Annotated in this window: 34 protein-coding genes and 2 pseudogenes; 20 read left to right on the forward strand and 16 right to left on the reverse strand. The window is 45.4% G+C overall.

The annotated features are described in order from the left end of the window. Nucleotides 1–148: pseudogene (locus QUB44_RS22610) on the forward strand (IS630-like element ISAcma34 family transposase); the annotation flags it as partial. Between the two features lie 5 nt (nucleotides 149–153). On the opposite strand, the pseudogene QUB44_RS22615 reads toward QUB44_RS22610, so the two are convergent. Together QUB44_RS22615 and QUB44_RS22620 are read right to left on the reverse strand one after the other, a co-directional pair. Beyond that, nucleotides 154–411: pseudogene (locus QUB44_RS22615) on the reverse strand (spermidine/putrescine ABC transporter permease PotC); the annotation flags it as partial. Nucleotides 412–525: 114 nt separating this feature from the next. Continuing rightward, nucleotides 526–1,374, reverse strand: coding sequence for an ABC transporter permease (locus QUB44_RS22620; protein ID WP_333162206.1), 849 nt, complete (start codon nucleotides 1,372–1,374; stop codon nucleotides 526–528). Between the two features lie 101 nt (nucleotides 1,375–1,475). Here QUB44_RS22620 and QUB44_RS22625 point away from each other — a divergent pair, with 101 nt between their 5' ends. Further along, nucleotides 1,476–2,987, forward strand: coding sequence for an FAD-dependent oxidoreductase (locus QUB44_RS22625; protein ID WP_333370946.1), 1,512 nt, complete (start codon nucleotides 1,476–1,478; stop codon nucleotides 2,985–2,987). Between the two features lie 174 nt (nucleotides 2,988–3,161). Here the strand turns inward: QUB44_RS22625 and QUB44_RS22630 are convergent, their stop codons facing one another. Further along, nucleotides 3,162–3,575, reverse strand: a complete 414-nt coding sequence (locus tag QUB44_RS22630) for a peptide chain release factor 1 (RefSeq protein ID WP_333370948.1) — start codon at nucleotides 3,573–3,575, stop codon at nucleotides 3,162–3,164. Nucleotides 3,576–3,740: 165 nt separating this feature from the next. Here QUB44_RS22630 and QUB44_RS22635 point away from each other — a divergent pair, with 165 nt between their 5' ends. After that, nucleotides 3,741–3,947 (forward strand): hypothetical protein, encoded by a 207-nt coding sequence (locus QUB44_RS22635; protein WP_190734170.1) that lies wholly within the window; start codon nucleotides 3,741–3,743, stop codon nucleotides 3,945–3,947. 238 nt (nucleotides 3,948–4,185) lie between these two features. Next, complete coding sequence (locus QUB44_RS22640) at nucleotides 4,186–4,608, forward strand: DUF6335 family protein (RefSeq protein WP_333370950.1); 423 nt, start codon at nucleotides 4,186–4,188, stop codon at nucleotides 4,606–4,608. Nucleotides 4,609–4,701: 93 nt separating this feature from the next. Here QUB44_RS22640 and QUB44_RS22645 read toward each other — a convergent pair whose 3' ends face one another. The 3 genes from QUB44_RS22645 to QUB44_RS22655 all read right to left on the reverse strand — a co-directional run bounded on the left by QUB44_RS22645 (nucleotide 4,702) and on the right by QUB44_RS22655 (nucleotide 7,602). Beyond that, nucleotides 4,702–5,382: a response regulator transcription factor gene (locus QUB44_RS22645; RefSeq protein WP_333370952.1), complete on the reverse strand. Its 681-nt coding sequence runs from the start codon at nucleotides 5,380–5,382 to the stop codon at nucleotides 4,702–4,704. After that, nucleotides 5,379–6,833 carry a HAMP domain-containing sensor histidine kinase gene (locus QUB44_RS22650; RefSeq protein WP_333370954.1) on the reverse strand — a complete coding sequence of 485 codons (1,455 nt, stop codon included), beginning with the start codon at nucleotides 6,831–6,833 and terminating at the stop codon, nucleotides 5,379–5,381. The genes QUB44_RS22645 and QUB44_RS22650 overlap by 4 nt, the downstream gene beginning before the upstream one ends. Before the next feature lie 157 nt (nucleotides 6,834–6,990). Beyond that, on the reverse strand, nucleotides 6,991–7,602 hold the full coding sequence (locus QUB44_RS22655; protein WP_333370956.1) for a cupin: 612 nt from the start codon (nucleotides 7,600–7,602) through the stop codon (nucleotides 6,991–6,993). Nucleotides 7,603–7,972: 370 nt separating this feature from the next. Between QUB44_RS22655 and QUB44_RS22660 the strand changes: the two genes are divergently transcribed. The 3 genes from QUB44_RS22660 (at nucleotide 7,973) to QUB44_RS22670 (ending at nucleotide 12,042) form a co-directional block, all read left to right on the forward strand. Next, on the forward strand, nucleotides 7,973–8,761 hold the full coding sequence (locus QUB44_RS22660) for a YHS domain-containing (seleno)protein (RefSeq protein WP_333370958.1): 789 nt from the start codon (nucleotides 7,973–7,975) through the stop codon (nucleotides 8,759–8,761). Nucleotides 8,762–9,034: 273 nt separating this feature from the next. Next, the gene (locus QUB44_RS22665; protein ID WP_333370960.1) at nucleotides 9,035–11,308 is read left to right on the forward strand and encodes a glycosyltransferase; all 2,274 of its coding nucleotides are present in this window, start codon (nucleotides 9,035–9,037) and stop codon (nucleotides 11,306–11,308) included. 32 nt (nucleotides 11,309–11,340) lie between these two features. Further along, entirely contained in the window at nucleotides 11,341–12,042 is a 702-nt protein-coding gene (locus tag QUB44_RS22670) for a DUF4079 domain-containing protein (RefSeq protein WP_333370962.1), read from the forward strand. Nucleotides 12,043–12,350: 308 nt separating this feature from the next. Here QUB44_RS22670 and QUB44_RS22675 read toward each other — a convergent pair whose 3' ends face one another. From QUB44_RS22675 to QUB44_RS22690, 4 genes are all read right to left on the reverse strand, one after another. Beyond that, nucleotides 12,351–13,229 (reverse strand): sugar ABC transporter permease, encoded by an 879-nt coding sequence (locus QUB44_RS22675; protein ID WP_333370965.1) that lies wholly within the window; start codon nucleotides 13,227–13,229, stop codon nucleotides 12,351–12,353. Between the two features lie 194 nt (nucleotides 13,230–13,423). After that, entirely contained in the window at nucleotides 13,424–14,887 is a 1,464-nt protein-coding gene (locus QUB44_RS22680) for a CIA30 family protein (protein WP_333370967.1), read from the reverse strand. An 87-nt stretch (nucleotides 14,888–14,974) separates the two neighbouring features. Beyond that, entirely contained in the window at nucleotides 14,975–16,261 is a 1,287-nt protein-coding gene (iscB, locus tag QUB44_RS22685; protein WP_333370969.1) for an RNA-guided endonuclease IscB, read from the reverse strand. 362 nt (nucleotides 16,262–16,623) lie between these two features. Further along, nucleotides 16,624–19,146 (reverse strand): ATP-binding protein, encoded by a 2,523-nt coding sequence (locus QUB44_RS22690; protein WP_333370971.1) that lies wholly within the window; start codon nucleotides 19,144–19,146, stop codon nucleotides 16,624–16,626. A 490-nt stretch (nucleotides 19,147–19,636) separates the two neighbouring features. Here QUB44_RS22690 and QUB44_RS22695 point away from each other — a divergent pair, with 490 nt between their 5' ends. Continuing rightward, nucleotides 19,637–20,011: a hypothetical protein gene (locus QUB44_RS22695; protein WP_333370973.1), complete on the forward strand. Its 375-nt coding sequence runs from the start codon at nucleotides 19,637–19,639 to the stop codon at nucleotides 20,009–20,011. A 136-nt stretch (nucleotides 20,012–20,147) separates the two neighbouring features. Here QUB44_RS22695 and QUB44_RS22700 read toward each other — a convergent pair whose 3' ends face one another. Both QUB44_RS22700 and QUB44_RS22705 read right to left on the reverse strand, forming a co-directional pair. Further along, complete coding sequence (locus tag QUB44_RS22700; RefSeq protein ID WP_333370975.1) at nucleotides 20,148–21,005, reverse strand: Hpt domain-containing protein; 858 nt, start codon at nucleotides 21,003–21,005, stop codon at nucleotides 20,148–20,150. A gap of 163 nt (nucleotides 21,006–21,168) precedes the next feature. Beyond that, on the reverse strand, nucleotides 21,169–22,095 hold the full coding sequence (locus tag QUB44_RS22705) for a DMT family transporter (RefSeq protein ID WP_333370977.1): 927 nt from the start codon (nucleotides 22,093–22,095) through the stop codon (nucleotides 21,169–21,171). 503 nt (nucleotides 22,096–22,598) lie between these two features. Between QUB44_RS22705 and QUB44_RS22710 the strand changes: the two genes are divergently transcribed. Beyond that, nucleotides 22,599–23,402, forward strand: a complete 804-nt coding sequence (locus tag QUB44_RS22710) for an SDR family oxidoreductase (protein ID WP_333370980.1) — start codon at nucleotides 22,599–22,601, stop codon at nucleotides 23,400–23,402. Between the two features lie 174 nt (nucleotides 23,403–23,576). Then, a complete protein-coding gene (locus QUB44_RS22715; RefSeq protein WP_333370982.1) occupies nucleotides 23,577–24,584 on the forward strand; it encodes an NAD(P)-dependent alcohol dehydrogenase in 1,008 nt (335 codons plus the stop codon). 60 nt (nucleotides 24,585–24,644) lie between these two features. Here QUB44_RS22715 and QUB44_RS22720 read toward each other — a convergent pair whose 3' ends face one another. Then, on the reverse strand, nucleotides 24,645–25,454 hold the full coding sequence (locus tag QUB44_RS22720; RefSeq protein WP_333370984.1) for a calcium-binding protein: 810 nt from the start codon (nucleotides 25,452–25,454) through the stop codon (nucleotides 24,645–24,647). A gap of 198 nt (nucleotides 25,455–25,652) precedes the next feature. On the opposite strand from QUB44_RS22720, the gene QUB44_RS22725 reads away from it, so the two are divergent. The 7 genes from QUB44_RS22725 to QUB44_RS22755 all read left to right on the forward strand — a co-directional run bounded on the left by QUB44_RS22725 (nucleotide 25,653) and on the right by QUB44_RS22755 (nucleotide 35,506). Continuing rightward, nucleotides 25,653–26,633 (forward strand): ATP-binding cassette domain-containing protein, encoded by a 981-nt coding sequence (locus QUB44_RS22725; RefSeq protein WP_333370986.1) that lies wholly within the window; start codon nucleotides 25,653–25,655, stop codon nucleotides 26,631–26,633. Nucleotides 26,634–26,753: 120 nt separating this feature from the next. Further along, nucleotides 26,754–27,542, forward strand: a complete 789-nt coding sequence (locus QUB44_RS22730; protein ID WP_333370988.1) for an ABC-2 family transporter protein — start codon at nucleotides 26,754–26,756, stop codon at nucleotides 27,540–27,542. Nucleotides 27,543–27,879: 337 nt separating this feature from the next. Continuing rightward, on the forward strand, nucleotides 27,880–30,444 hold the full coding sequence (gene nirB, locus QUB44_RS22735; protein ID WP_333370990.1) for a nitrite reductase large subunit NirB: 2,565 nt from the start codon (nucleotides 27,880–27,882) through the stop codon (nucleotides 30,442–30,444). A 256-nt stretch (nucleotides 30,445–30,700) separates the two neighbouring features. Then, nucleotides 30,701–31,060: a nitrite reductase small subunit NirD gene (gene nirD, locus QUB44_RS22740; RefSeq protein WP_333057424.1), complete on the forward strand. Its 360-nt coding sequence runs from the start codon at nucleotides 30,701–30,703 to the stop codon at nucleotides 31,058–31,060. 216 nt (nucleotides 31,061–31,276) lie between these two features. Beyond that, nucleotides 31,277–33,370, forward strand: a complete 2,094-nt coding sequence (locus tag QUB44_RS22745) for a HEAT repeat domain-containing protein (protein ID WP_333370992.1) — start codon at nucleotides 31,277–31,279, stop codon at nucleotides 33,368–33,370. A gap of 300 nt (nucleotides 33,371–33,670) precedes the next feature. Next, on the forward strand, nucleotides 33,671–34,201 hold the full coding sequence (locus QUB44_RS22750) for a peptidoglycan-binding protein (protein ID WP_333370994.1): 531 nt from the start codon (nucleotides 33,671–33,673) through the stop codon (nucleotides 34,199–34,201). Nucleotides 34,202–34,435: 234 nt separating this feature from the next. Then, on the forward strand, nucleotides 34,436–35,506 hold the full coding sequence (locus QUB44_RS22755) for a patatin-like phospholipase family protein (RefSeq protein ID WP_333370996.1): 1,071 nt from the start codon (nucleotides 34,436–34,438) through the stop codon (nucleotides 35,504–35,506). A gap of 432 nt (nucleotides 35,507–35,938) precedes the next feature. Here the strand turns inward: QUB44_RS22755 and QUB44_RS22760 are convergent, their stop codons facing one another. The 3 genes from QUB44_RS22760 to QUB44_RS22770 all read right to left on the reverse strand — a co-directional run bounded on the left by QUB44_RS22760 (nucleotide 35,939) and on the right by QUB44_RS22770 (nucleotide 41,345). After that, on the reverse strand, nucleotides 35,939–38,314 hold the full coding sequence (locus tag QUB44_RS22760) for a S8 family serine peptidase (RefSeq protein ID WP_333370998.1): 2,376 nt from the start codon (nucleotides 38,312–38,314) through the stop codon (nucleotides 35,939–35,941). A gap of 488 nt (nucleotides 38,315–38,802) precedes the next feature. Next, nucleotides 38,803–40,500: a pentapeptide repeat-containing protein gene (locus QUB44_RS22765; protein ID WP_333371000.1), complete on the reverse strand. Its 1,698-nt coding sequence runs from the start codon at nucleotides 40,498–40,500 to the stop codon at nucleotides 38,803–38,805. 428 nt (nucleotides 40,501–40,928) lie between these two features. After that, entirely contained in the window at nucleotides 40,929–41,345 is a 417-nt protein-coding gene (locus QUB44_RS22770; protein ID WP_333371004.1) for a hypothetical protein, read from the reverse strand. A 50-nt stretch (nucleotides 41,346–41,395) separates the two neighbouring features. On the opposite strand from QUB44_RS22770, the gene QUB44_RS22775 reads away from it, so the two are divergent. From QUB44_RS22775 to QUB44_RS22785, 3 genes are read left to right on the forward strand one after another with little or no spacing between them, the layout of a single operon-like run. After that, on the forward strand, nucleotides 41,396–41,551 hold the full coding sequence (locus QUB44_RS22775; protein WP_333162258.1) for a hypothetical protein: 156 nt from the start codon (nucleotides 41,396–41,398) through the stop codon (nucleotides 41,549–41,551). Nucleotides 41,552–41,600: 49 nt separating this feature from the next. Next, complete coding sequence (locus QUB44_RS22780; protein ID WP_333371002.1) at nucleotides 41,601–43,370, forward strand: S8 family peptidase; 1,770 nt, start codon at nucleotides 41,601–41,603, stop codon at nucleotides 43,368–43,370. Further along, the gene (locus QUB44_RS22785; RefSeq protein WP_333085886.1) at nucleotides 43,367–43,588 is read left to right on the forward strand and encodes a hypothetical protein; all 222 of its coding nucleotides are present in this window, start codon (nucleotides 43,367–43,369) and stop codon (nucleotides 43,586–43,588) included. Before QUB44_RS22780 ends, QUB44_RS22785 begins: the two co-directional genes overlap by 4 nt. Nucleotides 43,589–43,867 lie beyond the last annotated feature (279 nt).

The following is a 43,867-nucleotide window of genomic DNA, read 5'->3' on the forward strand; positions in this document are numbered from 1 at the left end:
TGAATTAAATTTAATTGAAATTTTATGGCGGTTTATTAAGTATGAATGGATTGAAATATCTGCTTACAAGAGTTGGGGAACTTTTGTTACATCTGTGGAAAAAATCCTGAAAGAATTTGGAGAAAACTATGTAATTAATTTTGTCTAGCTACTTAGCAAGCTGTTGTTAAGGGCTGTCCAGATTCCGGCGCTGCTACTCGTAGCAATCGTCGCGCCTGCATTGCTAAACAAACTGCGATACCAATCGAGGGTAAAGCCACGCCAAACGGCATTGAATCTGGAGGCGTTAAAGGAGTAAATAATTAAGATGAGAATTGGCAAGTAAAGAAAGGCAAATGCTAGTACAGCTTGTACCCAAAGCCACTTTTTGCCGATCGCCCGCACAAGTAAATCTAGTTTTGTTTTAGTCATTAGTCATTAGTCATTAGTCATTAGTCATTAGTCATTAGTCATTAGTCATTAGTCATTAGTCATTAGCGCCTTTTAACCTAAAGGCAGGGTGCAACGATTTGTGTATACCTTACCTTATTGATTTTCGTCAGACACGCGGAAGTAAATTAACACAGGAATCAATATGATTACCGTCAACAGCATAGAAAGTGCCGAACCAAAAGGCCAATCGCGGGCTTTCATAAACTGATTTTGAATCAAATTTCCCACCATAACTGTTTTAGAACCACCCAATATATCCGGTGTTATGAAAGCGCCGACAGCGGGAACAAAAACTAAAATCGAGCCTGCCACAATACCGCGAGTTGTTAATGGTAAAAATACACGCCAGAAAGTGCGAATATCATTTGCCCCTAAATCGTGAGCGGCTTCTACCAATGAAAAGTTGAAGCGTTCTATGCTAGAATATAAAGGCAGAACCATGAAAGGTAAATAGCCGTAAATAAGACCGATCGCCACAGCGAAAGGCGTAAAAAGCAAGTTTAACGGTTCGCTAATAATTTGCAGGCTTTGCAGGGCTGTGTTAACTACTCCTTCGCTACGCAGGAGTATGATCCAGGCGTAGGTTCTCACTAAAAAATTAGTCCAAAATGGAATAATTACTAGCAAAAGCAAAGCATTTCGCCAGCGGGGAGTACGGGTGGCGATGAAGAATGCTAGGGGATAGCCAACTAACAAGCAAGCAGCCGTTGTTAGAAAAGCCAGCCAGAGCGATCGCCCAATTACTCCTAAGAAAAGTCCACTGAACAAACGCTGATAGTTGCTGAGAGTAAATATCCAAGTAACGCCGCCGTAAGTACCGCGTTCTAAGAAACTGTACAAAAGTACAATTAGCACTGGCAAAATGAAGAAAACCATCAGCCATGCGGTAGCGGGAAATAAGAGCAGCAACAGGCTAGTCTGCTGGCGGTTTTTGACACTCATTATTCACTCAAGCGAAATTTATCACATAATGCAACACATTTTATATCAAATCCGCATTTTATGAATTATGTCATCATTAATAAATTATCAAGAGGTACGCAATGTCAGCAGAATCGTCAACCCCAAAAATAGTCGTCGTCGGGGCAGGATGGGCCGGTTTAGGCGCTACCTATCACCTAGCCCAGCAAGGCTATGATGTCACCCTGCTAGAAGCAGGCCCTTATCCGGGTGGCTTAGTTGCGGGGTGGAAAACCGCCGGCGGGCGTTCCGTAGAAGCAGGCATTCATGGCTTCTGGTATCCCTACAAAAACATCTTTTCCTTAGTCAAGGAATTAGGTCTCGATCCCTTCACACCTTGGACTCGTTCTTGTCAGTATTCACCGGCCGGATTGGAAGTAGAATCGCCGATTTTTCAGGACGAACCGCGCCTTTCTACACCGTTAGGAACCTTTCTTTACACTAGATTTAAAAGGCTGCCATTAGTCGATCGGCTTTCAGCCTTGCCCTTACTCTACGCTGTCCTAGATTTCGACAATTCCGACGAAGCTTGGCGCAGGTACGATCGCGTCACAGCCCGCGAACTATTCAAACAGTTTGGCGTCTCTGCAAGACTGTACCGCGATGCTTTTGAACCAATGTTATTAGTAGGTTTATTTGCACCAGGAGAACAATGTTCTGCCGCCGCAGCTTTGGGAATGCTTTATTATTTCATATTAGCACACCAACCGGATTTTGATGTAGTTTGGTGTCGCGGAACTGTGGGAGAAAAAATCTTTCGTCCCTGGGTCGAACGCCTGGACAAACTCGGTGCAAAAGTATTGACAAAGCAGCGAGTTACTGATTTAATAGTTGACAGCAACAACCGAGCCACAGGCGTTGTTTGCGGCGAACAAACCTTCGAGGCAGATGCAGTTATTTTTGCAGTTGGCGTCACGGGAATGCAAAAAATTATCAGCAGCAGCCCAGCTTTGCAAAGCCGCCAAGAGTTTCGGGATGCCATGAATTTGGGTGCAGTGGACGTGTTAGCTGTTCGCCTGTGGTTTGACCGAAAAATTGACATTCCGCTGCCTTCTAATGCCTGTTTTGGATTTAGTTCAACTACGGGTTGGACGTTTTTTGATTTGAATGCTTTGCACGACGAATTTCGAGCCGAACCGGGAACAGTTGTCGAAGCTGACTTTTATCACGCCAATCAATTAATTCCCCTAAAAGATGAGGAAATAGTTTCCTTAGTTCAGCGAGATTTAGCCACTTGCATCCCCGCTTTTCGGGAGGCAAAAGTAATTGACAGCAGCGCGATTCGGCTGTCGCGGGCTGTGACGCATTTTGCCCCTGGCAGCTATCAGTATTTGTTGCCTGCAGTAACAAGTTATGATAATGTATTCATGAGCGGCGATTGGGTTGTAACCCGTCACGGTTCTTGGTCGCAGGAAAAGGCTTATGTTACTGGCTTGGAGGCGGCTAATTTGGTAATTTCGCGTTTCGGACTTGGGAACAAAGCGGCAATTATTCCCGTGGAAGCTGACGAACCGCACATTCAAATCGGGAGAAAGATTAATCAGTTTACTCGCAGTTTGACTAAAACCTTCATTCCAGATTTTTGGCTGCCATAATTTTTAGTCATTAGTCATTAGTCATTAGTTAATAGTTAGCGGTAAGGTGCAACTATCATCACCCTAAATAATGAGGATCTGCATCTAGGAATGCTAACACGCTACTCATAGCGGTAAGGTGCAACCTAATGACTGATGACTAATGACTAAGGACTAATGACTAATGACTAACAACTATCGCCAATAAGGCCGGCCCTTCCAAAAAACTCCCACCGTAACTCCTATTAGTGCAGTTTCTGATAAACTCGCTAAAGAAGCAGGTATGGGCAGGAATGACTTTAACAGCAAACCTAGGAGTAGGCACAAAACTAAAACCCACAAACTCACTCGGTTCAGCAAAAATTGCTGCTGCCAATACTCTAAAAAGTAAACCGCTAAAGCCCCAATTCCCAATGCGATAGCGAAAGGTATCAATATCCCCAGCGAGGAACCGAAGAGAAGCGTAAAGATTTTCCCGAATACTTCCGACTGAATCAAGCCCCACGCTAAAAATAACTCCAATCCAACCACGATGCAGTTGACGAGGGCGGAAATTTGGAGCATTTCTCGCCAAGGTAAAAGTTTTAAGCGCCGCAGAAAATTGTTCACGATCGGCAGATTAGGTAGGTTGCTTTGATTTTATAACAGTTTTGCCCTGGCGATCGACCTTTGATGACAATTTGTGAAGTAAAATAAAGATATAGAGCAGTCTCTTGACAAATTAACCCAGAGTACCTGCCTATTAGTTGTTGGAACCGTGAAAGGAAAAAAGTTATGGTGGAGAACACTGTCGATTGTGCTGTAGCTTGCGTCAATGGCTGCGTTCTGGGCGACAAGTGCCCGAAGCGGGAATACGCAGAAGCAACGTCAAACTTTATTGAAAATACTTCTCTGGATAAAATGCTAGAAATAGCAGAGGAAGCCGTGAGAAGGAAACGGATGGAACCCCCCAAATGGGTAATTCCTGATTTTCCCGAATAGAATTAGCCTCCCAATTAAAAAGCGATCGCCCATTTCAAACGGGCGATCACTTTTTGTATTCCCAATGAAATAGCTGAGCCGAATCAATATATTTCCTGGGATAGAAGCTAAAAGCTTAAAGAGTAATTATAATATTACTTAATTATAGCCATCGGCAATTACTAAAAACAATTCAGTTAAAGCCAAATTCGGACATTTTTAATTTAATTGAGTTCCAAAACAAACAGGAGCAAGTATCGTGGCCCAGCAAAAGAAAAGCACCGCAAAAACAACAACAGAACGCGATAATTTGGGCGATTTGCCTCAAGAAATTACCGAATCTTACGGTACCGGCGTCATCGCTCAACCGGGATTGAGCGATGACGACATAACAACCCTGCAGGACAGCAGTTCAGAATACTCTTCCACCAGTTCCCAAATCGGCGGCGAGGATGGCGATCCGGCTGCGGAACAAGAAAGTGCCACTGGCGAGCAATCGGTGGGCGGAACCGCGCCTACTCCCGACCTGGATATTGTTGACGAACTCGGAGCTGCTGCGGGCATAGAATTGCCAGATGGGGCTATTTTGCACACAACAGATATGCTGGAACATCGAGATGAAAGTCGGTGGGAATTAGACCCGATTTCTGCGGAAGATTATCAGGAACGACCAGATTTTTAGGTCTATTTTTTATTAAAAAATAGGTAGTATAATAGGAGCGGATTCACCAGTATTCATACTTCATCTCCCAAGTATTTGTAAACCCGCCCCTGATCACTTTTGCTCTCGCAACACATATCCAACTCCCCGAACAGTATGCAGCAGGCGTTTTGAGTTACTTGCTTCTAACTTAATCCGTAACGCACGAATATACACTTCAATAATGTTTGACTCGCCCATAAAATCATAACCCCAGACTTTTTCTAAAATTCGGTCGCGGGTAATCACTTGGCGGGGATTTCGCAGCATAAAATCTAGCAAATCAAACTCTTTGGCAGTGAGTTCAATTAGTTGATTGCCTCGATAAACTTCACGAGTTAAACCATTCAAGATTAGGTCTTCAAATTGCAAATTATCCGGGTCATTTGCTTGAGTTCGGCGCAGACGGGCTTTCACTCTCGCGAGGAGTTCTTCCATACTGAAAGGCTTAGTAACATAATCATCGGCTCCAGCATTTAATCCCGTCACGCGATCGGGTACTTCATCTTTTGCTGTTAACATAATTATTGGTACTTGAACACCAGTCGATCGCAACCTTAAACAGATGTCTAATCCAGAGATGCCGGGAAGCATCCAATCTAAAATTAATAAATCCGGTTGAGCATCACGAGCCATCATTAATCCATCCAATCCATTGGGGGCGATAGTGACGTGATATCCTTCAAGACTAAGTTCAGATTCGATGAACTTTGCCAGTTTAGGGTCATCTTCAACAAGGAGAATGCGATCGCTCATAGCTGCGGATTCCAGACAGGTAAGGTGATAGTAAAAATACTACCTTCTCGCGGTTTAGATCGGAGCGTAATACGTCCTTCCATGCCTTCGATGAGGCTTTTGGCGATCGCCAATCCCAACCCCGTACCGTCTCTAGAGCGCGTCATTGACTCATCCACTCGGTAAAATCGCTCAAAAATCCGGTTTTGATGGGGGAGAGAAATACCAATTCCGCGATCGCCCACATGAATCATCACCTGCTGTTCCCTCTTTTCTAAGACTAACTCAACTGGTTGTTCGGGAGCAGAATACTTGATTGCATTATCCACTAAGTTAATTAACACTTGTTGTAAACGATCCTGATCCGCACAGGCTACAACATCCTCATCATTTGACACCAAAATAATTTTCCGATTGCTAACTTTTTGACTCATCTCGGCCACCTCAGCCACCAGAGTATTCAGTATCACCGGATTCAAACGAAAGTGCAAGTTGCCACTATCAGCCCGTGCCAAATCGAGCAAATCTTCTAACATCCGAATCGTGCGTTCAGTTTCCCCAACCGCTGTTTCCAGTGCTTGTTGCTGATAGTCACTTAAGTTAGTGCTGCGTCGCAGCAAACTTTGTAAATAACCAACTACAACCGTCAGAGGAGTGCGTAATTCGTGGGAAACATTACCGACAAATTGGCGTTGTTGCTCCCAGGAACCCGATAAGCGAAACAACATCTCATTAAACGTTTGCGCTAGTCCTAAAATCTCATCAGGAGCCTGATGGAGTTGGAGTTTTGCTGCCTGCAAATTATCAGCAGACAAAGTGCTAGCTACCTCACTCATATGTTCCAAAGGATGGAGAGCATGACGAATGCGACTGGCGATCGCCAACATTAACACTAAGATTACCACAATACTGACAACAATTAGACTCCGAATCCCATCATTTAACTGACGTTGCTCATCAGTGATATCTTGAGAGAAATATACCGTACCCAGTAACTGATTTTTAATCCTCAGAGTTCTGCTACAGATCACCAAATAGCGATCGCCCATCTGAACAAAAGTCGGCTGTGCAGGTACTTCCGTCAACGAGATCATCTTCGTAATCTTAGAAGATTGCAGATCCATATCAGGTGAATTCACCAAAAGCATCCCATCATTTCGCTTCACCCACACCATGATTCCTCCTGTGGAAGCTTTATGGACGCTTCGGGTTAAGCCAATTTCTAGTGAACCCATTTCACTATAAAGTTCAACCTGTTCGGGAAAGCGTATTCCAATGTATTCCAGGGTTTGTTTATGGGCACCGACTAGATTTTGCGACCTTTGCCAGCCGGCCCAAAATGCCACACTGCTGAGTCCTAAAATCGATAGTACCAGCAATTCCAGCGTCAGGCGAAACTGAAGCGAAGAGGTGGAAATTCGCTTGCCCGTGACAGGGTTTATAGCAGCTATGACTTGGCGAATTAGCTTCATTTTATCGTCAGGTAGTGAGGAGAATTAAGCATTAAAATGAGTCAAATTCAACTAGATAAAATTAGTATCGCGTAGAACCGACGAAAGTTGGTGCAGCCTCGATCATCGCCCGTTATATTTTAAATTTGTTGATATTTGCTTCGATCGGACTGGTATCTTAAAAGTTTTCCGCAGTGCCTTTAATCTGGTTAAATTCAAATCGTCTATCGTAATCTGTTACACCATAAAGATTAAAACTAATGGTTGGTTTATCTCCGAGTGCTTCCACATGATGAATCGCATCTGGCATTAAGCACAAAACGTCACCAGGAGCAAGCAAAATATCTCCCACTGTTGTAATTTTATCGGGAAACTTGCGAGTTGGCGATCGCTGCCAAAAAGTATTTTTCTCCTGTCCATCAAGTAGCGCCACCAATCCCCAACTGGCATGATTGTGAATCGGAGAAACTGCACCAGGAGCCCAAGCCACCAACTGCACCGTCAGAGGAAAAAATGGTTCATCATAAAGTGTTTGTACTGCCCAGCCTGTCTCAGAGTCAGGCTCAAGGAGAGCAATTTGAAACCAGGAGGAACTATCTAACAACCTGCGGACAAGGGGACAAATTGCCTGGAGTCGTAAATAATCATCACTAATTTGGTCTAATACATCTTCCAAGTCAGTTAAAAAGCGGTAAAGTCGGTAGGGATGGGTGAAATCTTCAATTTGACTTGTAGCCTCAAAAATATTGCACTGTCCATCATTAGTCACTAACCAGTCTTTTCCTGTCATAATTTCTCAACTCGCGGTTAAATTACTGCACTACTAAGTTTCTCATCAGCAATCTTGGGTTGAGCAACGAGGTATCTACAAAGAAACCCGCTTTCTAAGCCAAGAGTGTATAAGTCCTGCAAAGGATAGTCCGGGTTAATCTCCACTCTATAAGACATTCGGGGTAACTAGATGATGCGTTCCTAATTTCCAGATGAATTTTTGCTGAAGAAAGTGGCGTATAAAGTATTCAGAGTTTTATCTCCCATCCATCTCTTCCTCATCTAGCACTCATTTTATTGAGTGTTAATGTAAACAACCTCAAGTCTTGAGGACAACAAAAAGCCAGCAAAATAGCCAGAGAGCAAGAAGTCTCAAGCAAATATCTGGCATGGAACTATTAACAATTTATCTGGGAATCAGACACATGAAAGTAAAATACATTACCACGATCGCCATTGCCACCATTCTCGGTTTGGTAACAACTAATGTTAGCTACGGCAACTTCAAGGCTTCAACAAACTCAAACTCTACAACCGTTTCATCCAAGGTTGCACAATCCAATCCTTGCGCGGGTAAAGCCAATCCTTGCGCGGGTAAAGCCAATCCTTGCGCGGGTAAAGCCAATCCTTGCGCTGGTAAAGAAAATCCTTGTGCTGGTAAAGCCAATCCTTGCGCTGGTAAAGCCAATCCTTGTGCGGGTAAAGCCAATCCTTGTGCTGGTAAAGAAAATCCTTGTGCTGGTAAAGCCAATCCTTGTGCGGGTAAAAGCAGCACAGCAACCCTTCATCCTCAATTCTACACCGAAAAAGGTGTGGCTCTTGATGGTCAGGATGTCGTAGCCTATTTCACCCAAAGCAAATTAGTTATGGGAGTTAGCCAATTTAAACATAATTGGGGTGGAACAACTTGGATGTTTGCTAGTGCAGCAAACCGTGATATGTTTGCCAAAAATCCTGAAAAGTATGCTCCTCAATACGGTGGATATTGCGCCCAGGGAACCAGTGAAGCGCATCTTGTTGTGAGCCAGCCTGACGCCTGGAAAATCGTTAATGGGAAGCTTTATCTCAACTACGATAAAACAGTACAAGCACAGTGGATGGGGGATATCCCTGGTCACATTGCTTTAGCAAACAAAAATTGGCCTGCTATTCTGAATAACAAAGAACTGTTCCGCTAAGCTCAAAGTGATGCAGACAATTACTCCCTTCCTACTACTAGGATTACCGATCTTCTTCTTTGTATGGCTTCCCGCAGCTTCGCTAACGCGGTTTGTTAAATAAGTATTCTTTGAGTGGGAAGGGAGTAAATAATAAGCTGTCCCGCATCTTGCGTTGTATTTTTCGGGCGGGCGGGACGCCCACCCCACAAGAATTTCATCAAACTTGACTGTAAAATTTAGATGCGCCTCAGCTTACGATCGCCAATTCATATAACTTGCTGAAACAAAATTATGATTTCATGGCTTAAATATTTGGGCTTTCATCGTCGAGATAGTACCCCCAGAAACCGGATACCGATCGCCACCATCGTCATGTTAGGTTCGGTTATTTTAGCGGCTGGACTGGTCGCTGCTTGGTTTTCCGGTAACGGCACTCTCGATCGTCTATTTGCCCAACTGCAAGCAATGCAAAATCATCCTCCGATGTGGCTGCAAGTGCCGATGGTAATGGGGGAGTATTTGCTAACACCTACGGTCGCTCTGCTGGCGATTTCCCTGCTAATTATGCGGGTTTCGCCCATACCCCGAACCTGGTCGCGGGCCGTAGTTGTGGGAATCTTGTTGATGTTGGTGATGCGTTATCTGCTGTGGCGATCGCTCACAACCTTAAATGTATCCGCTCCCTTAGATGGAGTATTTAGCATTGGGTTGTTTCTTCTAGAAATTTTCCTCTTGCTTACCAATATCCTTCAGTTATTTTTGATGTTGTGGGTAAAGGATCGCCGGAGTGAAGCGAATCGGTTGGCAATCGATGTAGTTGAGGGTCGATTCACGCCATCGGTTGACATTTTGATACCCACTTATAATGAGCCTGCCTATATTCTCAAACGCACGGTAATTGGTTGTCAAGCCCTCGAATATGCCAATAAAAAAATATATCTGCTCGATGACACCCGGCGTGAAGAAATCCGGCAACTTGCAGAGGAATTAGGGTGTGAATACATCACTAGACCTAATAATTGCCATGCGAAAGCAGGGAATTTGAATCATGCCTTAGCTGATACTCAAGGAGAGTTCATAGTTGTATTTGATGCCGACTTTATTCCTACCAAAAACTTTCTGATTCGCACCGTTGGCTTCTGCCAAGATCCCACAGTGGCCCTGGTTCAAACGCCTCAAAGTTATTACAATGCTGACCCGATCGCCCGTAATCTAGGCTTAGATAATATTATCACACCGGAAGAAGAGGTTTTTTATCGCCAAATTGAACCGATCAAAGATGGTGCCGGCAGTGTAGTTTGTTCTGGAACTTCCTTTGTGGTGAGACGCAGCGCCTTAGAAGACGCTGGAGGATTTGTCACCGAATCTCTTAGTGAGGATTATTTCACCGGCATTAAACTCTCTGCTAAAGGCTATCGCTTGGTATATCTCAATGAAAAACTCAGCGCTGGCTTGGCGGCCGAAAATATTGCGGCTTATGCAACTCAACGCCTGCGCTGGGCGCGAGGAACCTTACAGGCGTTTTTTATTGATTCCAATCCTCTCACTATTCGCGGACTTAAACCGATTCAGCGACTGGCTCATTTTGAAGGACTTCTGCATTGGTTTACCTCAATTCCCCGCGTGGGTTTTCTGTTGATGCCTTTAGCTTATTCCTTCTTGGGCGTGATTCCGATCCGAGCCAGTGTTCAAGAAATGTTGTACTTTTTTATGCCCTATTATTTAGTGCAGTTAGCGGTTTTCTCCTGGTTGAATCATCGATCGCGATCGGCATTACTATCTGATATTTACTCACTGGTACTAGCGTTCCCGCTGGTTCTGACCATCGTTCAGGTGATGCTGTCTCCCTTCTCCAAAGGATTTAACGTCACAGCCAAAGGCACTGTGAGCGATCGCTTTTCCTTCAACTGGAAGTTAGCGCTACCGTTGCTGCTATTATTTATTGCCAATGCGATCAGCTTGTGGCACGTTCTGGTAACCTGTTTGATTCAAGTTCAGATGCACGCATCAGAGCCTGAAATCATCCAGCATTTCAAAGGGTTGGGCATTGGTTGGATTTGGAGCGCCTACAACCTTTTAATTATGAGCATCACGCTGTTAATTTTGTTAGACGCTCCTAAATCAGATCGCTATGAATGGTTCGATCTGCGTCGATTGGTACGGCTTGCGGTGAATGGACAGATTTTTTGGGGGGTGACTACTTTCATTTCTGAAGTGGGGGTTCACGTAGAGATGACTCAAGCCCAATTGCCTGTTATTATTATAGGAGAAACGCTCCCGGTGACACTCACAATTCTAGAAGATAATTTGAGCTTACAAGGGCAAATCGCTCAGATTGACTTGAGTGGTGAATTTCCCTCTGTACAGATCCACTTTGACAAATTGGCTCTGCCCCAACATCGGTGTCTGGTGGAGATGTTGTTTTGCCGTCCAGGTCAATGGAAACGTCCTTGCGCTCCTGGTGAGTTAAAGTCTCTGTTCCTGCTATTTGGGATTTTGTTGAAGCCTCGGATTTTGTTCGATCGCGATCGGGCGATCGATTTCCTGAAGGTCTCAAAAGTTTAGTTCGATCAACTTTAAGAACGAAAAGGTGCTGTATGGAATTTAAAGATTTTATGGCTTTGCTGCATCCTATTTTAGCTGTAGCGATTGTTTTTCCTATGCTTGGTGTTGTTCTCAATATGGCGTGGCAAACTATGCAGCGTCGGAAGCAAATTGCGATCGACACCAAGAGCAAAATTCCACCTGTAGTCGGTTCAGAACACGTCAAAGCAGGTCGAATTCTGTCAGGTTCTGTGGTAGGAGTGACTTTGTTGGGTTTAGCCTACCCGATTTTTGAGCATATTTTGAGCAAGGATGTTTGGAGCAAAAACTCGTTTCAGGTCATTTTCATTGTGCTGATGTTTGTTGCAACTGTCGGCTCTTTGGTCATGCTATATCGAGCTACACCCGCTTTATGGCGCGGCATATTTGCCACCCTAACAGGTACTGGTTTGGTGATTCTTGGCACTCAAGATGGCGTTTATCGGCGAACCAATGAATGGTATTGGTCTCACTACTACATTGGCATCACCGCTGCGCTAATTATGGTTTTCTCCCTTGCCATCATTCAAGACATTTACAAAGACCGCTCAAATCGCTGGCGCACTATCCATGTGATCTTGAACTCGATCGCTGTGCTGCTCTTTCTGGGACAGGGAATGACCGGAACCAGGGATTTATTAGAAATTCCTCTGAACTGGCAGAAACCCTATATTGATACCTGTGATTTCACCAATAAGACCTGCCCAAAGCCGTGAGCGATCGCATTACTTCGAGATTCCAGTCTCAAATGAGTAGAAATTAGACGAATAAACCCGGTTTCTGAATGTAACAAAGTCCTGGTAATCACAGGAATGAGAACGAGAAACCGAGTTTATGAACCCCGGAGTTCGTCACTCCTAATCAGTCAATCGATTTTAGATTTTAGATTTTAGATTTTAGAGGCGACCCCACGGATAAATGCGGGGGCTTGAGGATTTTAGATTTTCGATTTGGGATTGATTCCACCGATAAATCACGTGGCGGGTACCATCAAGAAATTCTTGGTCATAAATCTTAATCATTCTTAATCATTGCGAGCCAAACCCTGAAGACTAACTTGCAAAATCGACAAACCCAAAATTAGCAAAAACAAAACCAGCCCGATCGTACAAGCATAGCCAATTTCCAAATCCTTAAAAGCCCGTTCGTACAGATAATAAACAACAGTCTTAGAACTATTGCGAGGCCCACCCTGAGTCATAATATAAACTTCTTCAAAAACCTTAGTAGCAGAAATCGCCGAAATTACCGCAACTAAAACTAAATAAGGCTTCATCAGCGGCACAGTAATATCCCAGTGCTTTCCCAAACCATCAGAACCATCAATAGCAGCCGCCTCATAAAGTTCAGCCGGAATAGCTTGCAGCCCTGCCAAATAAATCACCATGTAATAACCCAATCCTTTCCAGATAGTAACCGCCATCACGCTAAAGATTGCTAACTTCGGATTAGCCAGCCAAGAAACAGGAGGCAAACCCAACAATTCCCCCAACTGATTCAGCAGTCCAGTCTCAGCAAACAGCCACTTCCAAGCAATCCCGGCGACAACCATTGAAATCACCGCTGGCGTGTAGTATGCTGCACGAAACCAGTTCATCCCCTTAAGTTTTTGGTTGCACAAAATCGCCATTCCCAACGGTAGAACAACCAATACAGGCACAACGCAGGTGAGATACAGCAGCGTATTCGTCAAAGTTTGCCAAAATGTGCGATCGCCCCACAACCTGTAAAAATTCTTCAACCCCACCCACTGCGGCATTTGAGTTAAATCATATTCGTAATTAGTAAAACTCAAATAAAAAGCTTGCACCGCCGGCCACAAAACAGTCAAACTCAAAATAAATAAAGCCGGAAGTAAAAACAAATAAGGCGTCAAATAGCGTCGGGAAAAAGTCACAGACATAGTAATTGGTAATTGGTAATTTTACTCGTTTACTCGTTAACAGGCTCTGCCTGGTAACGCAGATCCGGAGGCTCTGCCTCCAATTTTCCTACTAACCAGCGAGGCAGAGCCTCTGGACATTGATTCCCAGGCAAGGCCTGGGAACCAGTTATAAATCACCAAACGTACCTCATTTTACTAAGAAGTGTTATATGTTATTTAACTCCAGAGAACAAACCCTGCCAGTCTCCGGGAGAACTGCCATTTTCCCCCTCTTTTACCTCAAAAGTAACGTTGCAAGCTTGAGGTTGTTCCAAAGCCTCCACGCACAATTCTGCAATATCTTCCCGACTGACTTTGCCCCTAATATTGTCTCCTTGCTCAAATATTAAAGCTTTGCCTCCCGGTTCTTCAGTCAAAGCGCAAGGTCTGACAACAGTATAAGGTATGCCGCTCGATCGCACACAATCTTCGCCTTTCAACTTCCAAGTCAAAATCCCCCCCAACATATCATTCATCCTGACAGCAGGCGGTTCTTCTTCCAAGTTAATTCCCGGCCGGCCAGGGCGGGTAACTCCTGCCGAACTCACCATCACAAATCGCGGCAAAGTCTGTCCCCCATCAGCTTTAATAGATTCTAACTCCAGTTGAAAAATACCAGGTGTAAATTTCGGGTTGAGCGCACCATCATATTCAAACTTGCTCAACATTAACTGAAAAGAAAAAATACTGCTGGCATCAAATTTAGAGCCATCTTTGACAGTTTTGGCGCGGAATACTGGAATTAACTCATCAAAGGGAACAGTGACTGTAATCCAGATATTGTAAACAGTATCAAACGAATAGCAATACCCAATTCCATCCCATTTAGCTTCGCTGCGAACAATCAATTTGTAGCGCTTGCCGTCTCCTTTGACACGCAGTTGGAGGCCGCTAAATCCTGCGAGATTAAGCGGAGGATCGAAGTTGCGGGTACGCACCGAAGCAAAGCCGCCCGAGTTGGCAGTAGAAACATTGCCTGTGAATATAGCTGTATTGTCTGTCAGCCGGATCGAACTTTCGCTGGTGCCACCCATCACGATGTCGTCGAGCGCACCCCAAGTTTCTTTTAAATCTTGGCTGGGTTTTGTGAAGTCAAAAATTATTTTTTCGCCTGCTTGAATTAGCTGGCGGCGAACAGCTTGCACTAAATTATTGATGCCTTTGTATTCGACGATTTCGGGAACATCGACAACTTCCGGCATATAAAATTTGATGCCTTGATAGTATTTTTCCCGCGTTGGGGTGTCTCCTTCTATCGGTTGAACTTTAGTGCCGGTACAGCAGATAACTGCTTCTATGCCCTCGGTTACTAGCGGTGTTAGGGTTTCTGGCAGAGTGATATCTCCTTCGACTAATTCGACATTTTTGCCGAGAATTTCTGTTGCTCTTTTAGCATCTCTGACGAGGCAGCGTACTTTATATCCCCGCTGTTGCAGCCGCTTGACAACTCGCTTCCCGACGCCGCCGGTAGCACCAGCTACCAGTATCAATTTGGGTTGGTCTTTTTTAGTTTTGCTGCTGCTTCCAAAAAGTTGTTGCAGCCAGCTAATGCTGCCAATGAAGGGAATGACGCCGAAATAAGCCAAGGTTTTGAGAAACCGGCCGGCATCCCATTGGGCGGTTTTTTCTTCAGTCATAAAAACCTCACGGGAGATTGGAAACCCAGTGGCTTTAGCCCTGGGAGGAAAAGCGACACGGGATACTTTAGTGTCCCGTCAATACTCTTAAAATCCATAGTTGTACCCATCCTTTTGATGAATAGAAAAACAATATTTGTGATTGATACCTTGAATTAAGCCCTGGGCTGATGACACATTAAAACTACCAGATGAACGAACAGCAACCCTACCTCTATAAGTCCCAATCTTCTTGCCCAAAGTAACAACGGCTTTTACAATGTCGCCCGTCTGTAAACCCTTGACGAACTTGAATCTAGGAACATACCGAGAAGGAAATCCCAACTTATCTGTGCGACACATCTGCCTTGTACCATGCCCCGTCGCTTTGATGTTTAGGGGCTGATCCGCTAGTACGGAAATATTGGGCGTATCACCAACGCAAGCAGCATCAAAGAAGTGGGTTTTTGGTAATTCCAACCGTATTCGGTTGAATTTGGTTAACCCGCCAGAACCCGTGGAAATCACTTTCCCTGTCTCTTTTAGCCGATTAAACAAAGCCCATCGGGTTGAATTCACAGCAGAGGCATCTTTTAATGGGTACTTAGCCTGTGCCAAGATTTTCTTCAAAATATCGGGCTTTTTTCCTAGGAATATCTTGATATCCTGAGTGTTTTTCTTGGTATTGCAAGGCTCACAAGCTAAACACAAATTAGATACCCTGTTAGTTCCCCCCGATGCTCTAGGCTGAATATGCTCAACCTGTAGCGGTACGTTTTCTGCACTACAATAAGCGCATCGTCTGTCCCATTTATTAAGAAGATATTCACGGACTTCGTAACCAGCTAACACACCCTGCTGGTACTCGACACCTGAAATCTCTGGATTTTCTATCTGCTGTAGATCGAATCTGACTAACTCTTGAAAGATTGTTCTGACTGGTGCAAGTCTTGATAATCTTTTGACCCAAGTTAAAGTTGTTTCTACACGGTGTCGAAGGCTAGGAGCTAACCAACCTTTGGGACGTGTCCGGTTTAGAAATCTCGCTTGACGATACCTTGTGTGCCTGCTTCTGCGACCGCGCCGTAAATAACGACGCGAATCTAGCGATGCCTTAATTGCTTGACCGCGATGAGTTAATTGGGCTACCCAAATTAGCTCAGAACCTAAAATTATAGCTAATCCAGTAACTTTTGAACCGGGGTCAATTTTTAAAATCATGGGTCGCGGGTCTTCAGTTACCTTCTTCCTCAAAATTATTGTGAAAGGGTACAGCCTGAAAACTTTAGCTTTACCAATCTTTAGCAGTTTACGTGCTAATGATGGTTTGCATGGTGTTAATGGCTTGTATTTAGTATCTAGAACAAAGACGTAGTTGGGTTTTAGGATAGACATTGTTGTGTCTCTTCGATTTCTCGTAATGTTAGCTTCGCCAAAGTTTTGAGGGCTTGTTAGGTTTGCAGCACTGTTTCAGTGACCTTAAAACTGTTTAACTGCAAACGACAGAGCAGGAGACTAGCTACGCATCCGCTGGTGTCGTAACCCCCGAAACGGAGTTAGTTAAAACTTAGGCTGGTAAGCACGGCTTCAGTTTGTTTGCTGAAGCCCCGTGTCTTTAGACCGGGGTTGCTTACACTAGCTTCCTCTGAATTGGCTCAAATCTACTTAGCTGCTTTTGTATTTTAATCGAATTTTCGATTTTTGAATGGGGGCGATTTCCTAGCCTTGGGGATAGCTTCGCTAGCGCGGACTTTTTTTCACTTGACAATGGGTGTCGGATGAGTTTGGCTCAAGGGAATCTCAATAATCAACTCGGTTCCCTCTCCAGGGGCTGAAATGCAAGTCAATTTGCCGCCGTGTTGTTCTACCGCAATTTCGTGGCTAATCGCCAAACCTATCCCCGCACCTTTGCCCACCTGTTTTGTGGTAAAAAAAGGCTCAAAAATTTTCTGGCAAACTTTTTCTTCCATGCCCCAACCGTTGTCCTTGATCCGAACTGCTACGGCTTTTTCTCCCGGACAAAGTTCAGTCACAATCCGAATTTGTCCGTACTTAACTGGCTGTTCTTCGCCGCCCCAATGCGAGGATAAATTGTTGTTGACAAAGGCATCTTCGAGAGCATCAATTGCATTTGTCAATACATTCATAAATACTTGGTTGATTTGAACTGCGTAACACTCAACCAAAGGCAAAGAGCCATATTCTTTGATGAGATGAATTGCTGGGCGATCGGGCTTCGGTTTGAGTCGGTTGCTCAATATCAACAAAGCACTGTCCAATCCGTCGTGAATGTCAACGGGTTTAATCTCTGCTTCGTCAATTCTAGAGAAGTTTCGCAGCGACTGAACTATCTCGCGGATGCGGTTAGCTCCTACTTTCATTGAACCCAGCAACTTCGGTAAGTCTTCAACTATGAATTCTAATTCTACTGCTTCTATTTGTGCTTGAATTTCTGGCGAAGGCGACGGATAGTTCTGGTCGTAAAGCTGCAATAAATTGATCATTTTTTGACTGTATTCATTAGCATAGCTAAGATTGCCGTAGATGAAGTTAATCGGGTTAGTGACTTCATAAGCTACCGCCGCTACCAACTGTCCCAAACTTGACATTCTTTCGCTTTGCACCAGTTGAGTTTGCGCCCGCTTCAGCTCGGACATTGCTGTTTTTAAATTAGCAGTTTTTTCCCGTTCTCTGGCGACTGATGCTTGTAGTGCTGTATTTAATTTTTCGAGTTTATCGACTTGGCACAGCACTATATTAATCATTGCTTTTTTCAGTTCCAATGCAGCGTCTATTTCGCATTGTTTCCAAGGCAACGATTTGTACCTCACATTTTCTTTCCACAGCTCGAAGGATTTCCGAGGAGACAGTCGAGGGTTGCCATCTTCATAGGTTTCAACTGGTTTGTTGGGGTTGCCCGCCCAATTTACGGTCTTAATTACTTCCGGGCGAAACCACAAAACGTATATTTTCTGCGTCGGCGATATTGCTATCGCCAAACACCCGCTGGCTGTGTCTTTAAATTCCTCAGCTTCTGGATAGCATTTGGTGAGCGAGTCTGTATAAAAAATTTCTTTATTTAAATGCTCTTGCACCCAATTAGTTAAGTATTTGAGCGCTTCTCCTTGAGGTGTTTGCCCTACTTGATAGCAATTGTCTCCAAATACTATTGCGGCTCCCTGGGCGTTGACTGCTTCTAGCAAATTATGCTGACATTTAACTAACACTTCTGACAGGTTTTCGGACGTGGATATGTCTTCAAAAATCTTGGTTTGAATGGATTTTAAGTGTAGTTTGTAGTCGTAGTCTTCGTTTCCTTCTTTTGATTGCAGTTCTAAGGACATTACTTGCCCGATAAATTCGCAGGCTGCGCGCAATTCATAGTTGAGGTGTTTTGGTGTATAGTTGTGGCAAGCAATCAATCCCCACAGTTTTTTGTCTTTGATTAACGAGATTGACATCGAAGCTGCAACGCCCATATTTTGCAGGTATTCTATGTGAATGGGAGAAACGCTTCTCAATACGCTGAAACTCAGGTTTCGGGGCTGGGTCGTGACAGCATTATTTCCTGAAACAAGGGGGACTGGTTGATAATTAATATCTGGGATTAACCTCAGCCAATTTAACGCATACAGTTGTCTGGCTTGTTTGGGAATATCTGAACTTGGGTAGTTTAATCCTAAGAAAGGACTCAGCATTTCTGCTTTGTTTTCAGCGATTACAGCGCCGTTGCCTTCGTGGTCAAATTGATAGACCATGACTCTATCAAAACCGGATATTTTTCTGACTTCTTCTACAGTTATTTGAGATAACTCCTTGAAATTTTGGGCGCTTTGAATTTTGCTGATAGTGGCTCTTACTGAATGATAAAAGCTAAAAACAGAAAGATTTTCTGGGTTGGTGGCTAATTCCAACTCGACCATCAATACTTCTTCTACTCGGTGGAGGATGCAGTCAAATTCTAAATATTTACCTTTGTTTGTGACAGAAAGTTTAATGGGATTAACGGTTTTTAAGTTTTCATTACACAAACAAAGCTTGAGTTTTTTTAGTTGAACTCGATTGAAGAATAAGCTCAAATTTCTACCGATCGCACTTTCCGGCTCTACTCCTAACAAATCTTGCGTATTTTCGCTGACTTGCAGTATTTCTAGTTCAGGTTCTCGTACAACAAGTAGCACTCCGTGTGGCTGAATGAGCCCCGACATGTGAATCGGTTCTCTGTCGCAGTTTGTCAAGTCAACTTCTTCGAGGGCGGGGATTGTGATTTGTAGATCCATTTTCTTTGTCTTCCGCTGTAAAATTTCGAGAGGGTTCTAATGATTTGAGATTTGAGAGCAAATTGGCTTTTCCATAATAATCTCATATTATTTGATCGCATAACGGCTCGATCCCTTGACGAACACTGAGAATCCATCATGCGAGAATCAGCGAATCAAAAATGATTGAGTCGAAAATCAGCCTGCCGTATTTTTTGCTGTTCGACCAGCCTCAGCCTTCTATAAATTGTACCGACTTGGCTCTTATATACTATCGCTTCCCGATGTTAATTATCATAGCAATTGTTGCCATTCTTCAAGTATGTTTAATAATTCCCCCAAAACTTTAATATTTGTGGTAAAATTTTAGCTGCCGGAAAAGGGGGAGAGAAATGCGTCTCCAGAGCGGCCTACTTACTGAAATCTTAAGTTAAGGTAAGGGTGACAAGATCTGAAAGTCAAGTCACGCTAAGCTCTTTAAGTATACCCAACAGGCCCGACAATTAGACTGATGATCGACTTCAATACAGTTACTGAATTTTCTCATACCTACTGCATAGCTATCTGTGCCTTTTTAGTTCCAGCAAACTTGCTGACTACTTTGCAGACAGCGATTTTGACAGGACTAAACCGACCTCGAATGCAAATTTTGGCGTCTGTAGTTGTCGCCAGCCTTTGGGCTACAGCAATGATATTTCACGTTTTTACCTGGTTCGCGATCGGAGTAGTAATGCTTCCGACATACATCTTGCTAGTTATGGCAATCACTTGTCTGACAATCAATGTCTGGGCGATCGCTCATCCTGCAAGCATGATGCAATTAATTCGAGTTGCGGTATCAATTCTTAGGGGAGGTTTCAGAAGGAAGAAGGATTTAGTTGTCTAAGAGAGAAAGATCTAGTTATCTAGGAACTTAAAAAGAATTTGGCAGAGGGTAATGTGAAAAAAATCAGGGAAAATATTGGTTTCAGAATAGTTTTTCGGGTGGCAAATCGTGCTTCCGAGGGCTGAGTTTTCAGCGGTTATTCCGGTTCGCGATCGCGACAATCTTCTGTTTCCGGGCCGCGGGGATGGATCGTGCAGTTGAGCAGGTAGCCGCCGTCGCTTCTGCCGTAATAGTAGCGGCATCCGATGCAAATTGCGGGAGGTTCGATCGCACTTTGGTAAACCGGATAATCCGCAGTCGCCAGCAGCGAAAAGTCGCGCTGCGTCTGAACATTCCCGATAATAGCGCCGGAGAGTTCGACAGCTTGGCGGATGTTTTCGATCCTGGTGTAAGGCGGCAGGTAAATGTCAATACAAAGGCGTAGGCCCTGGCTATCCCGATCGTGGCGGGTAATAGTGCCTCCGAGCAAACCGACGCGCGAAGCAATAGCCGAGGAAAATTCGCTCAGGGAGGTGCAGTAACCGGAGAAAACGTGAATATGTTCGTCCGTAGTAGCTCTCACAGTCAGGCGAGTGGGAATTCGCAATCTCAGGTAAGCGTCGAGTTCGTCAAAAACCGGTTCGGCGAGGGAGAGCATTTGGCTTGCGTCTTCGTGGTTGAGCCCAAAACCCTTAGAAACCTTGGACACAAGGGCTACTAAAATATCAAAAACTTCGGTTAAGAGCGATTGTAGCCTGCTATCAATGGCGATCGGACATTCTCTGAGCAGCTTTAAATAATCCTCTAACCGATGAGCAATGCGCTGAATGCTGCTAAATCCGAGCATAGCTGCTCCCCCTTTAATCGAGTGCGAGGCTCGGATGAGCTGGTGTATTCTTTGGGGAGCTGGCATGGTATTTTGCAGATATTGCAAGCCTTGTTCGATAATTTGGATCTGTTCTGTGGCTTCTTCGATAAAGTAGCCGATGATCCGCTGTAGTTGTTCTGGCAGCATAATTTTATTCTCCTAAAGGCAGCCGAGTATTATTAGTCATTACTGAGAGCTTTGATAGTTTTGAATCGATATTTCACTGATGAGTTATTGAGGTTTTTAAGCCCTAATCTGTTTTATTCTGACTCACGGCAAGTGTAGTGGCAATGTCGAAAACAGTTAACTCTTAACTGTTGACAGTAATTTTTTTTGCTCCGACGGTAGCGGTTGCTACCCCGAACAGCAGCACCGCAGCACCTGCGAGTACCGCCGGCGCGGGCACTTCCCCAAACAGCAAATAACCCAACCAACTCGCCCCAACCGGTTCAAACAAGATGGCAAGAGTTACCAGAGTTGGGGAAATCTGCATTACGGCCCAGTTCAAAATGGTGTGGCCGACTAACTGAGGCAAAGCGGCCGTTAGCAAAATATAAAAATATACAATGTGGGGGTAATTGGTATAAGTAGTGCCGAAGGCGAAGGGGAGAGGCAGCAGGACGATCGCAGCAATAGTATAGGCGATCGCGATATAGCCACCAATTCCCAGTCCCCGCCGCTGAGCTTCCCGGCCCAGCAGCAAATACAAGCTGACAGCCCAGGAACCAGCCAGAGCAAGGAAATCGCCAAGCAGTTGGCTGCTGCCAGCATGGGCTGCGCCCGCACTTCCGAGAGCGATCGCCATTCCCCCAGTCAGGGCTATAGTAATGCCAGCGATCGACATTTTGCTGAGTTTTTCGCCGAACCAGAAGCGCGACAAAAGCGCTACCCAGACAGGATTAGTGGTGACGAGAGCAGTCGAGGCGGCGATCGAAGTATAAGAAAGTGAGGTAATCCAGAGAGCAAAATGCAGGGCGAGACACAAACCCGCAGCAGCAGCATAGCGCCGAGCTCCCGGTTGCAGGGCGTTCCACTGAATTTTTCGCCAAGCCGGAAGCAGAATTAAAGCAGATAAAGTCAGACGAGAGGCCGCGAGCACCAGACTGAAACCCAAACCGCCCGCCCCTGCTGAAAAGTTAGCGAGACGAATTAAAATGGAGGAAGTTGAGACGGCTAAAACGCCAATAATTAACACTAGGGCGATCGACCAATTAGGTGCTTGTTTCGGAAGATTCATTTTTTAGGAATTGGGCATTGGGCATTGGGCATTGGGCATTGGGCATCGGGCATTGGGCATTGGGAAAATTTATATAGCAATTTTCACATAATGCTGAACACTTTCTGAAGACTTTCTCTTCCCTTCTCTTCTCCTCTCTTCCTTCGCGTCCTTCGCGTCTTCGTTGTTCGTTAAAAAAAAAACGATCGCCATTCTTAAAAAATTCCCATATCCAAGAAATATTAATGTATAGTAGGGGCAGGGCGGGTCTATGAAATTGTATATTATGGGCAATTATTGTTTCCGAACCCGCCTACAAAATTCAACATCAAACAAGTCCGAATCATCTCGTTTCCGGTTGCATCGGTATTATTCAAACAGTTAACAGTCAACAGTTAACAGTCAACAGTCAACAGTCAACAGTCAACAGTCAACAGTCAACAGTCAACAGTTAACAGTCAACAGTCAACAGTCAACACTAATTCCGGTTCAGCCGGAATTGATATTACAATTTATAACTATCTATGGCTCCTACAGTTTTGATTACAGGCGCTTCTCAAGGAAGCGGCAAAGCAACAGCAATTTTATTTGCCAGTAAAGGTTACGATGTAGTTATGGTAGCTCGCCAGCCAGAGAGATTGGCAGCAGCAGCGGTTCAAGTGCAGCGAGAAGGCACTTCCGCTGTAGCTATTCCTGGGGATGTTGGCGACATTCAACAAGTGCGCGCGATCGTCCAAAAAGCCCTAGATGCCTGCGGCCAAATCGATGTTTTAGTTAACAATGCTGGCATTTGTCTCACGGGGGCGATCGAGCACACTACCTCCGAAGACTGGCAGCAATTAATGAATACCAATTTTTGGGGATGCGTTAACACAATTCAAGAAATTGTGCCACATTTTTTGCAACGAAAAACAGGGACAATAGTCAATGTGGGTTCCATTGGTGGCAAAATGCCTTTGCCTCAAATGACTGCTTATTGTGCCAGCAAATATGCAGTAACCGGTTTAACAGAAACTTTGCGATTGGAATTAGCGCCTCAAGGTATTCACGTTTGCGCCGTGCATCCGGGCCTGATTAACAGCGATTTTTTAGAAAGAGCTCAATTTCGCGATCGAGACGAACCCGCAGTCGAATTGCGCCGCCAGCAAATGAGCAAAATGCTGAAATCTGAGTGGGCAACTCAGCCAGAAGATATTGCTAAAGCTATCTGGGATGCTGTGAAAAATCAGCGTGCAGAAGTTACCGTCGGCCCTGCTTTTTTGGCATCGGAAGCTTATCGGTTGTTCCCCGGTTTGATGCAGTGGGCAATGGAAAAAGGCAAGTTGTGAGACTAATTAGTAATGGATAATTGGTAATTAGTAAAGTACCCAGGGCGCACCGGACAAATTATTAGTAACGCGCCTGATTCCTCGTGGAAGCTTCCCTTGAATATATACAACTAAAGAAAGAGACTGGGAAAGCGGCCCGAACACTATAATGGCAAACAAACCAGGAAATACACAATGCAAATCAAAGCACTAGCAGTTAAAAAAACAGGCGGATTGCTTGAAGAATACAAATTCGATGTCGAACCTCCAAAAGTACATGAATGCCTTATAAAAGTGTTAAGCTGCGGCATTTGTCACTCTGACTTGCACATGATTGACAACGATTGGGGTCAATCCAAATATCCCCTCGTTCCCGGCCACGAAGTTATCGGAGAAGTGGCAGAAATAGGGCCGCAAGTGACTCATTTAAAAGTGGGCGATCGCGTTGGTGTCGGTTGGCAAAGGTCGTCTTGTTTGCAGTGCTGCGACTGCTTGCGCGGTAACGAAAATCTCTGCGATGAAAACCAGGGATTAATTGTTACAGGCCCCGGCGGTTTTGCCGATTATTTGATGGTAGATTCCCGCTTTGCTTTTCCTATTCCCAAAGGCATCGATTCCAAAATAGCGGGGCCGCTGTTGTGCGCCGGAACTACGGTTTACGCCGGTTTGCGGAATGCAGGGATGAGTTCCGGGCAAGAAATTGGCATTCTTGGCATCGGCGGTTTGGGACACATGGCAGTGCAGTTTGCGAAAAAATTAGGCAACCGCGTTACAGTTTTTACTACTTCCCAAGATAAGGCAGAATTTGCACATAAAATGGGGGCGGACGAAGCTATTGTAGTAGGAAAAGGTGAAATTCCTCAAGCTCCCAGCAGCAAATTAGATATTTTGTTGAGCACAGTTCCTGCTGCTTTAGATTGGGCTCCGTACATTGATTTTCTCGATTCTGGCAGTGCGCTTGCCTTCGTCGGAGTCCCGGATGCACCTTTGAGCATTCCGTTGTTTCCCCTGCTGATGAAGCAACGCCGAATTGTGACTTCTCTCATCGGCGGTCGCGCTATGATTAATGAAATGCTGTCAATTGCAGAGCAGTTTGAGATTGAGCCGATTGTCGAAGTTTTTGCGATCGCACAAGCGAATGAAGCAATTCAGAAAGTCCGCGACAATCAAGTACGCTATCGCGCAGTTTTGACAGTGAGTTAGATAATGGTTAATGGGTAAGGTGCGCCTAGCGCACCCTACTATAGATATATAAGCAACGAATTAAAGCAAAGAATTAGCATTAATAAAACGACCGTTTAAATCGGCTGGGATCACATTCAAAACAGTACCTAACAAAGCATTAGTAAAACCGAATCTAATATTAGTAGCTTCCACACGGCCGTTGCCATCGGGATCGAGACTTTGCTGCGAGATGCCACCCTTGGCTAACAAACTCGTTCCCCCCGTTATAGTTGTAGGATCGATCAGCAGCAGTCTCGGATCGTTCAAGCTATAACTTACCTCTTCCAAGGAGATATTGCTGCTGGTAAATTCCACACTAATTCCAATCGAATCGCTAGACTTATCAAAATCTACAATTACCGCGTCAGGAACTTCAACCCCAAATACTCTGATTCCCGCTTGATCGACTCTAAAAACAAAGACATCGCTCCCCCCACCACCTTTGTAAATATCCACATCTCTGTCGCCAATTAAAGTATCGTTGCCGTCTCCGCCCACTAACAAATCAACACCTTGTCCTCCGCGCAGCAAATCATTTCCCGCACCCCCATCAAGGAAATCGCTATTTCTATCTCCTGTCAAGAAATCGTCGCCAGTTTCTCCCAAAACATCGTCATCATCTTTGCCGGCGTAAATAGAATCATTGCCGACACCGCCTAACAGACTGTCTTTACCATCGTTGCCGAAAATCCGTTCTGCATCTGACGATCCCGTGACAGTATCATTGCCGCCCACCATCCAAAGTCCCCCAGGAAAACTAGCAAGTTGTCCTGGTGCAAGTGTAATATTTTCAGGAGAATTGTCTCCTACCAAACGAGAGATGCCTGAATTATCTGGGGTGAGTACCATAGTTGTAAACTTTGTGCGATGTGAGCATGGATATTGTGCAATATTCTACAGCTTAGTAGGGTGCGGCAGAACACAGTTACTTTCTCACTCGCGATCGAGCAATCGCTGGTGCACCCTACTAGACAGGTCGATCGCTCCATCTTGGCACAAGCCTGATGGAAATACCCTAGATTAAAATAAAAGTTAAAATTTGAGCCGATGCCAATTATCTTAGTTGAAGACTTGAGCAAAGTTTATCCGGTAGCGATTAAAGAACCGGGGCTTAAAGGAACAGTGCGACACTTTTTTAGTCGCACCTACCGCAATATCAAAGCAGTTGAGGGCGTTTCTTTCAGTATTGAACCGGGGGAAGTCGTGGGGTTTCTAGGTGCTAACGGTGCGGGCAAAACTACTACGCTGAAAATGCTGACGGGTTTGATTTATCCGTCTGCGGGTACGGTGAGTGTGTGCGATCGTACTCCTTTTCGTCGGGAAGCAGATTTTCTGCAAAAAATCACGTTAGTCATGGGGCAGAAACAGCAGTTAATTTGGGATTTACCCGTGCTTGACTCTCTGCGAATTAATGCCGCAGTCTACGGCATTCCCGATGCAGATTATCGACGGCGAGTCGGAGAATTGACAGAGATGCTGTCACTAGAAGGCAAGTTAAATCAGCCGGTAAGAAAGCTTTCTTTAGGCGAACGAATGAAAGCGGAACTGATGGCGGCTCTGCTGCACCAGCCGGAGGTATTATTTTTAGATGAACCGACTTTAGGTTTGGATATAAACGCACAGTTTAGCGTCAGGCAATTTCTGCGAGAATATAACGAGCGCTATCAAGCAACGGTGCTGTTGACGAGTCATTACATGGCTGATATTACTGCTTTATGCAAGCGCGTTTTATTGATTCATGAAGGGCAATTAGTTTATGATGGCAGTTTAGACGGATTACTCGATAGGTTTGCGCCTTATCGGGAAGTTCAGGTAAAATTAGCTAAACCGCTGGCAAAAGATAGTGCTTTTGCTTACGGGGATGTAGAATCTATTGAGGGACAATCGGTGCGGTTTTTGGTGAAAAGGGAAGAGCTGACGGTGAGCGTGGCGAAGATTTTGGCGGACTTGGACGTGATAGATTTGACTGTTACCGATCCGCCAATTGAAGAGGTAATTGGTCGAGTTTTTCGCACGGGAAAAGTGTAATGTTTTTGGCTGTGTTCATTCTCCATAACAGGCAAGATATCTGTTCCACTAGAGTTTCAATGTTTTGTGCAACGGGCAAGATGCCCGTTGCTAACCCCAAAAATTAAATCTACAATTGATATGACAAAATTCATCAAAATTGCTAAAACTTTGCTAGTTACCTACTACGCTTATATGCTCGAATACCGGGCGGAATTGTTTTTGTGGGCGCTGTCGGGAGCTTTGCCGTTTATCTTGATGGGTGTTTGGATGCAGGCGGCCAAAAATGGTCAATTTGGGCTGAATTCGATCGACTTTGCCCGTTATTTTTTAGCGGCTTTCATTGTCAGGCAAACAAATGTAGTTTGGGTAATTTGGGAGTTTGAAAAGGAAGTAGTGCAAGGCAGGCTATCTAATAGATTGTTGCAGCCTCTCGATCCCGTATGGCACCACTTCGCATCTCACGTTTCCGAAAGGTTTGCGAGGCTGCCGTTTGTATGCGGATTAGTGCTGCTGTTTTTTGCACTTTACCCGCAGGCTTTTTGGCTGCCAAGTCTTGGGAGATTTTTGCTTTTTTTGCTAGTTATTATATTTGCTTTTTGCTTGCGGTTCTTGATACAGTATACCTTTGCGCTGTTTGCTTTTTGGCTGGAGAGGGCAAGTGCGATCGAGCAATTCTGGTTTTTAATTTACCTGTTTTTATCGGGACTTATCGCGCCACTAGAAGTGTTTCCCGCATCGGTGCGCGAAGTAGTTTTGTGGACGCCGTTTCCTTATTTGATTCATTTTCCCGCTTCTATCTTGATAGGATTACCCGTAGATCTAGGCCGCGGTTTGTTGGTAATGTTGGGTTGGAGTGCGGTGTTTTTTGTGTGGAATCGCTGGCTGTGGCGACAGGGCTTGAAGCAGTATTCCGGCATGGGAGCTTAAATAATAATTAAAAATTAGAAAACTGTAAGCTGCGTCACAGTAAAATGTTAATCCTTTTGTCAAAAAGACTTACTTGACGCATCCTACTTAACTGTGGAGTACATCTAAAATCTAAAATCTAAAATCGACTGACCCACCCAAATTAACTGTAGAGTAAATCTAAAATCTAAAATCTAAAATCTAAAATCTAAAATCGCACACATCATGCAAAAATGCAATCGGGAGTATTCGACAATTGCATAAACATCCATTTTTTGTATATATAAGTACAAAAATTTACAATAAAGTCTTATATTAATAAACCCAACGACTGATAAACGGGATAAAAGAGATTCTAATGACAGCCAAAAAAAACCTCATTGTAATCGGCAATGGCATGGTAGGTCACAAGTTCCTAGAGTTAATGGTCAGCTCGGATGCTGCCAAACACTGGAATTTAATTACTTTTTGTGAAGAACCGCGCGTTGCTTACGATCGCGTAAACCTCAGCGGATTTTTCTCTGGCAAAACAGCGGGAGATTTATCTTTAGTTGCACCGGGATTTTATCACGAAAATGACATAAAGATTCACATCGGCGACAAAGCAGTCGCCATTAACCGGGAACAAAAAATAGTCTCTTCAGCCAACGGTTTAGAAGTTCCCTACGACAAAATTGTTCTCGCAACCGGTTCCTATCCATTTGTGCCATCAATTAAAGGCAAAGACGCTACAGGAACTTTTGTTTACCGGACAATTGACGACCTGGAAGCGATGTCAGATTACGCTAAAAATTGCAAAACAGGCGTAGTAATTGGCGGCGGCTTGTTAGGTTTAGAGTGTGCTAATGCTCTGCAAAATATGGGTCTAAAAACTCACGTTGTTGAGTTTGCATCGCGGCTGATGCCCGTGCAAGTTGACGAGATTGGCGGGGCAATTCTCCGCAGCAAAATAGAAGAGTTGGGGGTTTCGGTTCACACCAGCAAATCTACAACAGAAATTGTTAGCGAAGATGGTAAAGTTACTAAAATGCTCTTTGCTGACGGTTCGGAATTGGCAACAGATATGATTGTCTTTTCTGCTGGCATTCGCCCGCGCGACGAAATTGCCAGAAGTTGCGGTATAGAAGTAGGTGAACGCGGCGGCATTTTGATTAATGATAGCTGCCAAACCTCCGATCCTGACATTTATGCGATCGGAGAATGCGCCCTGTATCAAAATCGCATCTACGGCTTAGTTGCGCCTGGGTATACAATGGCAAGCGTAGCAGCAGATATTTTTAGCCGTGTAGCGGATGACGGGCAAGATGCCCGTCCCACAAGCACTTTTACAGGTGCGGATATGTCCACTAAACTCAAATTATTGGGGGTGGATGTCGCTAGTTTTGGAAATCCCTTTCCCAAGTCGGGCGATGCTAAAGAAATTGTTGTCGCTGACACCTTCCAAGGCATTTACAAAAAATTAGTTTTAAATCAAGACGGTAGCCGGATTTTAGGCGGAATTCTCGTGGGAGATGCTTCGGCTTACGGCACTTTGCTGCAATTCATGCAAAATGAAATTGCTCTACCGCCGCATCCCGAAGATTTGTTAATGCCACCGCGAGAAGGGGGAGCAGCGGCGGGTTTTGGAGTAGACAGTTTGCCGGATTCTGCTCAGATTTGTTCTTGCAATAATGTTACCAAAGGGCAGATTTGTGCAGCGATTCGCGAGCATAATTTAACCGATGTTGCCAGCGTCAAGAAATGCACTCAAGCTGGGACGGGCTGCGGCGGCTGCGTGCCTTTAGTGACGGATATCTTCAAGTTGGAGATGAAGAAAGCTGGGTTTGCAGTCAAAAATAATCTCTGCGAACATTTTGAATATTCTCGTCAAGAATTGTACCATTTAGTGCGCTCTCAAGAGATTAAAACCTTTGAGGAGTTGATTGAAAGACACGGCAAAGGTAAGGGCTGCGAAATTTGCAAGCCTGCTGTTAGTTCGATGCTGGCTTCTACTTGGAATGACCATATTTTAGAGAAGTCTCACGTCGGTTTGCAAGATACGAACGATTACTTTTTGGCAAACATTCAGCGCGATGGTACTTATTCGGTGGTGCCGCGAATACCGGGGGGAGAAATTACTCCCGATAAGTTGATTGTTTTGGGTGAAGTTGCCAGGGATTTTGGGCTTTATACTAAGATTACTGGCGGGCAACGGATTGATTTGTTTGGGGCTCGGGTGGATCAATTGCCGCATATTTGGCGTCGGTTGATTGATGCGGGATTTGAGTCGGGACACGCTTACGGTAAGGCTCTGCGTACTGTAAAATCTTGTGTGGGTAGCACTTGGTGCCGCTTTGGGGTGCAGGATTCAACGAGTTTGGCGATCGAAGTTGAATTGCGGTATCGTGGTTTGCGATCGCCCCACAAGCTCAAATCTGCTGTCTCTGGTTGCACTCGCGAATGCGCGGAAGCTCAAAGCAAGGATTTTGGGATCATTGCTACGGAAAACGGCTGGAATTTGTACGTGTGCGGCAATGGCGGAATTAAGCCGCAGCACGCGGTTTTGCTGGCGACGGATATCGATAAGGAAACCCTGATTAAGTATATCGATCGATTCTTGGTTTTCTACATCCGCACGGCCGACAGATTAGAACGCACTGCTACTTGGTTGAACAAACTTGAGGGCGGGATTGAATACTTGAAACAGGTAATAATTGAGGATTCTCTGGGCATTTGTGCTGAATTAGAAGCGCAGATGGAACATTTAGTGAATACTTATCAATGTGAGTGGAAAACCACGATTGAAAACCCACAAAAGGTGCAGCGGTTCCAGCATTTTGTGAATTCAGATCTGCCTGATCCGAGTATTGTTCGTGTTGCGGAACGGGGACAAACGCGGCCGGCTAACGAACATGAAAAGGCTCTGGCTGGAGTTTCGGAATAACCCATATAATCGGGTTTCCAAGCAGAGCCTAGGAAACCCGGAGATCCCCCCTAGCCCCCCTTAATAAGTGGGGAACAAGAACACTAGATTGAAGTAAATTAATCTCGTTCCCAGGCTCTGCCTGGGAATGAATTCCGGGATGCTCTGCCTCCTTCCGCGAGGCGAGGTATCCTCAAACCGTGAGGCAGAGCCTCGAAACCTACGTTCCCAGCCGGAGACTGGGAATGAGATTGAAGTAAAATAACAGGAAAAGAAGATGGTTCAATCATTACAAGTTTCGGATACAGTAACAACTTGGGTTGATGTGTGTTCTCTGGATGCGATCGCCCCTTATACTGGAGTTTGCGCTTTAGTTAAAGGCGAACAAGTGGCGATTTTCCGAGTGGGAAACGGGGATGAAGTTTATGCGCTTAGCAATTACGACCCGTTTAGCAAAGCTTTTGTTTTGTCGCGGGGAATTGTGGGCGATCGCAACGGCACTCTCAAAGTTGCTTCTCCCATTTACAAGCAAAACTTTAGTCTCACTACCGGGCAATGTCTGGATGATGAAACGGTAAAGATTCCTACTTTTGCGGTTCGGGTTGTAGCCGATCGCGTCCAAGTAGCTGTTAGTTAGATTCAGCGGCTTAATTGTTCGATCGCCATCCGCCACCACCTAACATTTCTGTGGGTGCTGGCGGATTTTGCATTGGGGCCCTCCCGACTCAGTATTTTTCGTATAAAATAGAGTCGATTGGCTCCATACTCCAGCATCGCTCACAAAATCTCAACTAATATCCGAGCTGATGCGAGGATGGTCAATGCAAACAAACTTCAGGGGCAGGGTATCTGTATGTTGCTAAAAAAACTTGTTTCCGAAAATAATCCCCAGACTGTAGCAGAGTTAATCCATGCCCAACTCAAAATCGGTCAACTGACTTGGGGCGAACTCAACATACAAGTTTTCGGCCAGCACTGGCGGGACGAATCTTTGCACGAAGTCCTCAGAGAAATTGCAGCTAGGCTCGACAAAGAAACAGCGAGCCAAATTATAGAATATCTCACAGCTCAAAACGGTCAACAAGAAAAATTTATTAATTTGTTTTTAGCAGCGCAATGCCTGTTAAAAGTGAAAAATGATGTTAATAAAAAAACCGAAAAAAAACTGTTAAACGCTTTAAAAAAGTTATCGCAATACGGTACGGGTTTCCTGATTCTTTACCAAAGCGCTCAGGAATTGCAGGAAACTTATCAAATTCGCAATCGATCGATCACGGCGATCGCCCAAACTTGGAAAAACGACCCGCAAACCCTGCCGTGGCTGAAAATACTCGCTCACTCCACCGACTGTGGCGAAGTCCGAGCCACAGCAGTCGAAGCAATAGCCCGTGGTTGGCCAGATCAGCCAGAAATTTACCTGATGCTCAAAAAACTCGCCAAATCCGATCCAAGCTGGGCAGTGCGATCGACCTGTGTGCGAGAAATGGCTTGTGGTTGGCCAGACACGAGCGATACCTTGTCGCTGCTGAGTGCCCTGGCTCAGTCAGATCAAAGTCCCGCAGTTCGCACCGCAGCACTCGAACAGTTTGCCTCTAATTGGCCCGATCGCACAGATACCTTGCTGCTGCTGAGGAAGGCCGCCGAATCCGACGAAAATTTGGGAGTGCGAGTCTGTGCGTGGCAAGAAATAGCCAGAGGTTGGCACAGCCTTTTAGGCACGGCCTCCCTGCTCAAAAACCTTGCCCAGACAGGAAGTTCTATCCTGCGAACCGTAGCGGTGCGGGAGTTGGCAGCGGGCTGGCCCGCCGCAGCCGACGTTGGCCTGCTGCTGAAAACCCTAGCCGAATCCGACAGCAGCAAAGAAGTGCGGACAGCAGCCTTAGAAGAATTGGCTTCGCACTGGCCCGACGAACCCGACATTTACCCGCTGCTGAAAACTAAAGCCGAGTCCGACGCGAGTTCAAGTGTCCGGCGCTCAGCAGTGCAAGCAATAGCGTCTGGCTGGCCCGGGAACCCCGAAACTCTGACTTTTTTGAAAAATATAGCATTGGGCGATCGCGACGCCGACCTGCGCGAAATAGCCCTACAACAGATAGCCGCAGGTTGGCCCGACCACCCAGAAACCCTGCCCCTGCTGCAAAAAATAGCTGATTCCGAGGATTACTGGACTGTGCGGCAAGTAGTAGTGGAGGCTGTCGCCACACTGGCGTCAGGAAATCTCGAAGTCTTTGGCTGGTTGCAAAATCTCGCCGAGTCAGACAGACACCTCAACGTCCGAGAAACGGCGGTGGAAGAGATCGCAAAACGCTGGTCTCACCGGGGCGAGACGCTGCCTTTCCTCAAAAGCCTGGTCGATTCAGAGCAAGATTCTCATCTGCTGAGCGTGCTGGTGCGGGCGATCGTGCGGGGGTGGCCCGACGACCCGGAAACCTTGCCTTGGCTGAAAATTCAGCTCGATTCTGGGGAAGCGCTGGTGCGGCAAGCAGCCGTGCTTGAACTCGCTTACAAATGGCCAGACAATCCGGAAACTTGGATGCTGCTGGAGGCTAAAGCAGAGGGCGATGAGAGTCCGGCTGTCAGGCAAATCGCTTTGCAAAAGTTAGCCCGGGGGCGGACAAATCAGTCTCAAACTTTCGAGTGGCTCAAAAGTAGATCTCAAAAGGATGAAGATTCGCAGGTGCGGGCGATCGCCCTGGTAGAGTTAATGCGGGGATGGAAAGACGAGCCGGGAATGTTTGAGTTTTTGCGCGATCGAGCTTTGAGCGATGTTGACAATCAAAACGGTTCTTTTCCTTACAATCCCAGATTTACAGCACTTGAAGCGATTATCGAACATTATCCGGAAAATCCGGGTGTTGTGCCTTTGTTGCGATCGCTTGCAGCTTCCGACGCAGAAGAGCAAGTGCGGGCATTAGCGGGTCGCCGGCTACGCAGCCAAGACTGGTAAGTAGAAACAATCCTTTAGACACCTCCGAAAATTAATCATGCCTGGTCTTCTTTCTGGAGTTTGAGGAAGCTCCAACTTTAGACGTTTAAGCATAACTTATCTTCCTTGCACTCTTAACATTCTTTCTGTATATCATTCGGGCGCAGCCGGAAGAGATATTAACAGTTAACACTGGGACTAACTCAAACGAGTGACACTCAAATGAGTGACACTCGAAAAAGTGACTGTGCATCCACAAATTCCACCAGTTATACCTGAAATATCAAACACCAAAACTTAAATGTTGAGAGGAAGCACATTATGTACACCGAAGAAAGAAGCTTGAACAATGAAACTATGGCTCTCGTCGCCGATACTACTGCTCAATCAACTCTGGCATTTGCTGAAACCACGGGAGTAAACAAACCCACTTTACAAATGGGTTCAACAGGTCAAGCTGTCAAGGAACTACAACAGCTTCTATATCATTGGGGTTATTATTTTGGCCCGATTGACGGTATCTTCGGTATCCAAGTTCAAAACGCGGTCAAAGGCTATCAACACCGCGTCTTTTTAAAAGAAGATGGGATTATCGGCCCTATCACTTGGGAAGCACTATACTCTGGTGCACCTGTGAATATGCCGGTCGTCATGAAGGGCAGTTCTGGTAATGCGGTTAAAATTGTTCAGAATGTCTTGAAAATCAATGGATACTATTTCGGATTCATTGACGGATTCTTCGGGGCGATGACAGATGTAGCAGTGCGACAATTACAACTCAGCAAGGCTTTACCGCAAGATGGAATTGTCGGCTACAGAACTTGGCACGCCCTCAGCAATTTACCGCACTAATAACGGGTTGGATTCATATCAATTCCGGTTGCACTCCTCATGATTGTTGACTGTTGACTGTTTAGTCGGGAGCCAAAAACTCAATGGTTGAGTGTTAACTGTTGACTCGATTTTCTTATTCCGAGGCAACCGGAAACCATATGATGACGTTGGTTGTTGGTATTTTGATGCTTTATGAGTTTGTTTCATTTATCTTGCTTGAAAACTTAAGCAATATCTAAAGGAGTACGTGTGATGGGTACTAAATTCAAGAGAAGAATTCTTTCAATTGATGGTGGTGGTATTCGGGGTATTATTCCTGCGATCGTTCTCAACTACATTGAAGAGCGCACAGGAAAACGCATAGCCACAATGTTTGATTTTATTGCAGGCACTTCAACAGGAGGAATTTTAGCACTGGGTTTAACTAGAAAGAACTCAGACTCTAGCATCAATAGTGAGCCAGAGTATACCGCTGCCGAACTTGTAAATTTCTATCGCAAATATGGAAAAAAGATTTTTAATGAGTATGTTCCACTGGATTTTGATGATTTGCTACAACCCAAGCACAACCCAAAAGGTAGGCAACAAGTTTTAAAGGATCTTTTAGGTGAAGCTAAGGTTGAAGAGGCATTACGAGAAATTTTCATACCCAGCTATGATATCGAACTCAGAGCACCAATTTTTTTTACAAGCAATCGCGACGCAGAGCAAATCAAGAGTTTTGATAGCCGGAAAGTATGTACGGGATTCAAAATGTGGGAAGCAGCAATGGCAACTTCTGCTGCACCGACATTCTTTCCACCCTACCAACTCGAAACGGGACATCATACCGATGAGGGATATTACGCTTTGGTAGACGGCGGAATTTTTGCAAATAATCCTTCCTCACTTGCAATGATGGAGGCAATGATTTCTTACAAGAAAAAGACTGGTGAAGACCTACAACGTACTGAGACCCTTGTTGTTTCTTTGGGTACGGGATCACTAACTAAGAAATATAAGTATAAAGAAGCAAAAAATTGGGGTCAAATAAAATGGGCAATTCCCTTACTTAACGTTGTTCTAGATGGCCAAAGCGAATCGGTTGCGTATGAACTCGATCAGCTAATGGTGACTAAAGGAGATAAAGAAAATAACCGAAACTACTATCGTTTTCAACTTCAATTGAGTAGCGATAATGGTCACGATCAAATCGACAACGCAACTCCCAGTAATATTGAGTACCTAGAGAAGCGAGGTGAAAAACTCATTGAACACAGTAAGAAAGATTTGGATGAGTTGTGTGAGCTTCTGAAGGAGGAAACTGAACTATATTCTAATTAACCGCACCGTTAAATCGAGATCGGGTTGGAGGATTTTTAAGGGGGTAAGATTTTGTGTGTATTCATTCCCACAAAAGGGTAATTACAAACCGCACCGCTTCCCCCATTATCCAACAACGATCGCAATCCGAAGCCGTTTTCTCCCACGTGAGCAACTGTTCCCGAAAAAGTTGGTATTGCTTGGCCTGCTGCACGAGGCTTGCAGTTTCCGACGCTAACGAGCAAGTCCGGGCCTTAGCGGGCTGCCGGCTGCACAGCCAACATTGGTAAACAAAAACAATACCCCAGTTTCTCCAACAGTCCTCGACGCAAAGCCTCTGCACAAGCCCGTGAAATGTAGGGGCAATCCCCCGTGGTTGCCCCGTCTGTGATGATGTTGCGTCCAGGATTGTCCAAGAAACCGGGGTTCAAGAAATTTCCCAATAGTTCTTAATTATGTCTCACGAACTTCCGAGGTAATTCCTTCAGGTTTTGCTGTTGCCGTCAGAAATTCCAAAATTTGGTCAGGAGTTAAGTTTGGATTAGCCTGAAGCATTAGAGCAACTACACCTGCAACATAGGGAGCAGCCATAGACGTTCCGTTCAATATGCCATAACCCTCTACGTTTCCCGGCGTAATCGGAACTGTAGATAAGACTTCATAGCCCGGAGCAACCACAAAATTTGTTGTTATCGAACCAGCAGGATTGGAAAAAATTGTTACCTGTTTACCTGGAGTTGTTACTGCTCCGACAGCTACTCCCAAATTGTCGAAAGCATAAAATGCTGGAAAATTGGGTTCACTTGGGTTGAGTTTATCCCTGTCATTTCCCGCTGACATTACCACAAAAACCCCGGCTTCTTTGGCATCTTCTAGGGCTTTCCGTACTTCGTTATTGAGGAACTCTAGTCCGCCCAAACTCATGTTAATCACATCTGCGCCATTGTTTACCGCATAGCGGATGCCCTCAACGAGATTTGAAACAGATAAATCTTCAAAACCTCCCACCCTAATCGGCATAATCTGAGCATCATAAGCCACCCCATTCATTTCCAGCGTGTTATTGAGAGAAGTGATGTCAATTCCATTTTTTTGGGCCCCTATGATTCCTGCTACATGAGTTCCGTGAAACCCACGCTGATCATTTGAATCTGGGGAGGGATTTGCATCGCCATCCACAAAATCCCACCCATTTACATCATCACTAACTCCATTGAGATCGTCATCAATACCATTCCCCGGAATTTCATTAGGATTCCGCCAGATATTGCTCCTTAAATCGGGATGACTCAAGTCAACGCCACTATCGAGTACCGCAACCACAACACCTTTACCCGTGTATCCTGCTTTCCAGGCTGGGGCAACGTTTAGCAGGTTTAAGTCCGCTATATTATTAAACTTAGTTGTACTGGTGAGCGGGTCAGCAGCATCCAACTGCTGTTTATCAGTGGCAGCCGCAACGGCCGCTGCTGCATCCACCAGCCCGTAGCCGAACAAATTGTTGAAATTATCTGTTGTCGGTGCAGCTAAGATACTGAGGTTGTAGCGCGTGTTGCCTGCAAAAGAATTGACTCCGAGGAAATAACTACCTGCTGACAAACCTCTAAAGAAAATTTCCTCTGGATTGTTGCCTTGCTGTTGAGGAACGCCAAGAATTTCACCAAAATCAACCTTATTGTTGTTATTAACATCTTGAAAAAGCACTAAATCTGCATCTGTACCTGGATATATTCCCCGCAAGTTGACTTGAAGGTTGCTGGGCTGTGGGAGATCAAATTTGTAGAGTTTCGCAGGTTGTTTTTCCTCAACAAAGTCGTCCAACGAACCCTGGATTCTGCTGCTGAATGTGCCAATAGGAATAGCTTGGTTTAGCCCGAACTGAATTGGCTGGACATTGATATCCAGGTTGTAGCCGGTGTTAGCTCCCCGAACAGCTTGTTCAACGAAGATAAAGTATCTGCTGGGTACAGAAAAGCGACTTTCAATGACTTCTGACTGAGTTCCAGAATTGCGGGAGGCAGAGACAGAGACGGTTTCGTCTGGACTCAGTTGACCGTCGAGATTAGCATCCCTCACCAAGAATAAATTAGCGTCCCCATTCAAACCGCTGAGTTGCAATTGAATACTGCTCGGTGTGTTAGTAGTAGTAAAAGTGTAAATATCTCGTAAGTCGTCTTCTCCTACGAAGTCCTTGAGCGACTGAATTGGATTTTTCAGGACATCGAGATTTATTGGTCTGTTAAGGTTGTCATCTAAGACGAAATCGGCAGAGAAAAAACGATTCTGGAGTTGTTCTGGCGAAACGTTCGCCACCTGTCCCAAGATCCTGTTATTAGCTTGAATCCTAATTAAAGTTCCCCCTGCCGAGGGTTCTAGATTTAGGTCAGCTTCGCTGAGATTGTCAGTTAATCCAATGCTGTCAAATCTAGCGTCGAAGTCAGCGATCCAATCTACTGCTGCTGCATTTAGATCGCTTCGGAGTACAAACCCATCATTGCCACTACCACCAACTAGCGTGTCTCCATCCAAGTCGCCAGCCAAAATGTCATCGCCCTCATCACCTCTAAGTAGGTCGCTGCCTTGACCGCCGCGCAACAGGTCATTTCCTTGACCTCCGATGAGGGCATCGTTATCGACATCCCCGAACAGCAAATCCTCACCGCCACCGCCATCGATCAATTCTGGAGAGACCGAACCAATCACAATATCATTACCTTCTAAAGCCCGCAGTCCTCTGGTGAAGGGATTTAAAAGTCCTGGGGTTAGCCTGAAGTAATCAGAATTGGGAGTTAGATCGAAAAAGTTACCGTCATTGCTGGAACTATTCACAACTAGATGCTCCTGGTCAGATTAAAAATATATTTTAATAATGAAAAAATAATAATCATGAAATTGCAACGTTTTTTAACAATACAGGAGTTACCCAACGGGTACACTAAAATTTAATTTTAGGGTGCGTCAGATGAATTGCTGGAACGGTTATTGAGGGTTTCGATATCTGAGGCACCTTACTAATTATGATAATGGCGTCAGTCCTGCAATAGTCAAAGAAGATTATGTTCCTCTTCCTAGCTCGATCGAGCTTGCGATCGCCAGCCTGGTGATTTCTGAACTAGGGAATATGTTGTCAATACAACAGAATGTATAGGAGCTAACACAAACGCGTTGATTAATCAAGGTATCAAAAAAATCAGTTAAAAATCCCGAAGCTTTGTATTTAATGGTTTATACGAGTTGCATATTTAGCCTTTCATACCGTAAATCAGCAAGTCCCAGAAACCGTGCGAACATCTCCCGTACCGATCGCACATATGGATTTATTCCGATAAAAGGCCGATCGCATACCGCACCGCTTCCCCCATCATCGAACCACGAACGTGATCGGACGCCGTTTTATCCCACGTGAGCAACTGTTCCCGAAAAGCCGGATCTTGTTTCGCCCGCTGCACGATTGCCTGACTGATGACTTTCTTTTGAATCTGCTCTGTCGGGATACCTTGCTGCTTCAAATAATCCAACAGTCGCTGCACGCTTTCGGAGAATTTATCCGGCGTCTGAGACATCAAAATAAACGAAATTTGGTGCACCATCCGCTGGTAGATTTCCTGTCTTCTAAGCAACGCGTCTTTCTGACTCGGCTCCGCATTGTTACTAGGAACAGCCAAGTCGAGCAAACTCAAAATTTCAGCACCTTTGGCTAAAACCTTTTCCAACATATCTGGATAAAGCTCCAAAATGCGATCGCTCAAAATCTTGCCGTTCACCAAACGGTTCGCGCTCAACCGCAGTAAATTTTGTTCTCCCGCAGACTCAAAAAATTGAACGTTGAATTTGAGTTCGCGGCTTTCCAACTCCACCCGACGCAGGGTAAAAACCAAAGCCTCCCAATTAGGAGATTCATCAAAACACACCTTCACAATAGAACTGTCCTCTTGATGCTGCCGCCCCAATTCCCCCGACTCAAAATCGCGATCGACTGGAAAGCGATTTGCCGCAACTTTCGCAGTATAATCAAACTCAGTAAAAACATAGTTGCAGTCAACTCTCGACAGATCGACATCTTGAACTTGCCAATTTTGAATGCAGCAACCCGTAAGCTGCGCCCCTTCCAAATTCGTCCGAATCAAACGGCACTCAATCAAACAAGCTTCTCTTAAATCCGCCTCACCCAAAATCGCATCCATCAAATAAGCGCCGCTCAAATCAGCTTTCCGCAAATCAGCACTTCGCAAATTAGCTTCGCTCAAATCCGCCCGCAGCAAATACACTCCTTGCAGGTTAGCTCGCAGCAAAAGCGCCTTCTTAAAACTCGCTTTCAATAAATAAGAACCCGCCAGATTAGCTCGACTCAAATCAGCGTTATCCAGCACCGCCTCAGTCAAATCCGCCCCCGCCAGCACAGCTCGGTGCAAGTCAGCGCCCGTCAGGTTTGCCGATCGCATTTGAGCGCCATTCAAGTCAGATTCAATCAAATTTACACCGATTAAAATTGCCGATCGCAAATTCGCTTCCACCAAATGCGCTTCCCGCAAATTAGCACCCGTTAAATTAGCACCAACAAGACTGGCGCGGTTGAGATTCGCCTCCATCAATTCCGCCGCCATCAACTTCGCGCCATCGAGTTTAGCCCCGGCAAAATTAATTTGGTCAGATTTAACTCCTTGAAGATTAGCACCGCCCAAATCCGCTTCGGGGAACGCGGCCCAATTGAGTTCTGCTGCTGCCAAACAAGCAAGGCGCAAATCCGCTTTAGCAAGATTTGCCCCGCTCAAATTTGCCCCGCTCAGATTCGCCCCAGCTAGCCCCGCACTGCGAAGATCCGCGCGGCGCAAACAAGCCCCTATCAACTTGGCATTGCTTAAAAAAGACCAGCTCAAATTAGCACCGGTCAAGTTAGCACCAGTGAGGTCTATTTCTCGCAGGTTAACACCGCTTAAACTAGCGCCACTGAGGTCAATGTGACCAAAGTTGCGCTCTCCCTGTTGATAGCGCTGTAAAAATTCTTGTGTTTGCATTCCGCAGATTTGGGGGCTGGCAATTTAGCTGTTTTAGGACGCGCTGGTCAATCTATTTTAGATTTTAGATTTTAGATTTTAGATTGAAGCATTGACCCCACAGATAAATTCGGGGGCTTGTTGATCGGATACAGATTTTTTATTTCTGGACCGATGAATCCGGGGGCTTGTATCCTGGATGCTTACGGTCAATAACTTTAACTGTAAGGTACGCACGGAACACGAGCGGGCTAGGCACGGGGACACTACTCCTACTACTTACTGCAATAACTCATGTCCTCCGGGTGATCCGTGGGTACTTGACCCCTATAGATGGCAGTTCAAAGGATTTGTTGCGTAAGTTCTATTTCTACTACCAGTTTTACAGACTTTTGTAACTTCAAGTAGCCGAGTTCATATCTGATACGCTGCGCCGCCAGAGAGTGTTTTTACCTAAAGCGCTGCAATTCTTGCTGCAAGTGTTTTCCCCATTTAGTCGCTAGAGGAATTTCTGTAAAAGGAACCTGCACCGCAGCAGCATCTTTCAACAAAAATTCGAGGGCGATTGGACTTCCAGAATTCGGCGGTGAGTCTAAATCAACTGCCTGAGAGTTGACTAATAACCGCAGCGATTGCACGTCTTTTAAAGAAAAAGTTTGCAAATTTACAGGCCCGCTGCGAGTAGGTTTTCCCCAAGTTAAACTGTCTTCTTGCTGACCGAGTACAGCATAAATATCGTACTTGGCTTTAGCGAATTGTTCTGCCCAGACGCGGTACGCTTCCAGCTTTTGATACTCGTTCCATCCAGCCCAAGCTAGAGAAATAAAAATTGCCAGCAGCGGCAGCCACATTAAACCTCTTTCCATGCGATACCCTTGTTGAAAATACTCGCTTGTTCTGTTTGTCATCTTCTCTAATGATACAATTAATTGAACTCCTCAAACTTGCTCTGCAATTTAAACTAGAAATTAGAGCAATTTTGGTTCTAGCAACAGCCACTGCCGAAAACTACCAAACGCTCGCGTGGGAGATATCCACAAGTCGCAGCAAGGAAAACTGGCGCTGGCGGTGAAATTTGGGTTATTGTGGTGAACACGCCTTCCCTAAACGGACGATCGGCTATGAAAAAGTTTTTCCTTCTGTGCTTATTTTTAATCGGGCTCGGCTGGGCGATTTCTAATTTCCCAGGACTTGCTACTCAAGGCACTTACGACTCGATTGTGCTTGATTTCCGCGAAGATTTGGGTGCTGCTGAGATTGCGAAAGAAGTAAATGCGATCGCCCAACAGTACCAAGTCGCACCGCAACTCAACAGCGAATTCTCAGCGGGCGACAATGTATATGTAGTTAAGGGCGATCGCACTTTGCTAAACGCCCTGAGAAAATCAAATTTGGCTAAAGATACCGAATACATTGAACCGAACTACGTCTACAGCGCTTTCGAGATTCCCAACGACCCCATGTATACCAAGCAGTGGAATCTCCGCAGTATCAACGTAGAATCTGCCTGGAACGAAACCAAAGGCAGCGGCACAACAGTAGCGATAATTGACACGGGTATTACTCCAGTCGCTGACTTAAAAGAAACCAAATTTGTACCGGGCTACGACTTTGTAAACGATCGCGCCGAAGCCTACGACGACAACGGCCACGGTACTCACGTCGCAGGTACTGTCGCCCAATCAACTAACAACAATTACGGCGTTGCGGGCATCGCCTACGAAGCAGCTTTAATGCCGCTAAAAGTATTAGGCGGCAGCGGTGGCGGCACGGTTTCCGACATCGCCGAAGCGATCAAATTTGCTGCTGACAACGGCGCAGATGTCATCAACATGAGTTTAGGCGGCGGTGGCGAAAGTCAGTTAATGGAAGAGGCGATCGACTACGCCCACTCTAAAGGCGTTGTCATCATCGCAGCCGCCGGCAACTCCGGCGATAGTTCCGCTTCCTATCCCGCCCGCTATCCCCACGTCATCGGCGTTTCCGCCCTCGGCCCCGACGACGAAAAAGCCTCTTACTCCAATTTCGGCGCAGGGGTTGACATTGCAGCCCCCGGCGGTTCAGAAATGGGCAAAATCCTGCAAAGTACGATCGACCCGGAAACCGGCGCCGAAGTCTTTGAAGGCTACCAAGGCACTAGCATGGCTTCTCCCCACGTTGCCGCCGTTGCAGCCCTTGTCAAGGCTTCCGGCATCACAGAACCAGACGAAATTCGCAGCGTACTCTTGCAGTCCTCCCGAACTGTCACTGAAGATCCCTTAAACCATTTTGGTTCAGGACATCTAGACGCAGCCGCCGCAGTTCAGCTAGCCCAGCGCGGACAAATCAACTTCCGCGATTTCTTCCGCTGGCTGCGCGATAACGGCTATCTCAGCCCCCGTTTCTGGATTGATGGCGGTGCAGTCGCCCTGTTGCCTAAAATTGCAATGGTGCTCGGTTCTTACCTGCTGGCTTTCTTTATGCGGAATTATTTCCCCTTCGCCTGGACTTGGGGCTTTTCCGGCGGCTTGATGGCTGGTAGTTCTGGGTTCTTTTTCCTGCGGAACTTGTTTGTATTTGACTTGCCGCAGTGGCCGATGCGGGTGATGGGCAGTTCTATTCCCGAACTCGGCGGCGCAATTAATGGCAGCAGTATGCTGAATCCCTTTTTTGCTAGCGTTTTGATTCCTGGGATTTTGATTGCTTTGCTGTTGGGACATCAACAGTGGAAGTGGATCGCGATCGCAATTTCGATCGGTTTTGCCAGCAGTTTAGCGGTGAATGCTTTTGTGTCTCCCGCAGTCTGGGGATTGGGCACAGGTTTGGTATCACAAACATTTTTGATTGTCAATGCTTTTCTGTGTTTCGGACTGGCGCGTTTAGCAATTAAAACAGAGGTGCGATCGGCATGAGTATTACTGTCAAAGGCGAAATTGAACGTAAAGGATTAGGCCCGGGCACTTGGGCTTTGGTTGGCCAAGATGGGGAAACTTACGAACTTAAGGATGCTCCTTCTGACTTGAAAAAAGCTGGTTTGAAAGTCAGTGTTAAAGGTGAAGTCCGCAAAGATGTGATGACTTTTGCGATGATCGGCCCGGTGCTTGAGGTGCAGTCTTTTGAGGTGTTGTAGGTCGATCGGCTAATCCAGCTTTCGAGCAAAAAAAACCCCGGCCAAAATTGGCTGGGGTTTATTAATCAGGGTGCATCTACTAATTTAATCTCCCGCCTCACAGCACCTCTTTCAGGACACTTTGGCCGAATTTGCGAAACTTTGTGGTGAGGGTGTGCGATTGCTCAAAAAAAAACCCCAAACCAAAATTGGTCGGGAGTTAATTAATCAGGGTGCATCTACTAATTTAATCTCCCGCCTCACAGCACCTCTTTCAGGACACTTTGGCCGAATTTGCGA

It is taken from the genome of Microcoleus sp. AT3-D2, from assembly GCF_036705715.1.
Lineage (GTDB): Bacteria > Cyanobacteriota > Cyanobacteriia > Cyanobacteriales > Microcoleaceae > Microcoleus.

Excerpts from the sequence above, each read along its gene's own strand:
- QUB44_RS22720 (WP_333370984.1), bottom strand. The coding sequence starts at position 25,454 with ATGGTACTCACCCCAGATAATTCAGGCATCTCTCGTTTGGTAGGAGAC.
- QUB44_RS22665 (WP_333370960.1), top strand. The coding sequence starts at position 9,035 with ATGATTTCATGGCTTAAATATTTGGGCTTTCATCGTCGAGATAGTACC.
- QUB44_RS22700 (WP_333370975.1), bottom strand. The coding sequence starts at position 21,005 with ATGCTGCCAGAACAACTACAGCGGATCATCGGCTACTTTATCGAAGAA.
- QUB44_RS22730 (WP_333370988.1), top strand. The coding sequence starts at position 26,754 with ATGACAAAATTCATCAAAATTGCTAAAACTTTGCTAGTTACCTACTAC.
- QUB44_RS22680 (WP_333370967.1), bottom strand. The coding sequence starts at position 14,887 with ATGACTGAAGAAAAAACCGCCCAATGGGATGCCGGCCGGTTTCTCAAA.
- QUB44_RS22675 (WP_333370965.1), bottom strand. The coding sequence starts at position 13,229 with ATGTCTGTGACTTTTTCCCGACGCTATTTGACGCCTTATTTGTTTTTA.
- QUB44_RS22635 (WP_190734170.1), top strand. The coding sequence starts at position 3,741 with ATGGTGGAGAACACTGTCGATTGTGCTGTAGCTTGCGTCAATGGCTGC.
- QUB44_RS22770 (WP_333371004.1), bottom strand. The coding sequence starts at position 41,345 with ATGGAAAGAGGTTTAATGTGGCTGCCGCTGCTGGCAATTTTTATTTCT.
- nirD (WP_333057424.1), top strand. The coding sequence starts at position 30,701 with ATGGTTCAATCATTACAAGTTTCGGATACAGTAACAACTTGGGTTGAT.
- QUB44_RS22710 (WP_333370980.1), top strand. The coding sequence starts at position 22,599 with ATGGCTCCTACAGTTTTGATTACAGGCGCTTCTCAAGGAAGCGGCAAA.
- QUB44_RS22690 (WP_333370971.1), bottom strand. The coding sequence starts at position 19,146 with ATGGATCTACAAATCACAATCCCCGCCCTCGAAGAAGTTGACTTGACA.
- QUB44_RS22660 (WP_333370958.1), top strand. The coding sequence starts at position 7,973 with ATGGAACTATTAACAATTTATCTGGGAATCAGACACATGAAAGTAAAA.
- QUB44_RS22725 (WP_333370986.1), top strand. The coding sequence starts at position 25,653 with ATGCCAATTATCTTAGTTGAAGACTTGAGCAAAGTTTATCCGGTAGCG.
- QUB44_RS22625 (WP_333370946.1), top strand. The coding sequence starts at position 1,476 with ATGTCAGCAGAATCGTCAACCCCAAAAATAGTCGTCGTCGGGGCAGGA.
- QUB44_RS22745 (WP_333370992.1), top strand. The coding sequence starts at position 31,277 with ATGTTGCTAAAAAAACTTGTTTCCGAAAATAATCCCCAGACTGTAGCA.
- QUB44_RS22645 (WP_333370952.1), bottom strand. The coding sequence starts at position 5,382 with ATGAGCGATCGCATTCTCCTTGTTGAAGATGACCCTAAACTGGCAAAG.
- QUB44_RS22755 (WP_333370996.1), top strand. The coding sequence starts at position 34,436 with ATGGGTACTAAATTCAAGAGAAGAATTCTTTCAATTGATGGTGGTGGT.
- QUB44_RS22670 (WP_333370962.1), top strand. The coding sequence starts at position 11,341 with ATGGAATTTAAAGATTTTATGGCTTTGCTGCATCCTATTTTAGCTGTA.
- QUB44_RS22715 (WP_333370982.1), top strand. The coding sequence starts at position 23,577 with ATGCAAATCAAAGCACTAGCAGTTAAAAAAACAGGCGGATTGCTTGAA.
- nirB (WP_333370990.1), top strand. The coding sequence starts at position 27,880 with ATGACAGCCAAAAAAAACCTCATTGTAATCGGCAATGGCATGGTAGGT.
- QUB44_RS22750 (WP_333370994.1), top strand. The coding sequence starts at position 33,671 with ATGTACACCGAAGAAAGAAGCTTGAACAATGAAACTATGGCTCTCGTC.
- QUB44_RS22620 (WP_333162206.1), bottom strand. The coding sequence starts at position 1,374 with ATGAGTGTCAAAAACCGCCAGCAGACTAGCCTGTTGCTGCTCTTATTT.
- QUB44_RS22655 (WP_333370956.1), bottom strand. The coding sequence starts at position 7,602 with ATGACAGGAAAAGACTGGTTAGTGACTAATGATGGACAGTGCAATATT.
- QUB44_RS22780 (WP_333371002.1), top strand. The coding sequence starts at position 41,601 with ATGAAAAAGTTTTTCCTTCTGTGCTTATTTTTAATCGGGCTCGGCTGG.
- QUB44_RS22775 (WP_333162258.1), top strand. The coding sequence starts at position 41,396 with ATGATACAATTAATTGAACTCCTCAAACTTGCTCTGCAATTTAAACTA.
- QUB44_RS22765 (WP_333371000.1), bottom strand. The coding sequence starts at position 40,500 with ATGCAAACACAAGAATTTTTACAGCGCTATCAACAGGGAGAGCGCAAC.
- QUB44_RS22695 (WP_333370973.1), top strand. The coding sequence starts at position 19,637 with ATGATCGACTTCAATACAGTTACTGAATTTTCTCATACCTACTGCATA.
- iscB (WP_333370969.1), bottom strand. The coding sequence starts at position 16,261 with ATGTCTATCCTAAAACCCAACTACGTCTTTGTTCTAGATACTAAATAC.
- QUB44_RS22705 (WP_333370977.1), bottom strand. The coding sequence starts at position 22,095 with ATGAATCTTCCGAAACAAGCACCTAATTGGTCGATCGCCCTAGTGTTA.
- QUB44_RS22650 (WP_333370954.1), bottom strand. The coding sequence starts at position 6,833 with ATGAAGCTAATTCGCCAAGTCATAGCTGCTATAAACCCTGTCACGGGC.
- QUB44_RS22785 (WP_333085886.1), top strand. The coding sequence starts at position 43,367 with ATGAGTATTACTGTCAAAGGCGAAATTGAACGTAAAGGATTAGGCCCG.